Below are 57671 nucleotides of genomic sequence, written 5' to 3'. Positions count from 1 at the left end.
GGCAGAGCTGGAGCATCGGGCGGTACATTGGAAAGAAGACGATCTCTTCACCGGTCAATCTCAAGCCTTTGGCTTGTTTTTACAGGCAGGGCAACGCTTTCAACCGGTCGCCTCAAGCATCGCCTGATTCTTCAGGCGGTAACGGCGCTGTGGGTGTCCTTTCATCAGGAATCGCTCCAATCTGGCGTAGGCGAACCAACAGATCGGGAGCGCCTGCCAATTTGAGTCCCTGACCTAGCGCATCGCTTAACGGTGACTGACGGGGCAGCAGAAGCCATTCTAGCTGCTCCGGGTGTCCGGGAAGAGTAAGTCGGGCATAGGGAATGGCGTTATCAATCAGTAGTTTTACAAACCCTCGCTCGTTCCAGCACTCCGAGGGTACGGCAAGTACATGGAAGGCTTCACCGAGTGTCTCTACCGCAGCCGGATCGAGCTGATAGGTCGTCAATTCTGCGGGCAGTAGATATTCAAGGCCTCTTAAGCGTGCATAGGCTACTGCGCCTGCAAAAGCGCAAACCTGCTGCTCATCGCCATACCAGAACAGCCGTGAGCCGCGCCAGCTCGCTTCACGAAGCTGCAGTGAAAAGCGGTTTCCTGCCAGGGCCTGGCCCAGTGTGGCCTCAAAGTCGCGATAACTGATAATGCGTACATGGCGGCGACAGTAGGGTGTAGCGGCCAGCTCTTCAAAGCTGCTCGCCGAGACCGTGCTGACGGCGGGGTGGCGTGTATAGACGCCGTTGATCCAGCGCAGGTCGAAGCTGGAGTAGTTGATCTGCCGCGTCTTGATGAGCTGGCTGAGAAGCTCATAGGCAGGCGCCTTGTCTTCCTGAACCGGACCTGAGAGTGCTCCACGTGACAGGGAAATCAATTGATACAGGGGAAGCCCTTCATCCCACCAGATGCTTTCGACATCCTCCGGGAGTGGCTGAAAATCAAGATCCAGACGGCTGGCGCGATGCAGTACTCGACTGGCCGACTGGCCAAGTCTCAAGCGCTGGGTAAGCGCCATGAACCGAGCGCTGAGGCTTAACGCATTCCGCTGGCTCATTTTCCCTCCGTGGGGCAATTCACTGGCGCTCCATTTGTATCCAAAGACCCGCTGGCTAACGGTGGGCCATCGGACTCTGCCGATTGATAAAGATTCACTGATGGCACTAACAATTAACTATGGCATGCACAGAAAAGTCTGCGCGTTTTTCTTCCGAACGGTTGGGACTAACCCGAGGAAGTGGAGCACGAGTTGAAAGGCACCAGCTAAATACGAGCAGGTTTTGAAAAATACTCTTTTTATTCTGACATTTTATAACTCGTTCAGTTCGTTACTGATAACTGCTTTGCAATTACAAAAGAGCTGTGCGGTTTATTCCCGCTGCTGGCATGGCGAGACTCGTGACTTGTTGAACTGTATAATGGCGAGTCCTTCCATTCGAACAGCCCTTGCCCATGTACTCCACGGTTCGTAACCTACTGTTCAAGCTTTCTCCGGAAACGTCCCACGATCTGACCCTTGATCTGATTGGTGCTGGTGGCAGGCTGGGTCTCAATGGCCTGTTTCATCGCCAGCCTTCGTTCCCCGTCACGGTCATGGGGCTGGAGTTCGCCAACCCTGTAGGCTTGGCGGCTGGACTGGATAAAAACGGTGCTGCCATCGACGGTTTTTCACAGTTGGGGTTCGGTTTTGTCGAGGTGGGTACGGTAACGCCAAGGCCACAGCCGGGTAACCCTCGGCCACGACTGTTCCGTATTCCCCAGGCTGAGGCCATCATCAATCGCATGGGGTTCAACAACCTGGGCGTTGACCATCTGATTCAGCGGGTTCGGGCCTCCCGGTACGAAGGCATTCTTGGAATCAATATCGGCAAGAATTTCGATACGCCTGTCGAGCGTGCCGCTGACGATTATCTGCTATGCCTGGACAAGGTCTATGAGCATGCCAGCTACGTGACCGTCAACGTCAGCTCGCCTAATACACCCGGACTGCGCAGCCTGCAATTTGGTGACTCGCTCAAAGCGCTTCTGGAAGCGCTTCGGCTTCGTCAGGAGGATCTGGCGGTGCGTTACGGCAAGCGAGTGCCGATTGCCATCAAGATCGCGCCGGACATGACGGATGAAGAGACTGTACTGGTAGCCCATGCCATTCATCAGGCAGGCATGGATGCGATCATCGCGACGAACACGACTCTGAGCCGGGACGGCGTGGAGAATCTTCCCTATGCTGCCGAGGCGGGCGGTCTTTCCGGTGCGCCGGTGCGTGATAAGAGTACGCATACGATACGTGTGCTGGCGTCGGAGCTAAAGGGCAAACTGCCCATTATTGCGGCAGGCGGCATTACCGAGGGTATCCACGCAGAGCAGAAGACAGCGGCGGGTGCGAGCCTGGTTCAAATCTATACCGGCTTCATTTACAAGGGACCGGCACTCATTCGCGAGTCAGTAGATGCTATCGCTTCGACAATCAAAAGGGCTCCTTAAGGAGCCCTGTGCCTCGTTGGAGGCGTATCTGGTGTTCACCAGTGCGATCTGTTTGAGGGCGTTAAGTCACCCATCCAAAACGAATTAGGTTGTATCAGCCTGCTACGTTGAGTTGATTTAAGCGATGAATACCTGCTGTGCCGATGAAGCCATCCCAGTGGTCGCCGCGGCCTTCGCGCCAGCCGTTCATCCAGGCCTGGCGGATTTTTTGATGGTTAAAGGGGCAAAGATCGCGGGATTTTCCGCTAACGCCGTGCTGATAACCACGTTGAAAAGCTCGTTCCATCGGATCACGCTTAAGTCTTCTCATAGGGTGTTGCCCTCGTTTGTTGACTGTTTTTCCAATGGCCCTTGGGCCTCGTGGAAGCGTTGCCGGCGTGACGCTTCTCATCCCGCTCATTGCGAATCGGGATTGGTTAAGTTCTAACCAATGGTTACAGCTATGTGAATGATCGTTTTGGCATAACCATAGTGTTTTTATCAAATCTAACCATAACGACCGGCTAAGAAAGACCTTTACCAGGCCGGTCCTAACAGTCAAAGCCTTATGTAATAGGGCTTTTTATGGTTTTCAGTTTTCTGGCTGGTCAGTAAACCTGCCATCAATGAGTAATGACGATTCATGACCAATCAATACGAATTGTTTCTGACGTGCCCTAAAGGGCTGGACGGGCTGCTATTGGACGAGGCACAAGCGCTTGGTCTGGAGCAGGCACGCGCTCAGGTCTCTGCCATACGTGGACAGGGCACGCTGGAAACAGCCTATCGGCTTTGCCTCTGGTCACGTTTGGCAAACCGGGTGCTGTTGGTACTGTCGCGCTTTACAGTAACCAATGCCGATACCCTTTACGACGGGGTGGCGGCTATTGATTGGAGCGAACACCTTGAGCCCAACGGGACATTGGCCGTTGAATTTTCCGGAAAGGGTTCGGGGATTGATAACACACATTTCGGCGCGCTGAAGGTTAAGGACGCTATTGTCGATGGGCTGCGCAGGGTATCGGGGCAGCGTCCGTCGATTGACAAGGTGCGGCCGGACGTTCGCATTCACGTTCATCTGGATCGAGGTGAAGCGACGGTATCGCTGGATTTGTCCGGGCACAGCCTGCACCAGCGAGGTTACCGTCTGCAGCAGGGTGCTGCACCGCTCAAGGAAAATCTGGCGGCGGCCATTCTGATTCGTGCGGGCTGGCCGCAACTGGCCGCGCAGGGCGGCGCGTTGGCTGACCCGATGTGTGGGGTAGGGACGTTCCTTGTTGAGGCAGGGTTGATGGCTGCGGACATCGCGCCCAATCTGAAGCGGGAACATTGGGGGTTCTCGAACTGGTTGGGGCATATCCCGGCGGTGTGGAATCGCTTGATTGACGAGGCCGAGGATCGAGCTGTCGCCGGGCTTGCGCGTCCACCGCTATGGATTCGCGGGTATGAAGCAGACCCTCGGCTTATTCAACCCGCCCGCAATAATATCGAACGGGCAGGGCTGGGCGACTGGATCAAGGTTTATCAGGGAGAAGTAGCGAGTTTTGAACCGCGACCAGATAAGAACCAGACTGGTCTAGTCATCTGCAACCCACCCTATGGCGAGCGCCTAGGGGATGAGGCAAGCCTGCTGTATCTCTATCAGAACCTGGGTGAGCGTCTGCGCATGAGTTGCTTGAACTGGCGTGCCGGTGTGTTTACGGGAGCACCGGAGCTGGGCAAGCGCATGGGTATCCGCAGCCACAAGCAATATGCCTTCTGGAACGGTGCACTGCCTTGCAAGCTGCTCATGTTCGAGATCGAACCACGGCAATTTGTGACTGGTGAACGTTCTGCCACATCATCGCAATCCCGTAATGAGGCGCAGGTAGCATCGGAACCTGCCAAGCTGAGCGAAGGCGGGCAGATGTTTGCCAATCGCCTGCAAAAGAACCTGAAGCAACTTTCCAAATGGGCGCGTAAGGAAGAGATCGAGTGTTATCGCGTGTATGACGCGGACATGCCCGAGTACGCTGTTGCCGTCGATCTGTACCGTGACTGGGTTCATGTGCAGGAATACGCACCGCCGAAGACTATCGACCCGGAAAAGGCGCAGTCGCGGTTGTTGGACGCATTGGCAGCCATTCCGCAGGCGCTGAATGTTGATCCTGCTCGTGTGGTCGTGAAGCGTCGCGAGCGCCAGACTGGTAAGAAGCAGTACGAGCGTCAGGCTGCGCAGGGTCACTTTATGGAGGTGATCGAAGGGGGTGTGAAGCTTCTGGTCAACCTGACCGACTATCTGGACACCGGCCTGTTCCTGGATCATCGACCCTTGCGCTTGCGTATCCAGCAGGAGGCCGCTGGCAAGCGTTTCCTGAACCTGTTCTGTTACACCGCGACGGCGACTGTACATGCAGCGGTTGGCGGTGCCCGCAGCACCACCAGCGTAGACATGTCACGGACCTATCTGGACTGGGGACGTCGCAATCTGGCGCTCAATGGCTTTTCTGACAAGCATCGTCTGGAACAAGCCAATGTCATGGAGTGGCTCGATGAGAACCGGGGAGAGTACGATCTGATCTTTATCGATCCGCCAACCTTCTCCAACTCCAAGCGTATGGAGGGCGTGTTCGATGTTCAGCGTGATCACGTTTCACTGATCGATATGGCCATGGCTCGGCTTGCCCGGGGAGGCATCCTTTATTTTTCGAACAACTTCCGAAAGTTCGAGCTGGATGCCTCGCTCGCAGCACGCTACCAGGTAGAAGAGATTACGCACGAGACACTTGATCCGGATTTTGCACGGAACAGCAAGATTCACAGAGCGTGGCGGATTTCGGCTAAGCCAAAAGCATAATGATGCGCTCGCTTGTGACTTCTGTCATGAAGCGGGCCAAAACTTGAAACCCTGAGGGTCGATGAGAGTCGACCTTGGGCGGATATAGCCTCTAAGGTTTGTCTGAACAGGTCAGCGTTGCCTAATCAGTACCGAAAATGTGCTGTCAGAGCGGCTGATGCTGCAGCAGTCCTATCCGCATCAATGGGCTTCAAGGAGGCAAACGCTTTCAATGTTGGTTTCGCTTCAAGCGCTAAGGGCTCTGGCAGCCTGGCTCGTGGTGTTTCATCACTTCATGCAGGTCTTCTTTGATTTCCGGTCCGACACCCTGGTCGGCCATCTGCTCTCAACGCGAGGGCAAGTGGGAGTCGATATCTTTTTTGTGCTCAGTGGGTTCGTGATCTATATCTCGACAGCAGGTCGAGCCATGCCCACGTTCCGGTTCATGGTGAATAGGATCGCGCGAATAGTGCCCGCCTATTGGCTTTATACCGGTATTACCGCTGCCATCATTTATTTTGCGGCGGATGTGATGCCTGTTTATAGAGTGGCAAGCAAGGAGCTATTGCTATCGCTGTTTTTCATTCCGAGCCAGAATCCCGGAGGATTCGGTTTGTATCCCACGCTGCCTGTAGGATGGACGTTAAATTATGAAATGCTGTTCTATCTGTTGTTTGCACTGTCATTCAAAGTGCCGGAACGCTGGCGACTCTGGGTTGTATCGCTTCTGGTGGTTGGGGTCAGCGTTGCGTCAGCAGAGCAGCCTTTTATCAGCCATTTCTACCATAATCCCATCATGTATGAGTTCTTGTTGGGCATGGGTATCGGTGTGCTGTACCGAAAGGGGTTCATACCGCAAAGTCTGAAGGTAGCGCCACTGGTTGCAGGATTTTCGATAGCCACGATTCTGCATTTTGATGCCGGTAATGACTGGCGTTTGCTGACTTGGGGTGTTTCCAGCGCCTTGCTGGTAGCCAGCTGTATCGCAATGGAGCCACTGTTTGCGGGTAATCGGGTTCTCAAGGCGTTGGGTGATTGGTCCTACTCGGTCTATCTCATTCACGTCATCGTCCTATGGCTGGGCGACTACTGGCTACATCATCAGGTGGGGTTGAATCCCTATGAAACCCTGCTGCTGTGCTTGCCGATCATTCTCGTGTTGTCATGGCTCAGTTTTGAATTCATCGAGCGTCGAATGACCCGCAAGGTTAAGACGGCATTGGAAGCGGTCCCGGCGCGTATTGCCGAGACCCTGGAGGCGCGGGCTCGCTGATCAGCGCCAAGCGTTGCGCTCGGCTTCGCTAAAGTCGGGCACAACGCTGATCCCTTCTTTTGCAGAACGCTGGACAGCCTCGATGACAGCCATGAGTGAGCACGCCTGGGCTGGCGTAACCGGGTTTTCTGCCTCACCCCGTAACGCACTGATCACGCCTTGGTAATAACAACGATGATCCCCTGTGGGCACCGCTACAAGCTCTTGAGTGCCGTCGGCATGGAACAGCTGTCCGGCATCCTCATCCAGGCCCCAATGTTCTCCGCCCGGCAAAATACCCTGACGTAATGCGTCCTCCTGACGGTCAGCGCCACGCTTCAGCCAGCTGGCCTGTGTACCCTGGATCATGAAGCGGGGCGATCCTCCAGCGCTCAACATTCCGGCCTGCAGGATCGCCTGAGTACGTCCATAGTCGAGTACGACGTGAAACCAGTCATCCGCCAGTGCGCCTTGCCGCTGCTTTACAAGCTGGGCAGTTACACGGTGCGGTACACCAAACAGGCAGAGTGCCTGATCCGCCAAATGCGGCCCCAGGTCGTACCACAGGCCGCTGCCCGGTCCATCACTTTCACGCCAACGTTGCCTAACCTCGGGCCGGAAGCGTTCGATACGCGATTCATACACGGCGATCTCACCCAGACGATTGCTGTTTATCAGCTCCTGAGCGCCTAGGAAGTCACTGTCCCAGCGGCGATTCTGAAAAACGGACAGAAATCTATTTTCTGCCTGAGCAATGTCTGCCAGCTGGCGCGCTTCGCGAAGCGTCAGTGTAAAGGGCTTGTCCACCACGACATACTTACCCGCTCGCAAGGCTGCTTCAGCCAGTGTTGCATGGGTATCGTTGGGCGTGGCCAGGACCACCAGATCGACCTTAGGATGCGTTACTGCAGCGTGATAATCACTGATGACATTGATATGAGGGCGTTGAGAGCGAATCTTATCGAGCTGGCGAGAGGCAATATGCGTCAGAAGAAGGCCATCGACGCTTTCGATGAGAGGGGCATGAAAGATTTCCCCTACAAAGCCATAACCGATGAGAGCAACTCGAACCTGCGTATCCATGATGAACCAATACACTGACTGAAATGAAGTCGCAGTATAGCTAGGCTGGACACTATCGATAAGAAAGCCGCGAGAGGAAACAATTCTCTCGCGGCAAGGTGGGAGATACGTTATTCCTTACCTAGCGCTGCCTGCTTGGCCAGGAAGTCGTCCTGCAGAAGCGAGTCGGTAAATTCCTGTGAATCTTCCAGATTAATCGGGTCGTCGATGTGGCCGGTAGACGTAACCTTTGCATCAAGTTTTCCGGTGAGGTGTTCAAGGGCGTGTCGCATTTTTTCTGCAGCGCCATCTACGGCAAGGTCTAGCGCTTCGGCTTTATGAGTCACTGAGATCGAGCGGTACCCCTTGGGGCGGGCTTCGATCTGACAACGCTTATCTTCCGCTCCGGATTTTTGAGCATTCTCATCGCTCAAGTGAATTTCAACGCGGGTCAAGAGATCTTCGAAACGCTCCAGGCGATCGACAACAGCAGAACCTACCCATTCTTGCAGCTCGGCACTGCCTTCGATCTGATTGGTGTTCACTTGGACTTGCATACCACATCCTCATGTTTTTTGACGTGCCTATCTAATAGGACGGGCTCGGCAGTAGGAGGTTCATCTTTTAAAGACTAATGGATGCCAAGTACTTCGCCATGCAAGGCATGGAGCTGGTGCCGATAACGCTGGTAGACAGCTTCATAGGCACGCGCGCGGTCGGGATCAGGAGAGACGTGCGATGCTTCGTCCAGCTGCACGCAGCGTTTGCTCAGCGATTCAAGGGTGTCTGCCGAGTCATGCTGAGAAGACCAGCACCATGCTGCCTGTATGGCACCGCCAAGGGCCGCCGCTTCGGTGTGAAGGGTGCTGATGACCGGCGTATCCATGATATCTGCCACCAGCTGCCGCCAGACAGGGCTTTTGGCTCCTCCGCCAATCAGGCGAACAGTCTGGCTGTGCATGCCGGTGTCGCGCAGCAAGTCCAGCCCATAGCGCAGGCCAAAGGTTACGCCTTCGATCATCGCACGGCACAGGTTGGCACGGGTAAGGTTGGAGGCGGTCAGGCCCAGCAGGCTCGCCGTAGCAGTAGGCAGGGAAGGGACGCGCTCGCCGTTCAGGAAAGGTAGAACCGTAATACCCTCAGCCCCAATGGGTGCCTGTTCGACAAGGCGGTTAAAGGTATGCAGGTCGATGTCCAAAAGCTCGCGTAGCGCGCCGCTTGCGTTTGTCAGGTTCATGGTGCAGATCAGCGGCAGCCAGCCGCCAGTCGAAGAGCAAAACGTTGCGACAGATGCATGCGGGCTAACGCGGAGGCTAGCAGAGTAGGCGTATACCGTTCCGGAAGTGCCCAGGCTCATGGTAATAAGGCCTTCCTGACTGTTTCCGGTGCCGATTGCTCCCATCATGTTATCCCCACCGCCACTGGATACGATGACGTGCTCATTCAGACCCAGCCGCTTGGCAACCGGTGGAAGCAGCGTGCCGACAGGCTGATGGGCCTCGATGAGTTCAGGCAGAGCCTTCATCAAGCGTCCAGTCGGATCAAGGTGCAGAAGCAGGTCGTTATCCCACTGCCGGGACCGCACATCGAAGTAGCCTGTCCCTGACGCATCGCCAAACTCGGTACAGCAACGGCCGGTGAGCCAGTAATTCAGGTAGTCATGGGGAAGCAGAATATGAGCGATGCGGGCGAAGAGGTCGGGAAAGTGTTTTTGTGTCCATCGAAGCTTGGATACGGTATAGCCCGGCGCAATGGCTATACCAAGACGTTCCAGCGAACCGGCAGGCCCGCCTAGGTAATCGAGCAGCTCCTCGTTCTCTAGTGTTGACTCGGTGTCGCACCACAGCTTGGCAGGGCGGAGCACTTGGCCTTCATTGTCAAGTAATACCAGCCCATGTTGTTGGCCTGATATTCCAATACCCCGGAGAGCGTTTCGTGGCAGGCCAGCATGAGCGAGTGCTTGCTGTGTAGCCGTTTCAAATGCCTGGATCCACTGTTCAGGCAACTGCTCACGACGGCCGTTGGGCCCGCTGATCATGTCGTGGGCTGCGGAGCCTTCCCCCAGGATCTGGCCCGTAGCTGAGTCGAGAATGACGGCCTTGGTGCCTTGTGTACCGCAATCAATACCAAGAAACATGTGTAGTCTCGCTGTTGTTCGTACTGAAAGGCCCTAGATGCATTTGCTTCTAGAGCCTGGGGATCACCTGTCTGACTTCAGAAGATTTTCCAGAGTTTTCTCTACGCCTAAGGTTTTCAGGCTGGCGAGGTTACGTTCGAAGGAGGCAATAAAGGCGGCGGATTTTGGGATAGAGGTTCCAAAGATTTCCTCAACACCCAGCAGCTGCTCGGTTAGGCGCTGATCGTTTCTGACCAGGGATTGGCAGAAGTCGGCGCGGGGATCAGGAATACGGTAGGTTTCGCCGCGCTCGTCTACGCCTTTGAGATAAAGCGCCCAGGCGGCCACGACGAGGGAGGCGCGATCCAGGTTCTGCTTGTCGGCAATCAGACGATTGATAGTGGGGATGGTGAACTTGGGAAACTTGGACGATCCATCCGAGCAGACGCGCTCCAGCTGATCGGCAATCGCTTGGTTGGAAAAACGCTCGATCAGCTTGTCCTTGTAGGCTTCCAGATCAATACCGGGAACAGGGGCGAGCTGCGGGGTAACATCCTTGTTCATGTAATCACGAATGTACTGGACGAATAGTGGGTCATTCATGGTCTCGTGAACAAAACGATATCCCTTGAGGAAACCCAGGTAGGTAAGGGCAAGATGGCTGCCATTGAGCAGCTTGATTTTCATCTCCTCATAGGGCGTAACGTCGTCAGTGAACTGAACACCTACCTTTTCCCAAGCCGGTCGGCCATTGACGAATTTGTCTTCCAGTACCCATTGCATGAAGGGCTCACACGCAACCGGCCAGGCATCTTCGATGCCGTAGCTGTCTTTTAGCTTTTGCTTGTGCGCGGTGCTGGTCATAGGGGTGATACGGTCGACCATCGCGTTAGGAAAGGAGACGTTTTTGGCGATCCAGTCCGCCAGCTCCTTGTCTACCAGTTTGGTAAAGGACAGTAGCATTCGCCGGGTGACGTCGCCATTATGAGGAATGTTGTCGCAGGACATGATGGTGAAAGGGGGTATGCCTTCGCAACGGCGTTTGCACAAGGCCGCCAGCAGAAATCCGAAAACCGTTTTAGGATCCTCCGGGTGGGCGATGTCATGCTGGACCAGCGGAAGTTCATCGTTGAACTCGCCGGTGCTATCGTCCATGCAGTAGCCGCCCTCGGTGATGGTCAGCGAAACGATGCGAATATGGTGATGGGCCAGTTTATTGATCAGTGCCTGGGCACTGTCTTCTGCCAGCAGCATCTCGCTGATTGCCCCCACAACACGGACTTCAAGATCTGGCGTGTCGCCCAGCTCGAAAAGCGTATAGAGATAGTCCTGCTCGGCTAGAGTGTCGCGCATGGCGCGGTCTTCACTGCGCAATCCCACCCCACAAATGGACCAGTCCAGCGCCTCGCCCTGATTGAGAAGGGCTTCGGTATAGATGGCCTGATGGGCTCGATGAAAGCCACCAACGCCGATGTGAGCAATGCCATGCCGGGTCTGACATGGCACGTAGCTTGGCGTGCGGATCGGGTCTGTCAGCTGTGCAAGATTCTGGCGATTGAGTTTCATGCAGGTGTCTCCAGGTGTGGCCCTATTGAGCCACGCGAATTCAGTTGATCAGGCGGCTTGTTGCAGGGCACGGCTTACGGCCTGCCCATGCTCATCGAAGAGATGACAGTGGCTCACATCAACGGCCAGCTTGAGCCGCTCGCCATAGGCACCCGAAAAGTCTCCCGGTACGCGTACGGTGAGGGGTTCGTCAGACGGCGTGGTCATGTGACAGTACGTATCGCTGCCCAGGCGCTCGGTTACGTCCGTGACCACGGGTAGCTGACCTTGAGGGTCTATGACGAGATGCTCAGGGCGAATGCCCAGGGTGACTTCGTGGCCGACTGCCAATGCTCTGCCGTCACGTGGCAGACGCAGTCGAGGTCCGCTGGCCAGCTCGATTTCCGTCACCTGAGCGCTGGTATGGATGACCTTGGCTTTCAGGAAGCCCATCTTGGGTGTGCCCAGAAAACCTGCGACGAAGAGATTGGCAGGGTGATGGTAGAGGTCCAGCGGCGAGCCGACCTGTTCGATACGGCCGCCGTTGAGCACTACCACTTTGGTTGCCAGCGTCATGGCTTCGACCTGATCGTGGGTGACATAGATCATGGTCGCCTTGAGTTCCTGGTGCAGCCTGGCCAGTTCCAGGCGCATCTGGACACGCAAGGCAGCGTCCAGGTTGGACAGGGGCTCGTCGAAGAGAAAGACCTTTGGATTGCGTACGATGGCGCGGCCAATGGCGACACGCTGGCGTTGGCCGCCGGAGAGCTGGCGGGGCTTGCGTTCAAGCAAATGACCCAATTCGAGGATACGTGCCGCCTCGTCAACTTTCTTCTCTATTTCGCTTTTGGCAATTCCCGCCAGATCCAGCGCGAACGACATGTTCTTGCGCACCGTCATATGGGGGTAAAGCGCATAGGTCTGGAACACCATGGCCAGATCCCGTTTGGCGGGGCTGACTTCGGTAATGTCACGGCCGTCCAGCTCGATGGTGCCGCTGGTGACATCTTCAAGGCCGGCAATCAGGCGCAGCAGCGTGGACTTGCCGCAACCGGAAGGACCGACAAACACCACGAATTCACGGTCGTTGATATCCAGGTCGACACCCTTGATGATCTCGATGGAGTCAAAGCCTTTACGCAAGTTACGAATCTTTAACGTAGCCATGGAAAATCCTCTTGTTCTTATTTGACGGCGCCGAAGGACAGGCCGCGTACGAGTTGCTTCTGACTGATCCAGCCGAAAATCAGGATAGGTGCGCAGGCCAGTGTCGAGACGGCAGACAGCTTGGCCCAGAACAAGCCTTCCGGGCTTGAGTAGGACGCGATCAGGGCAGTCAGTGGCGCGGCGTTGGACGAGGTGAGGTTGAGTGACCAGAACGCTTCGTTCCAGCACAGGATCAGCGACAGCAGGACCGTCGACGCCAAGCCCCCTTTGCTGATGGGCAGAAGAACCCTGACGATTTCCTGAAAGGTGGTGGCGCCATCCAGGCGAGCGGCTTCCAGGATGTCCTTGGGAATATCCTTAAAGTAGGTGTAGACCATCCAGACCATGATGGGCAGGTTGATCAGCGTATAGATGATGATCAGCGAAAGCTTGGTATCGAGCAGGCCCAGGCTTTTGGTCATCAGGTAGATCGGCATGAGAACGCCTACGGCCGGTAACATCTTGGTCGAAAGCATCCAGAGCAATGTTTGCTTGGTCAGGCGCGTCTCATGGAAGGCCATGGAGTACGCCGCTGGAACCGCCAGCAGTAAGCCCAGCACTGTAGAGCCAAAGGAGATGGCGACGGAGTTCCAGGCAAAATGAAAGTAATCGCTGCGCTCCTGAATGTGCAGATAATTCTCCAGCGTGGGCATAAAGATGAACTGCGGAGGGGTTGCAAAGGCATCGATTTCAGTCTTGAAGCTGGTCAGGATCATCCAGAAGATTGGAAAGAACAGCACCAGCGCAATGATCCAGGCCAGCGTGCCGAGAATGGCACTGTGCAGGCGACGAGATTGCTTGAGCGTCATCATGGTCGCATCCTCACTGTTGGGTCAGGTTCTTGCCAAGCATCCGAACCAGGATGATGGCGGCAATGTTGGCGATCACGACAGCGATCAATCCGCCTGCCGAGGCCATGCCTACATCGAATTGCAGAAGTGCCTGGTTATAGATCAGATACGCAAGGTTGGTAGACGCGAAGCCAGGGCCGCCACTGGTGGTGGTAAAGATCTCAGCGAAGACCGAAAGCAGAAAGATCGTTTCGATCATCACCACGACGGCAATGGGACGCGCCAGATGGGGCAGGGTGAGGTGCCAAAAAATGGCAAGCGGGCCGGCACCGTCCAGCCGTGCTGCTTCTTTCTGCTCCTGATCAAGCGACTGCATGGCGGTCATCAGGATCAGAATAGCGAAGGGCAGCCATTGCCAGGACACGATCAAGATGATCGACAGCAATGGATAATTTGCCAGCCAGTCGATTGGCTGTGCGCCGAAAAACTTCCAGACGGCGGCGAGAATGCCTGAAACCGGATGGAAGATGAGGTTCTTCCAGATCAGCGCACTGACGGTAGGCATGATGAAGAAGGGGGAAATCAGCAAGACCCGTACAATCCCACGCCCCCAGAACTCGGTGGCTTCCAGAAGCGCTGAAATCAGTACGCCCAGGACCACACTGATCAACAAGACACTGCCCACCAGTAGCAGGGTGTTGGTCATGCCCGGCATGAAGCCGGTGTCGGTGATGAAGTATTCGAAATTCTCCAGACCGACGAAGTCATTCTCACCGGGGTAGAGTAGGTTATAGCGAATTAGCGAAAAGTAGATGGTCATGCCCAGTGGCACGATCATCCAGAGCAGAAGCAGCAGGACCGACGGGCTGACCAGAAACCAGCCGGGGCTGGTCCGGCGCTTGCGGGCGGTGTGCTCACGAGCTCGTGCCTGGGTAGAGACGGGGCTTTTCAACGTGGTTGTACTCATGACAGTCGCTCCGAACCGTTGCAGCGAGAGGTCTACAGGGCGGCCATCCAGAGAGCTGTCAGGCCAGGCTTGTCCTGAAGCGGCGTAGCCATTACGGCCACGCCGAACCGGTTAAGCTATTTGGGATAGCCTGCGCGTTTCATTTCGCGAGAGGTCGACTGCTGGGCAGCCTGCAACGCCTGTTGCACGGGCATCTGTCCAGTCAGTGCCGCCGAGAACAACTTGCCCACCGAGGTGCCGATAGCCTGGAACTCAGGAATGGTTACGTACTGAATACCCACATAAGGAACAGGCTTGGCAGCGGGATGCGCCGGGTCGGCCTTTTCCAGCATGGACAGGGATACCTTGGCGAAGGGGGCGGCCTGCATATAGGCCTCGCTGTATGTAGACTTGCGCGTACCTGGCGGGACGTTGGCAATACCTTCCTTGTCAGCTACCAGGGTGGCGTATTGCTTGGATGTCGCCCATGTCACAAAGGACTGTGCAGCTTCCTTGTTTTTGGAGCTGGAAGGGATCGCCAGGGACCAAGCATAAAGCCAAGACGAACCTTTATCGGTTACCTGCGTTGGGGAGGCGGCAAAGCCCACCTGGTCAGCCACCTTGCTTTGCGATTTGTCGGTCGTAAAAGATCCGGCCACGCTGGCATCCACCCATAGGGCGCACTTGCCGCTGTTGAACAGCGCCAGGTTTTCGTTGAAGCCGTTGCTGGACGCACCGGGAGGGCCGTACTTCTTCATCGTATCGACATAAAAGTTGGCGGCCTTGGTCCATTCCGGGCCAGTGAATTCCGGCTGCCACTTTTCATCGAACCAGCGTGCACCGAAAGCATTGGCCATAGTGCCGATCAGCGCCATGTTTTCACCCCAGCCAGCCTTGCCGCGCAGGCAAATGCCATACTGATCCTTGTCAGGATGGTGAAGTTTGGCGGCAAATTCACCGAGCTGTTCCCAGGTTGGCTGCTCGGGCATGGTCAGCCCGGCGTCCTTGAAGAGGTCCTTACGGTAGTAGGTAATTGAGCTTTCCGCATAGAACGGCAAGGCATACAGCGTGCCCTTGACGGACAAACCTTCTCGTACCGAAGGAAACAGATCGTTCACATCATAGTCGGCTGGCAGGTCTTTCATAGGTTCCAGCCAGCCTTTGGCGCCCCAGAGACCGGTTTCGTACATGCCAATGGTCAGCACATCGAATTGACCACCCTGCGTGGCAATGTCAGTCGTCAGGCGTTGGCGAAGTACGTTTTCTTCAAGGACTACCCAATTGAGTTTGATATCCGGATGCTGCTCTTCAAAGGTTTTGGAGAGCCGTTGCATTCGAATCATATCGCTGTTGTTAACGGTGGCGATGGTGACCGTGGCGGCCTGAGCATAGGTGACGGCACAAATTCCGGTTGTAGCGAAAAGCGCTTTCAATAGCATGTTCATGTCGCACTCCCTTCTGCGCCGTAGCGACAGAAGCTCTTATTGTTGTTTTAACCCCCAGACTACGAAACAGGAGGAGCGTGTTCGATTGATTACACCTCTTAAGTTAAGCGGTAGACAAATGCGAAAACACACTCAGACTGATACTTTTTTGCACTTGTTAGCGAGTGATCTTTGGGTGTGAAATGGCAACAGAACGCTCTGCAGTAGGGCTTGGCGCGTTTTTGGCGTTGAGCCTGCGTGACAGAAATTGCAAGGTATTGGCAGGCAATGAGCAGTCGCCCGGACCCGGTTTATACGTTCTGCTCGGTCAAGCGTTTTACCGTGAGGCGCCGATAATGCGTAGGCGTCATGCCTTTCATTTGCTGGAAGCGGCGATTGAAATTGGAAATGTTATTGAAGCCTGACTCGAAACAGACGTCTGTCACGGCCTTTTCGCTTTGCGATAACAGCTCGCAGGATTTGCTGATACGCAGGCTGTTCACGAATTCAATAAAGCACCGCCCGGTAGCCTTGCGAAAGAAGCGGGAAAAATAGGTAGGCGTCATGCCCAGGTGCTCTGCTGCTTCTTCAAGCGTGAGCTCACTGGTATAGCGCTCGAAGATGAAGTTAAGCGCCTTGTTGGTACGGTCCAGCGTATGTTCGTCGTCTTCCGAACGAATCGGCGCGCCGCTCAGCAGGTGATAATCCTCACAGGTCGCCAGCAGTTCCATCAGTACGAAAAAGTGACCCAGACGGCTGGCACCCCGCGTCTCGGCAATACGCTGCAGAAGATCTGCCGATTCGTTGATGGTGCGCGAACAGTGGAACTGAATGCCGAAACGGGCGCGCTCAAGTAGCGGGTTCAGTGCATTAAGTTCAGGAAAAACTGTCGCCGCGTTTTCAAGCGTCTCATCGGTAAAGTTAACCAGCATGTCGCGCTTGTCGATGACCTCACCTTCCGCTACTTGGCTGATCCAGTTATGGGGCAGGTTAGGACCGGTCAAGAACAGGCTGTAAGGATAAAAGCTGCCGATATAGTCGCCAATGAAGGCTGTGCCCGAGCTGGCTATGATCAGATGCAGCTCGTATTCCTTGTGAAAATGCCAGCGAACCAGAGGGCAGGGGAAACCGTGCTCGCGGTAGATCACCGAATGACCGCTAAGGTCGTCCATCAGTTCATACGACGGATCGCGTTTGCGCAAAGGTCGAGTCATGGCCGGGTCCGTGGTGTTGTGGTTATACGGAAAAGGCCACCGCAGCATAGTCTGCTTCCTCCGAAATGTCTTTAGCGGCTCAACGATACGGCCATGCCGGGTCAGGTAACGCCGGTTTGTCGCCGGTCATACAGAAGCCGGTTGCATTTTGCTACCGTAACGCCTCCCCGCCGTCCGGATCAGGATGGTGCGACTCTAAAAAGCAAAGATTATGACTACTTATTTAGATGCCTCGTTAAACTGGCTCAGGAACTATCCCGAGCTTTACACGCTGTTCTGCCTGACCTTGCTGCTGCTGGCTGCCTGGTTATGTAACTGGATTGTGAAGCGTATTCTGGTGAAGGGTGTTTACCGGCTATTAAGCAGTGCTTCGCTGGGTCTTAAAAGTGAGGTCACCAATACCCCGATGATCGCGCGCCTGGCTAATGTCGTGCCAGCCTTGATCCTTTCGACGGGTATACTCGCAGTGCCCGGCCTGCCGGAGGCGTTGGTCACAGTAGTTGGGAACGTGTGTAGCGCGTTCATTATCCTTACTATCGTGTTGGCGATCAGTAATCTGCTCGATATTGTCAATGCGGTTTACCAGCGCCGTCCCGATGCGCGATTCCGGCCGATCAAGGGGTACATCCAGGTCCTCAAGATCGGCATATTCTGCCTGGCATCCATTCTGATCATCGCCACGCTGATTGATCGCTCGCCATTGATTCTCCTGTCCGGATTGGGCGCGATGGCTGCTGTGCTGCTATTGATCTTCCAGGATACGCTCTTGTCACTGGTGGCCAGCGTACAGATCTCATCCGGGGACATCGTGCGCATCGGTGACTGGATAGAGATGCCCCAGCTCAACGCCAGTGGGGATGTCATCGATATCGCTTTGCACACGGTCAAAGTGCAGAACTTCGACAAGACGATTACCACGATTCCTACCAAGCGCTTCATCTCCGATGCGTTCAAGAACTACCGCGGTATGCAGGAATCCGGAGGTCGCCGCATCAAGCGCAGCCTTTTTCTGGATCAGCAGAGCGTGCATTTCATCGATGGTGATGAGTATCGACATCTGCATCGTTTCAGCTTGCTGGCGGACTACCTGGACAACAAGCAGAAGGAGCTGAAGGAGTGGAATGATAAACTGGCTGAGCGCGGTCAGGAGCCTGTCAACACGCGTCGTATTACCAACCTGGGTACATTTCGGGTGTATGTGGAGCGTTACCTGCGTAGCCATCCCGGCCTTCGGCAGGACATGACCCTACTGGTTCGCCAGCTCGATCCTACCTCCAGCGGTTTACCCCTGGAGGTGTACTGCTTTACCAATACGGTGATCTGGGCGCAGTACGAAAATATCCAGAGCGATATTTTCGATCATTTGCTGGCGATCCTGCCGGAGTTTGGGCTTCGTATCTATCAACAACCCAGCGGGGCGGACATGCGCGCCTTTCTGACGTCGGATCGACCCATCAACGCGGTAACGTCGCTGGATGACAAGCATCTGACCATACGATAGGCCGGGACGCTTTTTACCTTTGACGGTGCAACCTGGGTAATACTAGCTAGCGACGGAGCGTCTGGGTCAAGCCAACGCTCCAGCTTGCGTGTCGGGTGGTTGAGAAGGTGCCGTGATAAAAGAATTCAGAAATGCCTACTGGAAACGCTGGCTCAGAAAGCAGGGCTGCAAGCTGTCGAACGGACCTCTTGGCCTCAGTAGCAGAACCACATTGCTACTGGAAGAGCATGTTTCGATCGGCCCTGTGGATGTGGCTGCCCGTCATCTTTCTGTTGGAGCCTATACCTATATTCGAGGCGGCAGCGAGCTATATCTGGTCCAGTCTATCGGGCGTTTTTGCTCGATTGGCAACAACGTTCTGATCGGACAGGAGCGGGATACCCATCCCGTTCACTGGGCAACTTCTCATCCGTTCGCGTCCGATGAGGCGGGGCTACTTTACCAAGGCAAGCAGAAGATGAGCGTCATTGGCCATGATGTATGGATTGGCCGTGATGCCATGATTATGGATGGGCTCTCGGTGGGTACCGGTGCGGTTATCGCTGCCCGAGCACTGGTTACCAAGGATGTGCCGCCTTATGCCATCGTAGGGGGTTCTCCGGCCAGGATCATTCGATACCGCTTTGCGCCTGAGCTTATTGAGCGATTATTGGCGTCTCAATGGTGGACGCTCAGCCCGGAGGCGCTCAGGCAGCTTCCTTTCGATGATCCAGAGCGTTTCGTGCAGCATGTGTCCGGCAGCGCACCGCCAGCAGCATACAAAACGGTGGAAATCACCCGAAAAGGGTGTCGAGTGTGCTGACTCATTTGCCAGAACTCGTCTGGCAGGCGTCCTAGCCGCTTTTGGGCAGCTTGCCATGCTATGTCAGAGGGGCCGGTTACTTGAGAACGCAGGATGCACTGATGGAGGGATTCATTTTTATCAGCTGGGTCCGCGCATCCATGCAGGTTTTCTGAGAATTGAACTCCTGCATGGCGACCATGGGCGAGCTGCCCTTATCGGTATGAGGATTGGTTGTATTCAGAAGGGTCACCACAAGAAGAACCCAAGTGCTCATAGGAGCTCCGTTTTAGAAACAGCGTCAGTGTTGTTACCAAGCGTCTTTTTCTACCTTAAAATTGAAGCCGGCTTATGGCGCTGAAGCGGTACGCTACCGCCTTACGCTGCCGGCTTTTTCACTGGGGCTGGAGGATACAGGATCACCGCAGCCCGCAGCTTGCTCTTGCCGAAGCGGCTGAGTTTGTCGAACTCGGCATGACTGACCGGAATGTGTTGGCAGTCCAGCTCCCGACGATGTTGGCTATGGTCTACGTCTGGGTCGTGGAAGTAAATGAAGTCTTCGTCGCAACCGGTTACAGCGATCCAGTGAGGGCCTTTGGTCTGGATAAGGCGAAAGCTGCTGATCAACACCAATGGCAGACCACCATCGGCAATGATTTGCGGGATATCCAGCTTTGTTCGAATCAGGCGTTCAATATCAGTCTGTTTGAGTTCCCGGCTGAAGTCCTCATGCACCAGCCGCATCACGTCACGTTTTTCTTCGCTGCGTACGCCTTCCAGGAAAAGAGGGCCGCGGGTGTTAACCTGTAACTTCACACGAAAGCCGCGGCGTCGGGCGGCCAGGGCCAAGCCGTGTGGCCCGCAGCCACCGTGGCCGGCAGTCATGTAAATGGTGGTAGCCTCACGCCAGAGACGTAACTCTTCCCAGCGCTCCAGCGGGCGCCCAGGCTCCAGCGCGCCCATGGCCATCAGAAGCGAGGCCGGGCCGCAGGTGAAATCCGTGGTCTGTCTATAGAAGGGTACCTTGCGTAGCCGGCCTTCACCGGGCTGACGGATACGTTTCTCGAAGCGCAGCGCCTGACTGTGATCTTCGTAATAGTCATCGACGGTTGCAAAAGGAAGATAGCCATTGCGTTCATACAGGGCAATGGCTGCAGTATTGTCCGGGCGCACCTCCAGACGCATGTACGCACAGTCCCGCTCAATGGCACAGGCCTCGGCCGCCTCGAGCAGGCGCTGCCCAAGCTTGTGACCCCGAGCTGCCGGGTCGATGGCAATGGAATACAGCCGCGCCAGGGAGGTGTTTTGGTGAAACAGAACCAAGGCGTACCCCAGGGTATTTCCAGCTTCTTCCACCAGCGTGAGAGAGGCATTGGCTCGAGTCAGCATCCATTGGAAATTGCGCCGCGAAAGGCGGTCGTAGTCAAAGCACCGTTTCTCCAGCTCAACCAGTGCGTTGAGGTCCTCGTGAACAGCAGGGCGTAGCGTGAAATTCATTTGTGTGAATCCCTAGCCAGGTCAAGCGCCTCAGAGACAGTCGCTCGGGCCTCAGCAGTGCGGTTAAGCCGCGGTTAATGGAGGCTGTGTTACGTAGTTTTCGTCTGTCCATCAATTGGTACAGACCGAACCTGAGTCGTTTGACAGGAACGTTGGTAATAGGCTCCCAAGGCGATTATCTGCACCGAGGAGGTGTCGTGAGCAAGCTGTATATCATCGTCGAGCGCAAGGAGGATTGGTCATCCTATTATCCGAGCGAAGACGTTATCACTGCCCAGCAATACCTTGAGCAGTCAAATGAGCAAGATAACGGCAAGCGCGTGCAGATCATCAACCTGTGCCGTAATCAGAAGTACCTGGGGCATGGGTATTACTGCTCATTACTGGCAGAGGCTCGTGGCCACAAGGTAATTCCCTCCGTTCGCACCATCAGTGAGCTCTCCCGTAAATCCATCTATAACCTGGCTCTGGAAGATCTCGACAGGTTGTTGAGCAAGGCCTTGAAGGGCCATCCCTACGCCAGTGCTGATGGGTTCACGTTGACCCTGTACTTTGGACGAACCGATATCGAAGCCTTGCAGGATCTGGCCCGCCAGCTGTTTGAAGCTTTCCCCAGTCCACTGCTGCTCGTGGATTTTCGCCGCAATCGTGAGGGCTGGCATATTGGAGGCGTCAAGCTGGGAGCCATACATAAGCTGCACGAAGCTCAGGAAGACCTTTTTGCCAACGCCCTGGATGGTTTTAGTCGGCAGGTCTGGCTCAAGCCGCGCGTAAGAGAAAAATATCGTTTCGAAATGGCCATCCTGCATGACCCGAAAGAAGCGTTTCCGCCTTCTGATGCCAAGGCTCTGAAGAGCTTTGTCCGGATTGGCAGGCGCCTGGGAATTGATGTCGAGTTGATCGAGAAAAAGGATTACTCGCGTCTTTCGGAGTTCGATGCGCTATTTATCCGTGAGACAACTGCCATCGATCACCACACGTATCGTTTCGCCAAAAAAGCGGAAAGCGAGGGGTTGGTGGTAATGGATGATCCCCGCTCGATCCTGCGATGCACCAATAAAGTCTATCTGGCGGATTTGCTCAAGGCACACAAGCTGGACATGCCCAAGACGGAAATCCTGTACAAGGACAATGCCGCCCAGTTGGCAACGGTAGGGGAGCGGCTGGGCTTTCCGCTGGTGCTAAAAATTCCGGATGGTTCGTTCTCGCGTGGCGTTATGAAGGTCTCCAATCAGGAGGAGTTGAACAAGGCGAGCGCCGAGTTGTTCGAGCGCTCCGTGCTGCTCCTGGCCCAGGAGTTCTTTTATACCGACTATGACTGGCGCATAGGCGTGCTCAACCAGGAGCCGATCTTTGCCTGTCAGTACTTCATGTCGAAAGGGCATTGGCAGATCTACGATCACAGCGCCGGTGCGGTCGAGAGCAGTGGTGACTTTCGTACCGTACCCATTCAGGAGGCACCTCATGAAGTGGTCGAGCTGGCGGTTCGTACTGCCAACCTTATCGGCGACGGCCTGTACGGAGTTGACCTCAAGCAGGCGGGCGAGCGAATGGCGGTCATCGAGGTCAACGACAATCCCAATATCGACTCAGGGATCGAGGATGCCGTCCTGAAGGATGATCTGTATGCGTTGATTCTGGAGGAGTTCATTCGCCGGTTGGAGTTGCAGCGCAACGGTCAGCGTTGGTGATCGCTGATGTTCTTAAAAACATTTGGACGCTAAAGTATCCCGCAGAGCGGTTGGAGTCCTAGAGAGAGTTCTCAATCCCAGGTAAGCACGTGCCGAAAGAGTGCCGATAAAACATAGGCTTCAGGCGTAGCTGTAACGCCTGAAGCCTTTTGGCTCAATGAAACACCATCCAGATCAGCAGCCCGGCCTCGAAGAGACAGAACGCCGTCAGGCACGCCATGGTGAACTTGAGGCCCGCGTCGTCACGACGGTAGGCGGCAATCTGCTCCTGCAGTTTGAACAGGCTGAGGTCACGCTCATGCAGGTTCTTGTCGGCCTGTTCCAGCATGCTGCCTACATCCAGCAGAGAAAGCACCTGCACCTTATCCATGTTCCATTCGCTTTTCAGCTCGCTGGCCTTGGGCGTGCTGCAGATGGCCTTGAGTGTTTGCCCTTCAAGATAGGTAAGGGTAAAGCCCTGGGCTTCCAGCGCATGGTCGCGGCGCTTGCGCATCTCTTCTACGAATCCATCACGGGCTGGCAGGTCAAGGTTGGCCACCTTGTAGTGGCCCCACTTGGTCTTGGCCCATGCAATGCCCTGAGCCAACAGAAAGCGGCCCAGGCCACGATTGGATGGCTCGACTTGCAACAGTCCGCCTTCAAGTCCGCCGGGTTCGGCGGTGAAGCGGATCTCCTTGTTCTCGTGATCAGCCCAGATATTCAGGAAGTTTTGATCACGGTGAACGCGCTGTCCGGGCAGCTGAATGCTCAACGATAAAACGCTCAGATCGTCTCCATGCCGTTCGGTCTTGCCAAACTGCACGAAGCGCAGCGGGCGTGGCCCGGTAATACGGTCCGTAGGTAACGGTGCCAGACGCAGCAGGTAAAAGTGTTCCGGTCCGAGCTCGGCCCACGGATGCGTCTGCTTCTCGGGGGCGGTTTCCTCGGCGGTAGTGGGTTCTTCAATATCGGTTTCAGTCATGGCCGCGATCCTTTTCTACCTCCGCATGGGGTAATTCAAATCGCTATATCGGCCAAATTAGCGTGGACTAGAGACTTTTTCCTGAATGAAGACGGTCATTCGTTCCACCAATTCACCCGCTAATGGAAGATCCGGGTTGTTGTAGGTGGAAAGCTGAGCTTCGACATTGGCTGGCGTGATTCTGAGCATATGGTTCATGCCTGGAATCAGCGCCAGCTCGGCCTCGGGCCTTGCCCGTTTAAGCGCCTCGGCATCCTTGATGTCTACCTGAATGTCATGCTTGCCCTGGATGATCAATGCCGGAGCCTTGACCTGAGCGAAGGCCTGGGCGGGATTCTCCCGGAAGAGGGTGATCAGGTAAGGCTGAACGCTAGGGCGAAACAGCACCATCAGGGGCTCCGGTACCTGAAGCTGCATCTGGCCTTTATCCAGCTGATCCATGATCCATTGTGCGCTGGCCAGCAGCGCAGGGGACAGCTTGGTTGCCAATTGCTCGCGCAACACGTCGTCGATAGGGCGGCCACTTCCCGACAAGGTAATCAGGGCATCGGCACCTGCATCGTTGGCAGCGAGGCTGGCCATGAGGGCGCCTTCGCTATGGCCGATCAGGATCAATTTTGTAAAACGCGGGTCTGAGTGGAGCTTTTTCGACCACGCGACGATATCTGCAACATAGCGTGGGACGCTCAAGTCTTCTTCTCGTGGCGCAGCAGGCGTACTTTGGGCAACGCCACGCTTGTCATAGCGAACGCTGGCAATACCGTTCTCAGCCAGGGCCTCGGCCAGGCGTTTCAAGGCAAAGTTACGCGCCATGGGGTTATTGCCGTCACGGTCTGTAGGCCCGGAACCTGCAATGATAAGAGCTACCGGCTGTGGCTTGTGACTTTCCGGCATGACCAGGCTGCCATACAGCGTTCCGTTGGCCGTCTCAAGGTTAATAGGGTGATACAGGATCGGCCCCCTGGCCGCGAATGCGGGTAGCGTCAGAAGGCAACACAGCAGAACAAACAGGCGGGACATCACAGCACTCATGACCATAAACAAAGGGCACCGGACGGTTCCGGTAACCCGTAATTGGACGCAGCGTAACGGTTAGGGTTCTAAAGATGAACTCGGGAAAGCCAGAAGGTATACTCGTTCGCTTTCTGTGCCGGCGCTGGATAGGCTCCGGTCCATCGATTCTGCGGAGCTTTGCGACATGTCCGGCAATACCTTTGGCACATTGTTCACTGTTACCACGGCTGGCGAGAGCCATGGGCCCGGGCTGGTCGCGATTGTAGACGGATGCCCACCGGGGCTGCCGTTGGCGTTGGCTGACCTTCAACATGATCTGGACCGTCGCAAGCCGGGCACCAGTCGGCATACTACCCAGCGCCAGGAGCCGGATGAGGTCGAGATCTTGTCTGGCGTGTTCGAAGGCGTCACCACGGGTACGCCTATCGCTTTGCTGATTCGCAACACCGACCAGAAGTCAAAGGACTACTCTGCCATCAAGGACCTGTTCCGCCCAGCTCACGCGGACTATGCCTATCACCATAAATACGGGTTGCGTGACTACCGTGGCGGTGGCCGCAGCTCTGCTCGTGAAACATCCATGCGGGTTGCGGCTGGCGCCATTGCCAAGAAGTTTCTGGCGACCAAGGGCATCCGTGTCCGGGGCTACATGAGCCAGCTCGGTCCTATCGAAATTCCGTTCAAGACCTGGGATAGTGTGGAGGAGAATGCGTTCTTCTGTCCTGATCCAGACAAGGTGCCGGAGCTGGAAGCGTACATGGATCAGCTGCGTCGCGATCAGGATTCGATAGGTGCCCGGGTTACGGTCGTGGCCGACGGCGTTCCGCCGGGCCTGGGTGAGCCGATTTTCGATCGCCTGGATGCCGAGCTGGCTTATGCACTCATGAGCGTCAACGCCGTGAAAGGCGTTGAGATTGGTGCCGGATTTGCCAGTGTAGCGCAGCGGGGCACCGAGCACCGCGATGAGCTGACCCCCGAAGGCTTTCTCAGCAACAACGCCGGCGGCGTACTGGGAGGCATTTCCTCGGGGCAGCCAATCGTAGCGCATCTGGCGCTCAAGCCTACTTCAAGCATTACCACGTCTGGCCGCTCCATCGATGTGAATGGCCAGCCCGTTGATGTGATAACCAAGGGCCGCCACGATCCTTGCGTTGGTATTCGGGCCACCCCCATTGCCGAGGCGATGATGGCGCTCGTCCTGATGGATCACTACCTGCGACATCGTGCCCAGAATGCGGATGTTCACGTAGGAACGCCTGTCCTGGGTCAGCTCTGATTGCGGGCTTATCAGCCTATAGACAGGTTCAACTGCAGCTGCCCGTGGAGGGCAGCTGCATGAATAGGCACGCCGCTGATCAGCTGTACCGGCCTACTCGGGCACTGCATGAATACACGTGAGTCAATGCCGATTCCTTATTGGCGTCTGTCCAGCTTCTATTTCTTCTACTTCGCCTTGCTGGGCGCAACGGCGCCGTTTCTGTCGCTCTATTTTCATCATTTGGGGTTTTCCAGCGAGCATATCGGTCAACTGGTCGCTATTCCCATGCTGATGCGCTGCCTGGCGCCCAATCTCTGGGGGTGGCTGGGCGACCGTACCGGTAAGCGGTTGACCATTGTTCGTTTCGGCGCCTGCTGCACGCTCATCTGCTTTGCGGGAATCTACCTCAGTCATAGCTACGCCTGGCTCGCCCTGGTCATGGCGGCCCATGCGTTCTTCTGGCACGCGGTGCTGCCACAGTTTGAAGCCATTACCCTGGCACACCTGCGTGAACAGGCTTCGCTGTATAGCCGCGTTCGCCTCTGGGGATCCGTCGGGTTTATTGCAGCAGTGGTAGGGCTGGGCAAGCTGTTCGAGCATTTCAGTCTTGATCTGTACCCAGCCGGCCTGCTGGTCATCATGGCCGGTATTGTCATAGGCAGTATCTGGGTTCCGTCGCCTCTTGCGGTAAAACTGGAAAACAGCGGAAGCGAAGGCGGACTCATGGGTTGTCTGCGTCAACCGGGCGTCATGGCTTTTTATTTGGGGGCCTGCCTCATGCAGCTCTCCCATGGGCCTTATTACACCTTTCTAACGATACACCTGGAAAACCTGGGTTATGCTCGCGGCACGATCGGTCTCTTGTGGGCAGTAGGGGTTGTGGCGGAGGTGCTGATCTTTTTGGTCATGCCTCGTTTGTTGACCCTGTTCAGCCTGAGACAGGTACTTGCGGCCAGCTTTCTGCTTGCAGCGCTGCGCTGGCTGCTGTTGGGTCATCTTGCCGATCACCTGGGGGTTCTGCTCTTTGCCCAGGTCATTCATGCGGCTACATTTGGTTGTTTTCATGCGTCGGCGATCCATTTCATCCAGCGCCGTTTCGGAAACAGACATCAAGGGCAGGGGCAGGCACTGTATGCTGCACTGTCGGGAACCGGAGGCGCCTTGGGGGCGTTTTACTCCGGTTATAGCTGGCAGGTGTTGGGTCCTGCCTGGACATTCGGCTTCGCCAGCCTGGCAGCGCTGGTGGGGGCATGCATGATCATTACGCGTTTGGAAGATCGACATCATGATGAATCATCGGGAGCTGCTGGCGCAGCAAATCATTGAGGCGGGTCAGTTTCTCTACAGTCGGGGATGGTCTCCAGCAACCAGTAGCAATTACTCTGCCCGGCTGTCCGAGACCCGCGCGTTGCTTACAGTCTCAGGCAAGCACAAGGGACAGTTGGGCCTGGATGATGTGCTCGTAACGGACCTGGAAGGTAACAGCCTGGAGCCCGGCAAGAAGCCGTCGGCCGAAACGCTGCTGCATACCCAGCTGTATCGATGGAAGCCGGAGATTGGCGCGGTGCTGCATACGCATTCGGTTAATGCCACGGTTCTGTCCCGGATGGTTGCCGACGAGGCGCTGGTACTGCATGACTATGAGCTGCAGAAGGCCTTCAGCGGTATCACGACCCACGAGGGCAGGGTACTGGTACCGATCTTTGAAAACGATCAGGACATCGCCCAGCTTGCCACGCATGTTCAGACATGGCTCGACACGCATCCAGACTGCGTGGGGTATTTGATTCGTGGTCATGGTCTCTATACTTGGGGGGCTCGTATGAGCGATGCCTTGCGCCAGATCGAGGCGTTCGAGTTTCTTTTCGAATGTGAACTTAAAATATTGAGTATCCGGACATGAGCCGCCTGACTGTCTACCATGAGTCCCATCCCGAGCAGCCCAACAAGGTCCTGACCCAGAGCGACCATATCGCGGCAACGCTGGCCGAAGTAGGCGTTCGATTCGAACGCTGGCAGGCCACGGCGCCTGTAGCGCCGGGGGCGAGCCAGGAAGAAGTGATTGCTGCCTATCGTCCCGAGATCGATCGTCTTATCCAGGAACGCGGCTATCAGACCGTGGATGTGATCAGCATGAAGGCTGATCATCCTCAGAAAGCCGAGCTGCGCGCCAAGTTTCTAGACGAGCATCGTCATGCAGAGGATGAGGTCCGCTTTTTCGTAGCCGGGCGTGGCCTCTTTACCTTGCATATCGGCGAATATATCTATGCCGTACTGTGCGAGAAGAATGACCTGATTTCAGTACCCGCCGGTACACCGCACTGGTTCGATATGAGCGAAGAGCCTAACTTTGTTGCGATCCGGCTGTTCAATAATCCTGAGGGATGGATCGCCCAGTTCACCGGGGAAGACATTGCTTCCCGTTTTCCACGCCTGGAGGCAGATGCATGACCATTCGCGCTATCCTGACCGATATCGAGGGCACGACCAGCGCGGTCAGCTTTGTCTTTGATGTCCTGTTTCCTTTTGCAGCCAAGCATCTGCCGGACTATGTGCGTGAGCATGCTCAGGAGGTGGCAGTGGCAGAGCAGCTGGATGCGGTGCGCGCCGAGGCCGGGGAGTTGACTGCCGATACCGAGCGCGTCATCGAGATTCTGCTGGGCTGGATCGCTGAGGATCGTAAGGTTACACCGCTCAAGGCCTTGCAAGGCATGATCTGGGCACAGGGCTACAAGGCCGGCGAGCTGAAAGGGCACGTCTATCCGGATGCCGTCGAAGCCCTTCGGCGCTGGCATGCGCTGGGGATTGCGCTTTACGTCTATTCTTCCGGCTCTGTGCAGGCGCAAAAGCTCATCTTCGGTTGTTCCGAGGCTGGAGACCTGACGCCGCTGTTTTCCGGCTACTTCGATACGATGACCGGAGGCAAGCGTGAAGCCGCTTCCTATAGCCGTATCGCCAGCGCAACCACGCATCAGGCAGATGAAATTCTCTTCTTATCGGATGTTGTCGAGGAGCTGGATGCTGCCCGGTCTGCCGGTATGAAAACCTGTGGCCTGGTTCGCGAGGGCGGCGATCTGGCCGGTCACCCTTGCGTGAAAAGCTTTGCTGAAATCGACCCTCTGACGCTCTGACAAAAGGGGTATCAGCGACATTCGGTCGTTTAAGGCGAACTACCGCCTCGGGTGCGCAGTCCCAATTTTACCGGAACTGAATTGGAGAGCACCCATGATTAACTCAACTATAGGCGGTGTCATCGGTTTCATCGTCTTCTTGCTGGATATCTGGGCTATCGTCAGCGTCATTCGCAGCGACAGCACCAGTAACAAGAAGATCTTCTGGACACTGCTTATCATCATTCTGCCAGTCGTGGGGCTGATTGCCTGGGGGCTTGCGGGTCCTCGCGGAAGTACGTCCGTATCGGCGCCAACGCATAAAGGGTAATAGAACGCGTCTGGAGACCGTCACGCATTGCCCTTACAATGCCCGCCTTTTCCAGGGCGGGCGTTTTCCGTTCCGCCCATCCGAGGAACGGGAGACCTCTCAATGAAAGATTATCTAGAAACTCTATATGACGGCTATGGCCAACGCTTTCGCATGGACGAGCTGCTCCATGAGGTTCGTACCGAGCACCAGCAACTCGTTATTTTCAAGAATGCCCGCATGGGACGCGTCATGGCGCTGGACGGCGTAATCCAGACGACCGAAGCCGATGAATTCATTTACCACGAGATGCTTACCCATGTGCCGTTGTTTGCCCATGGTCAGGCCAAGCGTGTCCTGATCATCGGTGGCGGTGACGGCGGCATCCTGCGGGAAGTGGCCAAGCACAAGAGTGTCGAGCACATCACCATGGTGGAAATCGATGCGGCCGTGGTCGACATGTGCAAAACCTATCTGCCCAATCACTCCAATGGCGCATTTGACGATTCGCGTCTCAACCTTGTCATCGATGACGGTATGCGCTTCGTGGCAAATACCACTGACCGTTTCGATGTGATCATTTCCGACTCGACCGATCCCATTGGCCCGGGTGAAGTACTGTTCTCGGAAAACTTTTATCAGGCCTGCCATCGCTGCCTGAATGAAGGTGGAATCCTTGTCACGCAGAACGGCACGCCCTTCATGCAGCTTGACGAAGTGAAGACCACAGCAAGCCGGGTCAACGGGCTCTTTGCTGACTGGCATTTCTATCAGGCTGCCGTACCGACCTACATTGGCGGCGCGATGACCTTTGCCTGGGGCAGCCGAGACGCTGGCAAACGTTTCGTGCCGGTAGATACCCTACGCGAACGGTTCGTAGTCTCCGGCATTGTTACGCGCTATTACAATGCCGACATCCATATTGGTGCCTTTGCGCTGCCTCAATATGTACTAGGCGCCATTGGCAAGACTTCCAACGCCTGATACTTTCGGAAGGTGCCCTGTGATCATTTGCAGGGCACGCACCACTCGTCGCTATCCAAGGAACCGGTGCCGCCTCAAAGCTCTCTTTTAGTTGTGTGCAATGCTATACGTCAGGCGTTTGTGTTGGCGTTCTTTTAGTTGAAAGGGCTCTGCGAGTGGCTTCGCTGATACCGGCGATCACCGTTGCAACGCCTCTATCACGCTCTATCGCATTAACTAAAAATCCCATTCAATGAGCAGGAGGTGCCCTATGCCTTTAAACATCTCCGATGATGTAAGCCTTACTGTGCTCCGGCAGATGAAGGAGGGTGGTTTCGACTTCTCACGCATACATCCCATCGATTTCTTCGCTATTTTTCCTGATGAAAAACAGGCCCGAGAGGCTGCATGTCAATTCAAGGGAGAGTCGTTGAACGCTCAGATAATCCCGCACGAAGAGGGTGGGTGGCACTTACAGGTCAGTAAGGTCATGTTTGCTACCTATACGACAATTGACGATTTCGAGTCTGATCTTGAGGCCGTCGTCAGTCCTCTTGGCGGAACGTTGGATGGCTGGGGCGTAACCCAGGAAATCAGGAGGACCTGATCCTGACGTCGAGGCATGGCCGTTCGTGTCATGCCTCATTTTAGTTTCTGCCATATGCTCCGTTTGATCTCACGTCTTGCACTACCGATTTACTACTCCCCGTTCTTGCTCAAGAGGGCATAATGAACCCTTGATTCAGGGGAGAAAGGCATGCTGTCAGAGTTATTCGCGGTCATGGCGCCTGTGCTCATTGGCGCAGGTATCGGCTATTTCTGGAAGCGCTGGGGCTATGAATATCCCACTGACTTCATCTCCCGCCTGGTCTTCAACGTAGCCTCTCCCTGTCTGGTCTTGGCGACACTGGGGCATGCACATATCGACAAGCACAGCTTTGGGCAAATGGCCCTGGCCTGCGTGGTTATCTGCGCGATCATGGGGTTGGCAGCCTATGGGCTTGCCCGTGTCTTCAAGCGAGACTGGAAGGTATTAGCCCCGGCATTCATGTTTCCCAATGTAGGCAACATGGGCTTGCCGGTGTGCCTGTATGCGTTTGGCGAGCAAGGCATGACGCTGGCCGTGGCATTTTATCTGGTCTTGTCGATCGGTAATTTCAGTTTAGGGATCTTCTGGATGTCCGGCGAGCGCTCGCTCAAGATGCTGCTGGGAAATCCCATCATGATCAGCGTAGCGATTGCATTATCACTCATGATGCTTGATGCCCAACTGCCGCGCTGGATTGCCAATACCGTCGACCTCATGTCCGGCCTTGCCATTCCGCTCATGCTTATTACGCTGGGCGTGTCACTGGCCAGCATACGGCCACAACACCTGGGGTCCGGCTTCCTATTCGGTGGAATCCGGCTATGTCTGGGTGCTCTTGTGGGCTGGCTGGTGGGTTGGGCGCTACATCTGCCACCTCTGGCCCATGCTGTCCTCGTCACCCAGTCATCCATGCCCGTAGCGGTTTTCAACTATCTCTATGCCCTACGCGCTAACCGGTCTCCCCAGGAAGTAGCCAGTCTCGTATTGTGTTCAACCATACTGGCGTTTGGGTTCTTGCCGCTGATGCTGGCATGGTGGCTGCCTGCCACAGGATAATCAGCCTCCCAACAGGCGAGTCAGGTTGGGAAGTACAAGTACGATGGTGGTGATGATCAGCACAAGACTCGCTTGCCGCCACTTGGGTGTCGGTTCTCTTAACATGACTCAAGCCCTTTCTTCTTATAGGGAGAAGCTCGATTGCTCTGTCGGCATTTGTATGGCCCTCGCAAGGGCCATATCACATTGAGTCGAGACTAGGTCGCAAGTTACAGCCTGTTTAGATCTAAAGCTTTTCTAAATCTCCTACTTAATGATGTTTAGCGATTAAAAGGAGCGCTGTACAGCGTCTTTTCACTGTTATAGACGCGTTTCACAGAGGTTTCGTGACAGCGTGCCGTTTGTCTGATGATTGTCAGGCGCGGCCGAAGTGTTGGGCGTCCAGGGCGATAGCGTCATCCAGTGCGGACAGTAATGGCGCTCTGGCCTTTACCTTCGTGTTCCCATGGGCTGACATGTTGAGCTTGCTCAGGCGCATAGCGGCGCGGTGAACAGCGTCTTCCAACGCTTCTGGCGCTACGACTTCATCCAGAAAGCCTGCTTCGACAGCCGCTTCAGGTGAAAACATTTCAGCACCAATCACGGCTCGTTGAAAGGCGGGACGGGGCAACCGGTCGCGTGCGATTTCAATACCCGCCTGATGCATTGTCATACCAATAGCGACTTCATTCAGCCCTATGGTAAAGGCGCCTTTGACGCCAATCCGGTAGTCCGCCGACAACAACAGGAAGGCACCTTTGGCAACGGCATGACCACCACATGCAACTATCACGGGGAAGGGGTGGGACAACAGACGACGTGACAGACGAGACCCCATTGTGACTAGGTCGATCGCCTGCTGCGGGCCGCTCATCATGACCTTCAGATCGAAGCCCCCGGAGAGGATTCCCGGTTGGCCTGTAATGACCACAATGGCTTTGTCCTTTTCGGCCTGATCGAGGGCCTCGTTCAGCGCATCGATAACAGCTGGCGAGAGCGCATTGACCTTGCCGTTATTCAGCGTAAGCGTTGCAACAGGGGATTCATAGCGATAAGAAACAAGTGCGTTCATGAGTGAGCCGTTGTCGTTATTAATATTGTGGCGAACGTAACGACTGTTTCGAGTCACGTAAAGCCGTTTGGTTGACTGCTTGGTCACGCATGAACTGGGCTTTCTGATTTAAATGCATGAATACATTAAAAAAAATTTGCCATTTCAAAACTACATGGATATAGTAGCGCACCTCAACGACGCAGACGTTGAGATAAATTCTGGTGAGGTGTCCGAGCGGTTGAAGGAGCACGCCTGGAAAGTGTGTATACGAGAAATCGTATCGTGGGTTCGAATCCCACCCTCACCGCCAGATTAACAAAACCCCTGAGAGCGAAAGCTCCAGGGGTTTTGTGCATTCTGGGTGAAATTTCTGCCGAATATACGGGCAGGATGTCAGCGTTTTAGATACCGAGCGCTTGGGGCGTAAGTTGCGAGTGTCAGATCTGGCAGGCAGGGTTCGCTGAAAGAAGGTGGTTTGCGAAGTTCACGCTCTATGTCTGTTAGCACAGTGTCCATCAGCAAAGGGTTCTGGACTTGCGCTGAGGTCAGCTTCCAGGTGAGCGGAGAATTCCCCGTTACAGGAGCTGCAGTAATGGTCAGGCTACCATCGCAATCGACCACTGTATTGACCTGGTAGCGTCCAAGCGAGAGATCCGACAGGTGAAGAAGTGACTTCATGATCAAAGAGCAGCGTTTTCCGTGATGAGTATTAGATACGGAATTTCCCAAACATTCCCGCACGGCTTGACCGTTTGTCAGATCTTCTTTTCCTGTCTTACGTCTTGATTTAGATCAAGAAAGAGGTTGTTTCACCGACGCTGTTGACTCAAGCCGCAGCGTGTCGTGGCGACATGTCCGCCGCGACTTGCCTTTTATGGCCAAAACTTCTGATGGCCTGAAGGCTGTACGGGAAGGATGGTGGTAGGTGCGGTTATAAGGTCGCTGCTTAATCGCTCGACTGTTGTTTGCCAAGTTGCTGGCTATTGAAGGGCTAGGCTGACTTTCTCCCCTAGGTACTGTCAAAAACCGGGATTGTGGCGTGTGGCCAACTGGATGTTCGCTGGGTTGTCTGCAATGCTGTGTTTATCTTCAGGCAAAGGCGAACAGTTTGCACATCGCTATTCATTCCCTACCTCAACAATATGGCCATATGCGCCAGCCTGGCCTGTACTGGTTGTTGGTTAACCAGGCTCTGGTGGCCGATACGTTGCTGCTGTCAACCCTCCATGAGCAGGCTTCGGACGTATCGTCAATTTGCGTATTGCCTGACCGGCCCAAGGACAGCTGGTTCGACGTTCTGCTGGCTCATAAAACTAACGTCCGGTTTTATACGCTAGCTGAACAGAACCATGAGCGCTGGCTGGAGCGGTTGACCGAAGAGCTTGAATGGTATGGCAGGTTGGCCGGCCGGCTGATCGTGGTGCAGTACGATGTTCGCCAATTGGACAGTCTGACCGAGGCTGCGCTGAAAAAGCGGCTGGCTCATCTGGCCGGATGGGTCCGTAAGCACAAGGCTACATGGCTCATGATTGGGGTAGGAGATGGTGTCCAGCAGCGGACACGTCTGGCGCCACTAAGTGATGAGTTATCCGGCCTGGGTGAAATGGAGCGTCATGCCTTTCATGTGCATTACCATATTGATCACTGGCGTAGCGGGGAAGGTGGCGTTTTTCATGCTGACTTCTCACTTGAGCTGAGTGAGTCCGGCCTGCGACTGGCCAATGCCGCTGATGTGGAAGTGTCTACCAGTAACCGTGATGACGAGGTGGTTCTGGCCTGGCGAGAATGCCTGGCAGGCCGACAGGCACCCTCCCGGCATTGGCAGCTGTTTGACTCACTGGAAGATCTGCTTAATGCAGCCCATGGCGCCCATGCCGCTACGGTAGTGCTGGGCATTGCAACTGCGGGCAAGGTAGAGGAGCTGGCAAGACAGATCCATGGCTTACGCGCTGCCCGAGGCAATCGGCTCAAGATTGTGATTCGTGAAATCAGTCAGTGTCTTCGCCACGTGGATGAACGGCTGTTCTTTTCAGCGGGTACCAACCTCGTTGTGCCGTACCTGAACGATGTATCCCGTTTCTTTAGTCAGTTGCAAAGTGTACAAGGACAGATTTATCGGCGAACGGGCGATACGGACTTCGATAAGCTCCTGCAGGCATTACGTCCCCAGTTCATGCGTGGCTATGTGGCTGCAGAGACTTTTATTGGCAGTGTACAGGCCGAGCTGGAGCGCATCGTACAAGATGAGCTGCCCGGCATGGTATTAAAGCTCAAGCCCGCCCATGGTCTGACCGCTCTGGATCTATTGGCACAGTGCGACATGAAGCGTCGTGGCGATTTCGTGACGGTGGTCGAGCAAAGCTTGTACCTGTATCTGTTTGCGTGTCGCCTTAATGATATCGAACCGGCCTTGCGAAATATTTTTCGTGTTTCTGTCGATACGCTGGCATCGAGTGTCGAGATTTATGACAGCGCCGAGCGGTTGGGGCTGGAGCTGAGTCGAATGAATGCGCTACCGGCCCAGCATGACTATACGGATGACCTTGCCTTCCGGCTCAAAGGTATTGCTGAGCCGGCTGACATCAAAGATGTCTCTCCCGAATCGGGTGAGCCACAGCCTGTATTGAGGCGTGTTTCGCTTATGGTAAAGAGGACTGCAACCCATGAGCGATGAGCTGTTTCACTACGCTGTTATTCTGACCGGCATTCTGGCCTTTCTGGCGGGCTTTTTGCTGCGCTCGGCTTGGAAGGCCATACTGGATTGGATATTTCACAAGACACAAAGGCCTCGTTACCTGAAACCCTCGATAGAGCTTAAAGGGGGCAAGATTCGTGATGGCGAGACAAAAGGGCGGGGTAATCAGTAAACCTGACGGACGTTTATGCTCCGTCATCCATTCGACTACGCCTCGCTATCGCCTTGAGCGGGCAGGACGCCTTGATTGAAGATGTGTTTATGACCGATAGACCACTGCTGCCGCCACCCACCGCGCTTCAATACTGGCGAGGGTTGGGCTTCTGGAATTATTACTTCCTCACCAAATTCGTGCTGGTCTGGCAAGGCCTGCTAAATTTTCATGCGTTGGAGAATTTGGCCTTTGCGGCTTTTCTGTTGGTGCCGCTGCCGCCGGTATGGCTGCACCGTCTGAGGCATGTCGTGGCGATTCCCATTGGCGTGTCGCTTTATCTATATGACACCTGGCTACCCCCTGTCAGTCGGCTCTTTGCCCAGTCTGCTGAGATATCGGCGTTCAGTTTTGACTATATCCTTGAGCTGGTAGGGCGGTTCATTAATACTTCCTGGCTGGCCGCAGGTCTCGTGCTGTTGGTGGGGTACCTGTTCTTCAGTCAGTGGATACGTTTCACGGCGGTAACGGTTGTAGCCTTGGTAGCGATTCTGATGGCTGGCCAGACAACCTTCTGGCGTTCATCAAACCCTGCCGCGGGACCAGCACTTGTAGACGTCCCAACCACGGCTGTACAGCCTGGAGGGCAGGCGTCGCCTGTGCCCAGGCCGGTGGCGGGCGGAACGGTAGAGCCAACCGATGCTAATCTCAATGCAACACTCAATGATTTTTATACCCATCAGAGCACTCTGGTCAGCCAGTTCCCTCCAGCTCTAGGTAACGACGCGGCCCCCTTTGACGTGCTGATCCTGAATATCTGCTCGTTGGCCTGGGACGACATGGAGGATGTCGGACTCAGTCAGCATCCGCTCTGGAACAAGATGGACGTGCTGTTTGATGACTTCAATTCGGCCGCTACTTACAGCGGACCGGCTGTATTGAGGCTGCTTCGAGCGAGCTGCGGCCAGTTGCCTAATGCCGGGTTGTATCAGCCTGCCAGCAAACAGTGCTTTCTCTTCGAAAATCTCAAGCAGTTGGGTTTTGACGAGGCCATGGTCATGAACCATACCGGTCGCTTCGATAACCTGATCGGGCAGGTCAAAGACAACGGTGATATGCAGGCGACTCTTTTCCCGTTTGGAGACTTGCGGCCCGTCATGACGGGCTTTGATGGCTCGCCCATTTACCGTGATGGACAAGTGCTCTCCAAATGGTGGCAATAGCGACTAGACAATGCGTCAGCGCGCGAGGCGATGTTCTACAACACAATCTCGCTGCACGACGGGAATCGGGTCATTGATCCAACGTCCGGCAAGACGGTCACGGCAGAATACAAGCCGCGTCTGCAAAACGTATTAGATGACCTGAGCGGATTTATGGATCGCCTCCAAGCTTCTGGAAAGCCGGTTCTGCTGGTGATCGTGTCCGAGCATGGCGCCGCATTGCGAGGCGATCTCATGCAGATCAAGGGAATGCGAGAAATTCCAAGCCCTACCGTGACGCACATTCCGGCCGGCGTCAAACTCATCAATGCCAAGGCGACGTTGAGTGGGGCGCCTGTTCATATCCGTACGCCTGCCAGCTACTTTGCGTTGTCGGAATTGATCAATCACTTGGTGGATGGCGCTGCCTGGAAAAATCCGAATTTCGACCTGAATGCCGTTATTACCAGCCTGCCGCAGCTGGATCATGTGGTGGCGGAAAACGAAGGCAGTGTGATGATGCGTTTCAACAACACGCATTATTTGAGGCTGGATGGTAAAAGCTGGATCAAGTATCCGCAGCGGGGGAAGTAAGCGAGAAAGGCCAGTCGTTATGTACGGCTGGCCTTTCTGGCGCTAGCTTCAGTCGTTGCCGACCCGGACGACCAGCTTACCAAAGTTCTTGCCTTCCAGGAGGCCCGTAAACGCGTCAGGGGCGTTTTCCAGACCGTCCACGATCTGCTCGCGGTACTTGATCTTGCCTTCGCTTACCCAGGGCGTCATGTTTTCCAGGAACTCACCGTAACGGTCGCCATAGTCCATGGTGATGATGAACCCTTGCATGCGAATGCGCTTGTGCAGGAACGTAGCCTCCAGCATCGGGAGGCGATCCTTGCCGTCAGGCAGATCCTTTGGATCCTTGTTGTAAGTGGCGATCAGACCGCACACCGGTACGCGTGCCTTGGTGTTCAGGAGAGGCAGAACCGCATCGAATACCTTGCCGCCTACGTTTTCAAAATACACGTCGATACCCTTAGGGCAGGCCTTGGCCAGTGCCTCGGCAAAATGCTCACTCCGGTGGTCGATGCATTCATCAAAGCCCAGGGCTTCTACGGCATGCTGGCATTTTTCGGCTCCGCCCGCGATTCCTACAACGCGGCAGCCCTTGAGCTTGGCAATCTGTCCCACCGTCGAGCCAACGGGACCGGTGGCCGCGGCAACCACAACGGTTTCACCCTCCTTGGGCTGTCCAATATCAAGCAGCCCCATGTAAGCAGTAAAACCAGGCATTCCAAGAACGCCCAATGACCAAGAGGGATGCTCCGGGTTATCGCCGAGCTTGTTGAGACCATCGCCATTGGAGACGGCATAATCCTGCCAGCCATTAGCAGCTAATACCCATTCGCCTTCCTTGTAATCCGGATGTCGGGAGCTTTCCACGCGGCAAACCGTGCCTCCTACCATCACATCGCCCACTTGCATCGGATCGGCATAAGATTTCGCATCGCTCATCCGGCCCCTCATGTAGGGGTCGAGAGACAGGTAGACCGTGCGCAGCAATACTTCACCGTCTTTTGGCTCAGGGCGAGGCTCGCGCTCCAGACGAAAGTTCTCTTGCGTCGGTGCGCCTTGCGGGCGCGAGGCCATTACGATGCGGCGATTTTCGTTTTGGGATTGGGTCATGTCTCACTCCTGTGGATCATCCAGGGTCAGCGCTGTGCCTGTTCAACGAGAGCAGGCGGCTGTTGGTTACAGGGAAGGGACTGACCCAGATGCCCAGGGTTCCTGAAAATCTCTTTCAGGCTGGCCTGGGTTTAATTGAACTGTGCATATTCCTGAAGTGGCTCGGGCGGCATCCTGAGATCGCCTTCCCAGGGAGCAAAACTGTAGCGCAGGTACACGAGTGCCTGGTTGGGTTTGTAGTCACTCCCCACGGAGCGCTCGATTCCGGCAGACGTACCGATGAACCAGTTGGGCGAAAGACGACGCTCCAGCGAAAAGCTGGCTCGATAGCCAAGGCCTTTGCTGCGGCCTCCCGTCAGTACAGGATTTCCTGCTTCGCGCTGCCAGGCGGACTTTGTCGGGAAGTAATCCGCATCATCCTCTTTCACCCACGAGTAGCTGGCTGATGCTTCGGCGTAAAACGACCAAGCATCCCAGCGTTGCGCAAAGTTGATCGGGACAGAGTAGGACAGGTATTGCTGTGGGCTATAATAGCCTCCCTGGCCGAACGTATAACCGCTCAGGTTTTCCTTGAAGTGCCAGTACATGACGTTACTGCCAACCCGCAGGCGTCGATTGGGCTCGTCGATCAGGCGAAAGTAGATTCCGCTCATCAGGCGCAGGCGATCATTGCTTTCCACGTTTTTACCAGTCAGACGATGAGCCTGCAGGCTCGACCAGATGCCATAGAAGCCGCCTTGGTCGTAGCTCAAACCAAGCGATACCCCATTGGTGCGGACGCCACCCCAGGTTTTGCCTGTGCGAGGGTCTTCAGTACCTGCATAGGCCAATAAGGACGTGGACAGGGCGCGGCGGGAAATATCCATTGTCCAGCCAAGGGGCTCAAGATCACCGCTCAGGCGTACGCCCCCTACGATATCCTGTACTGGAAACCCCAGCGGCGTAGTACCTACGTCCCATTGGGTGTCTTGCCCACGCCAGCCAACAGCCAGGCTGGTACCTTGGGCTCGTTGGTTGATATGCCCGCGACTGCATTCCTCACGGGTCTGGCAGAGGGCGACACTTCCAAAGTTGTTCTGCTCAAGAATGTTTCCCAGGCTGCCATTATCCATCGTAATGGTTTCCGCCCGGAAAAAGCCTTTGCCATCCCTGAGGGGATGATCAGCTTCAAAGCGTAGATCATGGGCCTTGAGGTCCGATATACCCGGTGTGCCTGAACTGTCCCATGCGTCATATTGCAGTGTCGCAGTAGCGGTCTGCTGTTGATAAAGCTCAGCGGTATCGCTGCGAATGCTGCGGTTGAGCCAGTCGTCATCAGGTTGTACTCGGGTTTGCCGGGTGAACTGCGCATCGTTTTCGCCCGGATCGCCCATGTTGCTTGTGCGCATGGCCTGGCGATAGCGATCAAGCGCCAGGTCCGGCTGTTGATTGCGCCTGGCGAGCCGCGCCGCATCGCGCCATAGGAGCGGATCACGGGTCTCGACCTCCAGCGCGGCATTCATGTAGGCAGCGGCTTTCTCCGGCTCTCCCAATTCCGACCAGAGATTGGCCATCCGACGTTGCTGTCCCGCCGTGGCTGCCTTGGAAGACAGCTCGGCCAGTTGGCGCCGTGCCTGGATATCAAGGCTCTGCTGATGGGCAAGCTCTGCCAGGCTGAGTCCGGCTTCTATATTGTCAGGCTCAAGTACCTGAGCTGCACGGTAATAACGTTTGGCCTCGCCAGGATGTCCACCTAATACCGACCACTCGCCCAGCAGGAGAGGAATACCCGCTTCCTTGTGAAAGCGTGTACGTGCCTTTTCAAGCAGGGCGGTCGCATCCTGGGTGCGGCCCCGATTGTTTAAATCGCGCGCTTGAGCCAGGGTCAGGCCATAATCCAGTCGATAGGCAAGGCTGTGCATATCCTCACTCCACTGGTTGGCAGGAACTTGACGCAGGCTATCAAGTGCCCGTTGCGCCTGGTCCTGACTGTCGAGAAAGAGCGCATGGGCATACCGCAGGACCGGATCAGTGGAGCGCTGACGCAGCTGATTTGCAAAGGCGTCTTCTGCCTTTGGATTACCCAGTACTGCGCGCGCTCTAGCAAGGTTATAGGCCAGCCAGGGATCCTGCGGCTGCAGCTCAAGGGCTTCTGTCAGCTTGTGCTCAGCGGTTGCCCATTGACCTTTGGCGGCATGGGCATCGGCCTCTCGCGACAAGATGTTCGCCTGAATCCGGTTCAACTCAGGTGTATAACGTTGACGCTGATCCTGGGGAAGGGAGGCGATAAGAGATTTGGCCGTGTCGATCTGGTTTTGCTGAAGATAAAGGTTGATGAGGCCCCGTAGTGCTGAACCGTTTCGACGGTCATAGGCCAGCGCCCGCTTGTAGGTCTGCTCGGCTCTGTTCGTATCACCCTGCGCTGCATAGACATCGGCAAGGCCCATCAAGGGCTCTACGGCGCGAGGTTGCAGTCTGGCAGCGTTCTGGTAGGCCTTTGTCGCTGCAGTGTAATTGCCTGCACGCAATGCAGCATCCCCGTCATTGAGGGTTGCCCAGAACTGGGCTGTTGCAATCAGGCTCTGCCATTGGGCTCGCTGGTCGATGTTCTGCTCGTTGGCCAGGGCCTGCTGGTAAAAGGCCAACGCTTCTCGATGCCTACTTTCGCGCTGCCGTAGTCTTCCCAGATTGCCTAACGCATCTGAATCATTGGGGAAGCCCTTGAGGGCCTGTTGCAAGGCGCGCTCGATAGCGGCATGGTCCTGCGAGTTTTGCTCCAGGAGCTGCTGCGCCCTCTGCTTGGCTCTGAACGCTGGGTTTGCCAGCAGCTGTTGTTGCGCGGCCAATCCCTCGTGGGCGATAGGAGCTGCATCCGGGTAGGACTCAAGGTAACGCTTCCAGAGCGTGACAGCCCGATCTTCAACTGGCATTCGCTGGAGCTGGTCCAGCCATACTGCAGAGGCGCCCTGGCGGGCATAGGGGTCCTGACTGAGCTTTTCCAGATCCTTGTAGGCTTCTGGATCATACGGATTCAGATCAAGTCGCTGTCTGACCAGCGCCAGCCGATAATTGCCACTTTGCGGATAGCGATTTACCAGTGATTGAATACCCTGTAGGGCTCTGGTATGACCCTGCGGCGTATTGGCAACCGCTTGCCAGTATTCCAGCTCGTATTCAGGCGACGGCAGGCCTGGCTTGAATAGCTCATCGTATAGCTTCAGGGCTTCGTCATAGCGACCCGCCCGTGCGAGCAGCCTGGCTTGAAGAAGCTGCGATTTTTTCTGTGGCTGATCAAGCTCGATATCAAGCCGTACCAGACTCAACGCCTGCGAACCTGGAGCAACCTTCTCCAGCTGTTCCAGTGCGGCCTGTGCTTCCTGCGGCTTGTTCTGTCTTAACTTCAGGCGGGCGAGGGCAGCCAAGCCTTCCGGATGATCAGGTGCAATTTTGAAGAGGCGGTAAAGGCTGTCTTCGATCAGGTCATCTTTGTTACGCGCCTCGCCAGCCCTAACTTGCGCCATTAGCCGATCCTCCGGCGTAACGGGCCCCTCGGCCTGGGCCGACAGGCTAACCAATAGAAGAGACAGCAGAACAATCAGCGTGGGCATGCAGCGGTATCCGGCAACTGCAATTCACCATGAACGTTGAAGCGGAAGCGACCTTCTTGCCAGCCTCGTCCAAACAGCGACAGGACATTGCCATAATAGGCATCTGCCTCGAGCGGCTCCTGCTTCAGACGGGTTAGCTGAGCGTCGAGAGCCGCCTTGTCACCCAGGCTTGCCAGAAGCGGAAGTACAGCCGCCGAGAAGCCTAAAGGCCCGCGGTTTTGAGTAGTCCCTGTCTCGGCATTGACCTCTTCGGGCGGGTAGCCCCGTTGCGAGACATAAGTCTGCATGGGCTGGAAGCGCGAAAGCAGGCTGTCTCGGCCGGCTGACCCAGGTGCTTGCATACCCGCCCACAGGTAGACGCGAATGGCATTATAACTGCCTTGCCAGTTGCTCCGTTCGGAGCCATGCCAGGCACCTGAGCGCCAATCAATCCAGTCAGGTGCAAAGCCTTTGGGCGCGGTTTCGTTCAGCAGTCGCAGCGTAGGGGCAATCATGCCTTGCCAGGGGCCTTCCGGATGCTTGTATGCGAAGCTGCTGAGCAAAAAGAGCGGCGTGTAGCTAGGATTTAGCGTCCAGCTGTCCTCGTCGGTAAAACCGACCGGGGCGGGCAGAAGCATGGGACCAAGCCCCTCGATTCGCGCGACTTCCTGCTTTTCGACCTGCTGAAGAAGCCGGTTGGATAACGTCTGGTAGTGGTGAATTCGCCAGAGGCGCGAGGCTTCCTGAAGGCTGTAGGCGATCCAGAGGTCGGCATCAGAGGCGGCGTTGTCATCCAGTATTTGAAAGTTGCCGTTTTCCGCTCGCCCCCAGAGCCAGGCGGGCAGGTGTTTGGAAAAGTCTCCTTGGCTCAGGTTGCCCTGCGTCCAGTTGACTAAACGCTGAAACGTGGTTCGGTCACCTGCCACCAGGGCGAAAAAGAGCGCGTAGGATTGCCCCTCCGATGTCGTAATTGCGCGCTCGTCGCTGCGATCAATCACCCTGCCATTTTCGATGAACCCGCGCTTGAAACTTTCCCAAGCCGGCCACTGGCAGGCAGCCGAGACGGGGCTGGCGAGACTGATCAGACAGAGGGAGGCAAGCACTTTTTTCATGAAGGTTACTCCTGTTCCTGCAGGCGACGGCGCGCCAGCCAGCGGAGGACATTCCAGAGCAGGGCAGCCAATATCAGTGTGGTCACGATTGCAATGAATGCCAGTAGTAGCGGATGTGCGGACAGGTGATACCAGAGAAGCAGCCACCAGGGCAGGCTACCTACGTAGTAAGGCTCTCCTACGATATGACTGTCGATCCGGTCTCCGCGGAAAAGACTGACGGACCCGGTGACATTCTCAAGCCCGGTATTCTGGCTCAAGGCCTCTTGCAGCTGCTGATAGCTGTTTTCGCCATAACCCATCAGAGCGACTACGCTGCGCGAGCTGGCGTATGGGGATTCAAACCCGACCAGCGCCGAGATCGGCCCCGACGACGACGTTTGCAATTGTGTGTCTGCCATGGCAGACCCGGTGTCCTGTAGCGGTGACTCAAGGCGGGATGTCTTGCGGTTGGGAAGCATGAGCGACGTTCGGGTCTCATCCACGAACGCTGTCATATTCTTGTCCAACTCGGTCCGAGCCTGCTCGGGAATTTCACCTATTATCAGAACGTCGCGTTCGCCTTTCTTTATGGTTGACCAGTCATCACCAATGGAGACCTGTATCGCGGGATAGCCTGTAATGGCCCCCATGCGTCCCATCAACGTAAACAAAAGGCCTGTCTGTTCCGGCGTTGGCTGCGAGGGCATCATTACCTGCGTCTGGGATAGATCGGCAAGGCGAGTAAAGGGATATCCGGCACTGACAAAGGCGCGTAGATCGGGCATGGCCTTGTAGTGATAGAGCGAAGAAAAATCAATGGTCGAGTCCGGATCGATTGCGGCTTGAACATTGAGCGGAAGCGTCGTGGTGCAGCTGGTATTGTCGCCATTGGCCGGGAAGGCGCCGAAAGAAAAATCAAAACGCAGCTCATTGCGAGCCCCTAGCTTGAGTGACGGCACTTGAAAGCCGGTACTGGTCCCTAGCAGATTTTCGTTAAGAATCGGCAGATTAACACCGCCCATGCTCTGGTTGGCATTCTTGCTCAGCGTAAAGGCCTTGATGAACTGGTTGTTGGCGTTGACCGTCAATAGGGCCGTATCGTCACGGAGCGGGGGCGTGTAGCGGTATTTAAGATCCAGCGGGATACCGCGATTACGCCACACGAACAGGTCTGGCGGAATATTGAACGCTAGCGTAATCGGTCGCGGCACCATGCCGGTGACTTCCAGCTGATTGGGATAATCGATTAGCTCGCCCAATCGAGTAGGGCGATCCAGTGAAACCCAATTTGGGGCATCGTAGGGTTGGCGGGGTGCCAGGGTTTGCAGAGAGTCCACGGTGGTGGATTGCAGCGCCCAGGGCGACAGCTTTCGCTGCGGTCAGCAGGTCGTTGTCGTCGCGTCCAAGGATCAATAATAGCTTTCCATAAGGATTTTGCGGATTCTCGACAATCTCAATGGTCGGTGCTGTCACCTCCGCATGGCCTTCAATCAACGCAGGCAACTGTGCATTCGTTGCAAACACAACGGCATTACCTTGGGAAGGCAGGCGTCCAAATGAAGTTGGGAAGCTGGCACCGCGCCAGCCACTCAGCGTTCCAAACCAGGACGCCATTACTGCCCCAGCAGTCTGCTCGGCACTGTTGGGACGATCTGCAAAGATGAATGGAACGCTCAGGGCCGCCGGGTCGCGCTGATCGAAAAAGGGCTCTGGTAATTTGGATAAGTCATTCTGGATCTTTAGTGCCTGAGTGCTCAGGATCAGCTGGCTTTTCGCGCTGAAGTCAACCCATAGGCTGGAGTGCAGCGGGTCTTCGCAAATGGGGGCATAGTGGCCAACCAACTCAAAGCGCACGTTGTTGTAATCAGAAATAAACTGGGCATCGAGCGGTAGATCCCGAGTAATTTCCTTGCCCAGATCCGCCTGATTGATAGGCAATACCCCCATCAATTCATTGTTCAGATAGACCTTCAGGTGCGACTGCACCGGAATCAGCGCCGGCGAGGGGGTATACACCAGATGGAGTCGAGCGCCTGTGACGACCTCATCGCTACGTAACCCGAACGATGCGTAGAGATTTCTCAAGACATTACGGGTCGTCAGGTTTCCCGCTGATGAGATCTGATTGAAGCCCAGCTGCCGCTCCTGTACCGGTGGGGCAACGGGTGTCGTGTTGGGAGCAGGCGCAACCGTAGGCGCCGCGGTAGTCCAGGGAGCGCAGGTCAAGAGAGCCGCTGCGATGAGAAAGCGGATTACGCCTTTCATGCTTATCCTTGCTGTTGTGTTCGTTTTGGCGGTAGGACAGGGGTTACAGGTATGAACGACACGAGTTTCTCCACCAGCCACACCGAGCCCTTGATAAGAGGACGGGAAAGCCTGGGGAGTGCTGCAGCATGCGTTTATAACCTGATAATCCGACCCGGATAATGGCCAGGATGCTGCGTAGCGGACTGTCTTGCACGAAACTTTCCTGCCATTGGGCCCAAGTGTCAGCACGTGCAAACGTACACTGCACAAAATTGATGCGTGTCTGAACATCCATCGGTTCAAGCTCTAGCCCTGCCACCCGGCCTCGCTGGTTCCGAACGCGAGTGGCAAAGCTGTACTCCTCAAGGCCGCGCTTTAGTTGCAAAAAGATCTGCTCGTCCGACTTGAGGTCCAGCTCTGGCGGCAGCTCCAGGCCCACACCGCCGTCGGAGTAGTCCGTCAGCGTACACGCATAAACGTGGCCGCCCGTCAGGCGTATGGCGGCAGGTAGTCTCAAGTCGACGCGATGGGTGCGACGAACCTGACGAACTTCTGCGGCAACTGCAATGGCGCCTCCGAGGATAATCAGGTTATAGACGGTCCAGAGCATGCTGATGATGACAGTGCCTTGTTCGACGGCTGGGCCGGTAACGTAACGATAGACACCAAACAGCAGGCCTACCACATTCAATCCAGCCAGGAAAAGAAAGGACTTCGAGATCGTCCAGTCAAAGACGTTTTCCTCAACCAGTCCCCCTTTAGCCGTTACGTTGAATTTACCCTTGTGCGGATTGATCAGCGCCACTGTGGTAGGCCGGGCGATGTACCAGGACAGCACCGTCTCGTAGATCTCGCTCCAGAAGGAATAACGGTACCGACCCTGGATGCGCGAATTGGTAATGCTGGCATGGGCGATGTGAGGCAGAACGAACAGCAGAATCAGCAGCGCCGGGGCATACAGGATATACGCATGCAGGATCAGGAAGGCCAATGGTGAAAGCAGGTAGATGAGCCTAGGCACGCCAGCGAGAAAATGCAGCATTGCGTTGCAGTAGCAGAGTCGCTGGGGAAGCGAGAGGCCTTTGCCCATCAGCGGGTTGTCCAGTCGGAATATCTGCACCATACCCCGAGCCCAACGAATTCGCTGGCCGATATGGGCTGACAGGCTTTCAGTAGCGAGTCCTGCCGCCTGGGGAATACGAATATAAGCGGACGTCCAGCCGTTGCGGTGCAGACGCAGGGACGTGTGAGCATCCTCGGTTACGGTTTCCACGGCGAAACCACCAATGCCTTCCACGGCGGTGCGCCGCAAAATGGCGCAGGAGCCGCAGAAGAACGTGGCGTCCCACATGTCGTTTCCGTTCTGGACCAGACCGTAAAACAGGGTGTTCTCGTTCGGCGTACGCCGGAAGTTACCCAGGTTGCGCTCGAAGGGGTCTGGCGACAGAAAATGGTGAGGCGTCTGCATAACGCCCAACTTTGGGCTTTTCAGGAACCAGCCCATGGTCATCTGTAGAAAAGAGCTGGTCGGAATATGGTCGCAGTCAAAGATCACCAGGAAATCACCTTTGGTGACTTTCATGGCCGCATTCAGATTGCCTGCCTTGGCGTGGCGATTATCCGAGCGAATCAGATAGTGCACCCCAACTTCCGCGGCAAACTGGCGAAATGACTCCCGTTTACCGTCATCAAGTATGTAGATGTTCAGCTTGTCTTTTGGCCAGTCAATACCCAGGGAGGCCAGTACCGTCGACCGAACGACAGACAGGTCTTCGTTATAGGTGGGAATATAAATATCGACCGAAGGCCATTCGGCAATGTTGAGGGGGAGCGGATAGGGCTTGCGATCCAGCGGCCAGATTGTCTGGAAGTACCCAAGGATCAGTACCAACCAGGAATAAGTTTCTGCCAGCAACAGGAGCAGGCCGCAGATGACATCCAGCGGATTTTCCCAGTTCAGCGTCTGCGTATAGCGCCACCAGAAATACCGACACGATACAAGCAGCGAAAGGATAATAAGCGCTAACGTCGGGAAGCGCCCCGGCATCTTGCGAATGACCATTGCCAGCGCCCATAGCATGGCGATAAAAACGATCTGCTGGCCGATCTCGAATGGCTGCGTTACGCAAAGCAGCAAAAGCGGCGTGGCAATAAGCGCAAAGGCACCACCTAAGATACATTTCGTTCTAACCGAAAGAGACGACCAGGTCTCTTCTTTCAGCGTAGCGAGTGGCAAACGTTCCGGCAGACGTGCGGCTGAACGATAGAGGCGACGCCGATGTTCAAGCAAGGCAGGAAAACGTTGGAAACCCTTGGAGAGAGCAGCCAGGTAATCGGGACCTTTGCCATTGACGGGCCTGACCAGAATCAGCCAGATACTTTGCATGACAGTTCTGAGAGGATTGCCCAGGCGCCGCGTGGATAACTGAGGGTACAGCGCACGCCAGTTGATGGCGACCCATTGCCAGGTGGGGCGCTCGAATCGCAGGAATGTCCAGCCCAGTAGCCACAATGCCGTCATCAGTAAGGCAACCGGCGCGCGATGGCGCTCGCGGCTCTTGTGGTAGTACAGCGAAAGCCAGGATTTGGCAGCCGGTGCCAGGATCATGTGGCGCCTGCCTGCGCCACGCTCCATGTAGCCAGCGAGAGGAAGTTGTGGCTGGCCAGAGAGGCCGGAGCGCTATCTGCGAGCGGCCGCTTCAGGGCCAGGGCCTCGCGTACAGCTTCATCCTCGTGGATGATGGTTGAAATCAGTGTTTTGCCCAGGACCAGGCGCCAGAGTTGTATGAGATCCCGAGAGAGCTTGTAAGCGGGTTGGTAACGGTTCACCAGCCAGAAGCGGTTGGGTGTATTCAGCTGCCCCACCAGCGACTGCTGATTGATCAGGGCATGGCAGGCAGGATCGGCCTGCACGATTTGAATCCATTGCAGGTCCGTAATCTGACCTAGTGCCTCGCGAAAGCTCGAGTGTTGTGGCACGTCGAAAATTACATAGGTATCGTCCGGCATCGCAAGTGCGCGCAGGGATGTGGGCAGCCAGTCTGCAGCCAGCTCATGTAGATGGGAAAGCGAGGTCGGACGACCAAAGGGCAGCAGCCAGATGTGCTCCTTATAAAGGAAAGCGGTGCTTTGCCAGGGGTAGCCTTCGGCGAGAGCCTGTGCCCATCCGGCATCCTCTGTAACGGATAAGCCAAAGTGCAGTCCCAGTAGATTGCTGGGGCAAAGATCGATCAGCAGAACATGCTTCTGTAAGGTGGCTAGACTGGCCGCCAGGCCTGCGGCTACTGAGGTGGTTCCACAGCCGCCCCGTATTCCCTGGACGGCTATAACGTGCATATTTTATGAGGCATTCTTCAGTTTGGCTTGCTCTTGAGTCGGTAGTACGACCTGAAGCGTCTCCAGGAGAAGAGGCCATTCGGCCAACGCTTTATTCAGATTCTGTACAGTCTGAATCTCAGCGTAGCGGAAATTTTGCAAATCGTAATGACGAATTAGCGTGGAAACGTCTTCACGACCACTGTTGCCTGTGGCAACGATCTCAGTAACGGGCAGGGTAGCCATTCTGGTATTGCTCCTGTTTGCAAAGCATCTGGGCTTTGCCGCGTTTATTTCTAGTGCACCCAGCGGCGTAAGGTGCAATGGATAAGGCACTTGGAAATAAAAGCGTCATCAAGGGCCGCCATAATAGAATTGCCCCCTACCGCCTGCGATCCGTGTCTTGAGTACAGTCTGTCCGGTCGCAGCCATGCCTTGAATTTGATTTCCTTAATCCATTCGATTCATTTTGTGAACCAGTGCAAATTATCGGCGGCTATTCCCACTGCTTAAAGGTCTATCTGGCGCCTTCTGACCGAACGATTTTTTCTCAGGACGAATGGCGTTTTGATAGCATCTGTCTGTTTCCCTTATTTCTAGTTGACCTGAGCGCTGTGTCTGGCTAAATGCCGTCCGGTTGTGACGCTGAGTGCGTCATCCGCTGAGCAGTGAGGATGAATGAACGCTTCGTGGGATATCTTTTGCAGTGTCGTCGATAATTATGGCGACATTGGTGTGACATGGCGCCTTGCGCGTCAGCTGGTAGCCGAGCATGGTCAGCAGGTACGCTTGTGGGTGGATGACTGGTCGTCCTTTGCACGTATTCATCCAGCCGCAGGCACCAGTGATGATCCTGTCCAGCGTCATCTGGGCGTCGAAGTGCATCGGTGGACAGCCGTATGGCCCGACGATGTCATTCCGGCAGAGGTCGTTGTCGAAGCGTTTGGCTGTCCATTGCCGGCTCCCTATATCGACGCAATGGCTCGACGTGCCTCCCATCCCCTCTGGATCAACCTTGAATACCTGAGCGCCGAAGCCTGGGTGGAGAGCTGCCATCGCCTTCCATCGCCGCAGCAGGGGATGCAGAAATACTTTTTCTTTCCCGGCTTCACTGAGGGAACGGGAGGGCTGCTCAGAGAACAGGATCTGCTCGACAAGCGTTTGCACTTTCAGGCGTCTACTGACGCACAAGCACGGTTTCTGGCTGCCCTGGGCGTTACCCAGACGCCTGGCGAGCGCATCCTTTCATTGTTCAGCTATGAGATTCCAGCACTATCGGAGTGGTTGGATGAACTGGCCCAGGGCGCTGAGCCCACCTTGCTGCTCATTCCTGAAGGCCGTGTATTAAGTAACGTGGCCCATTGGCTGGAGGCTGAAGAGTTAAAGGCAGGCGAGGAATATCACCGAGGCGCGTTGCGGCTCTGCATTGTTCCGTTCCGCCAGCAGGATGACTATGACCTGCTCTTATGGTGCTGCGACTTCAATGCTGCACGGGGCGAGGAGTCATTCATTCGAGCGCAGTGGGCTGGTCGACCCTTCATCTGGCATATCTATCCGCAGGAAGAGCGTGCCCATATGCTCAAGCTGGATGCGTTCCTGGACCGGTATCTCGTCGGAGCAAGTCCGGCTGCGCAGGTAGCTACGCGTACGCTATGGCACGCATGGAACGGAGAAGGGGCTCTTGGGCAGGCGTGGCGTGAATGGTCAAAACATGAAGCCGAAATGACCGCTCATGCGGAAAACTGGTGTGCCCGACAGAGTGAACTCAATGACTTGGCGTCAACGCTAGTACAATTCCATACAGAGCGGCTATTATACGGCGCTTGATTTTCTATCTTCTTCCAAACGGATAACCGCATGAAAACCGCACAAGAGTTCCGTGCCGGCCAAGTGGCCATGATCGACAACGCTCCCTGGGTCATCCAGAAGGCTGAGTACAACAAGTCCGGCCGTAACGCTGCAGTGGTCAAGATGAAGCTGAAGAGCCTGCTTTCCGGCAGCAGTACCGAAACGGTATTCCGTGCTGACGACAAGCTGGAACCAGTCATTCTGGATCGCAAGGAAGTAACCTACTCCTACTTCGCCGATCCGCTGTACGTGTTCATGGACAATGAATACAACCAGTACGAGATCGAAAAAGACGACCTGGGCGATGCGGTTAACTACATCGAAGACGGCATGACTGACGTCTGCGAAGCTGTTTTCTACAATGATCGTGTAATCTCCATCGAGATGCCGACCACTATCGTTCGTCAGATCGCTTACACCGAGCCGGCTGTTCGTGGTGATACGTCTGGCAAGGTGATGAAGACTGCTCGTCTGAACACCGGTTTCGAACTGAAAGTTTCCGAGTTCTGCGATATCGGCGACCATATCGAAATCGATACTCGTACCAACGAGTACAAGTCACGCGCCAAGGTTTGATCGGCGAGTGTCACAAGAGCCCGGCTGATGCCGGGCTTTTTTGTGGGCCGTGTTTCGTTGGCCCAAAGCACAGTGATGGACAGGATGATGTATGGATGTAACGGCGATTGTGCTTGATATCCTGCTGGGTAGTGTTCTGGGAGTAGTGGGTGGTCTTTTTGGAATTGGGGGTGGCCTGATTGCGATCCCTGTGCTGGGGCTGCTCTTCGGGCTCGATCAGCAGTTGGCACAAGGCACAGCGTTGGTCATGGTCGTTCCTAATGTGCTGGTGTCAATCATCAAGTACAACCAACGCAATCGCATCGATTGGCGTCGTGCAGGTATTCTCTCGGGAGCGGGTATCCTGTCAGCCATTGCAGGAGCGATGCTGGCGGTAGGGCTGGATGCAGACCTGATGAGAAAAGGCTTTGTAGTCTTCCTGCTGTTTCTTGTGGCCTACAATCTCTGGCAGCTGCGCATGAAGAGCCATACGGTGACCAATCCACCTGGAGTCGCCTGGTTGGCAGTGCTGGGCGTGTTTGCCGGTCTGGTAGGAGGCCTCTTCGGCGTAGGCGGCGCTGTGATTGCGACCCCCATGTTGACGAGTGTCTTCGGCCTGTCCCAAGTCGTAGCGCAGGGGCTCTCGCTAACCATGGCGCTCCCGGCCACCAGCATTACGCTGGCAACCTATGCGATTCATCATGAGGTCGACTGGCTTATTGGCATACCACTGGCAATTGGTGGTTTCTTCAGCGTCGGGTGGGGTGTAAGAATGGCCCACGCCTTGCCGGAGCGTCTGCTGCGTGGGCTGTTTTGCGGTTTTCTTCTGGTATGCGCCATATTGCTTGCGCTCAAATGATCAGCCAAGACGGAAGCCTTCGACAATGAAGTTTGCGAAGGCCTCCGTAACTTGGGACTCAGTGTTCGAATTACGAACCAGCATGATCCGGGCGGAGGGCAGGCGGGGCAGACCGGCTTCTTCCTCGTTGATGATTTCCAGTTCTGGCGTAGCCAGGCTGTGCAATTGCGCTGTTACGGCAAGACCGGTGCCGGTCATGGCCAGGATGGCCGACAGGCTGTGGCTGCTATAGGCAACCCGGTAATCGATGCCCGCTGTCTCCAGGGCATTGCACATCCATAGACGGCAAAAACAGCCATGATTGAAGACCGCTACAGGCAGCGGGCTTCGCTCAAGAGCGGAGCTGCCAATGGCCTGCATCCAGCGAACGGGTTCTTCTCTAAGGAACTGACCGATTTCGTGGCCGGGCTCGCAGGTCACGATGCTCAGATCAAGGTCATGCCGCTGCAACAGCTGCGCTGATGTCTCGCACTGAACTTCGACTTGCACAAGCGGATAGGCCTGAGCAAAGCGTGACAAAATGCCGGGCAGAAAGCGCATAACGTAATCATCGGGAGTCCCGATGCGAACGGTACCTACCATATGGGGCTCGCGTAGCGTATTCAGCACTTCACTGTGCAACGCCATGATACGGCGAGCGTATCCCAGCAGCACCTGACCCTCAGCCGTGAGGCGAACCTGGCGTCCCTCTCGATCGAATAGCTGACGTTGAACGATATCCTCCTCGAGACGTTTCATCTGCATGCTAACGGCAGATTGGGTTCGGTTGACGACCTCGGCCGCACGCGTGAAGCCACCGCTGTCGGCAATGGCGATAAAGGTGCGCAAGAGTTCACTGTCAATGCTGGGGAAAAAGCTCAAAGCATCAATCTCCTGAATGCAAGGCATCAGAACTATTCGTTGGATTGATCTTAGACGCGGGCCAAGAATGATGCCACTACATGAAGAGGAGGTATCAGCATGAACGCTCATGAGGTTATCCAGGCTTCCGATAGTGCGCGCCGCAAAATATCGGCTCTCTTGTTCTGGCAGAAAACACATGGAGTCATCAGGGCTTGGCGTGAGCAGGCCAGGCAACGCCAGACCCTGGCGATGTTAAGTGATGACGCCTTGAAGGATCTGGGCTTGAGCCGGGCGGATGCAGAGCGGGAGGGTTCCAAATGGTTCTGGGAGGGACCGTTTTCGCGTTGATGTCTGGCAGAGGGTTGACTAGGGTGTCCGTACCCGGCCCTTGGAATTCATCATGTCTGTCCCTTTGTCCCTGTCGTTGAAAGAGGCTCGCCGACTCGCCCTGACGGCCCAAGGCTTTTACGGCTTCAAGCCCAGGGGCGAGGTACGGCATCGGCATATCGAAGCGTTAATGAAGCGCTTGTGCATCCTGCAGATCGACTCGGTCAATGCGCTCGTGCGGTCACATTACCTCCCATTATTTTCCCGGCTCGGGTTCTATCCCCGAAAGCTTCTGGATGAGATGGCATGGTCATTAGAGAAACCGCACCAGCTGTTCGAGTGCTGGGGGCATGAAGCCTCCCTGATGCCGATGGAGGATTATCCGCTGATGCGCTGGCTCATGGAGCGGGCCGCTCAGGGGCAAGGCATCTATCAGGAGCTGGCACGGGTTGGGCGTGAGCAGCGCGCCGTGATTGAAGCTGTGCTACAGGCGGTACGGGAACGGGGCGCGCTTGGCGCAGGAAGCCTGACGACCCGAGTCGGCAAGGCGGGACCCTGGTGGGACTGGAGCGTCGAAAAAAAGGCACTCGAATGGTTATTTGCGGCTGGAGAAGTAACGGTGGCAGGCAGGCGTGGCTTTGAACGTCTATACGATCTGCGTGAAAGGGTGATTCCGAAGGCCATACGAGAAAAGCCGCTACTGAGTGAAGCGGAGGCCCAGCGCGAGTTGATCCGCCGAAGCGCAGCAGCCATGGGTGTGGCGGCCGAAAAGGACCTACGAGACTATTACCGGCTCGATCCTGCTGATGCCAAGGTGCGTATCGCAGAATTGGTGGAATCCGGCGAGCTGCTGATGCTGACTGTAGAGGGCTGGAAAAAGCCGGCCTTTAGCCTTGGCGAACCGCAGCAATCCCTGCGCGCGCGACACGTGAGCGCGCTGTTATCACCTTTTGATTCGCTCATTTGGGAGCGCGCCCGTACGGAGCGATTGTTCAATTTCAGGTATCGGCTGGAACTCTATACGCCTGCTCATAAGCGAGTGTATGGCTACTATGTCTTGCCTTTTCTCTTCAATGAGCACCTGGTTGCACGGGTAGACCTGCGGGCTGAGCGCGCCCATGACCGGCTGGCGGTACATGCGCTGCATGGTGAGGAGGGACGTTTGAGCGAGGAGGCTAGTCGTTCGCTGGCAACCAATCTCCGCCAGTTGGCCAACTGGCTTGGCTTGGCGGAGATCAGTCTGCATGGCAGTGCAGCGGTGCTCAAGGCACCACTGGCTGAGGTCAGCGGCGGACCTGCTTGAGGGTTTCCGCAATCATGAAGGCTAGTTCCAGAGACTGGTCGGCATTCAGACGTGGGTCACAGTGGGTATGGTAGCGGTCGCACAGGCCGGCCTCGGTAATAGGTCGCGCCCCCCCAATGCACTCAGTCACGTTCTGGCCGGTCATCTCGATATGAATGCCGCCCGCGTAACTGCCTTCGGCTTGATGCACTTGGAAGAACTCACGAACTTCCGATAGAACGCTGGCAAAGTCACGCGTCTTGTAGCCACTGGAAGCCTTGATCGTGTTGCCATGCATCGGGTCCGAACTCCAGAGCACCAGGCGGCCCTCTTTTTGTACAGCCTGAATCAGGCGGGGCAGGTGATCACCCACCTTGTTGGCGCCCATCCGTACAATCAGATTCAGACGGCCGGGATCGTTGTTCGGGTTCAGCGTATCGATGAGGCGTATCAGGTCTTCCGTTGACGTCGTCGGTCCAACCTTTACGCCGATCGGGTTATTGACACCCCGCAGGAACTCCACATGCGCGCCGTCGGGCTGGCGGGTACGGTCGCCAATCCAGAGCATGTGCGCAGAGCAGTCGTACCAGTCACCCGTCAGGCTGTCACGACGGACAAACGCCTCTTCATAATTGAGCAGCAGGGCTTCGTGAGCGGTAAAGAAGCTGGTTTCCTTAAGCTGCGGTGCGCTTTCCAGTCCGCAGGCACGCATGAAGGCGAGAGTTTCGTCAATGCGGTCCGCCAGTTGATGGTAGCGCTCGGCCAAAGCCGAGTTCGCAATGAAGTCCAGGTTCCATTTATGTACCTGATGCAAGTCGGCAAAGCCGCCCTGGGCGAAGGCACGCAACAGGTTCAGGGTTGCCGTCGCCTGGTGATAGGCCTGCAGCAGACGCTGAGGATCCGGTACGCGGTTGGCTTCATCAAAGGTGATGCCATTAACGATATCGCCGCGATAGGCTGGCAGCGTGACGCCATCCTGGGTTTCTTCACCCGAAGAGCGAGGCTTGGCGAACTGGCCGGCCATGCGACCCACCTTGACCACAGGGCACCCGGCGGCAAAGGTCATCACCACGGCCATCTGTAGCAGCACCTTGAACGTATCGCGGATCTTGCCGGCGGAGAACTCCGCAAAGCTCTCCGCGCAGTCACCGCCCTGAAGCAGAAACGCCCGGCCATGGGTAACTTCGGCAAACTGGCGACGCAATTCACGGGCTTCACCTGCAAATACAAGCGGTGGAAAACTGGCCAGGGTGCGCTCGACGTCGTTTAGACGCTTGGCATCGGGGTAGACGGGTTGTTGCTGGATGGGCAGTGCTCTCCAGCTGTCAGGGCTCCAGGGTTGAGTCATGATGGCTACTTGCTTTACGGATTATCCAATTGGGCAGGCATGTTAACCGATTAACAGCCTTTGGCGCTGATAGACGTGCTATATCAGTCTGCCTAAGATGGTGTGCTCTGTATAAAGGAGTCGACATGGATACTCAGGAGCGGTTACTGGCGGAAGTACACGACGAACATGGTCGTATTCGAGTCGTGGAAGCAGGGGAATACCGCTTTCTCGAGTTTGGAGACGAAATCGAGCAGAGTTGCGTATCGACTGCCAATCCCGGCTGGCTGGAATATGAGTATGGCCGGGCCATGCTGATGGGCGCGCTTTGCCATCCTGAACCACGGCGGGCGGTATTCATGGGCTTGGGTGCCGGAACACTGACGCGTGCCTGCCTTGATCATCTGCCATTGCAGGATGTCGAGGCAATCGAGCTGCGCGAAGCGGTACCGCCGCTGGCTCGACAGTATTTCGGTCTTGGTGACGATCCGCGCCTGCATATCCGTATTGGCGATGCGATGGATCTGTTGGACAGCTGCGAGCCAGCCGATCTGATTTTCGTCGACCTCTATACGGATGTAGGCCCCTCAGCCGCTCACTTGGCATGGGGGTTTCTGACAGGCTGCCAGAGCCGCCTCAATCCTGGTGGCTGGCTCATCATCAATCAGTGGAGCAGTACCGACGACAAGCCCCTGGGATCTGCATTCCTGCGCGGCATGTTCAGGCACCACTATTGGGAGTGCCCGGTGCCTGAGGGCAATGTCATCATTCTGGTGCCGGCCAGCTTCGAGCAAACCCTGGACCGGAGCGGACTGTCGGTACGTGTCGGTGCCATGGAGGAGAAGACTGGTTACTCACTGGGCCATCTGGTCGATCTGATTCGTCCGGCGAGCTAAATGCTTAGCCTTGAAAGCATTTTTGAGAAAGGCTGGGCTAATCCTGAGTTTTCCGGTATGATACGCCTCGGTCTTTTCAGACCTTTCCGTTCAGGAACTGCATTTTCCCGGTTCGCACCGGCCATAGCCTTGCAGTGCGAACTATTCCAGATGTAACACCACGTAATTTACTCATTCGCAAATCCTCACCTCGTCTGCCTGGGTGACTTCGGTCTATCGGAAATTAGCAGCACTAGGTCTTGGGTCTTTGCGATGTACAGAGGCAAGACAATGACCCAGGAAATCGGCGGTTTCGCCGCTCTCGATCTTAATCCTAACGTACTGGCGGCAATCAAGTCCGTTGGCTACGAAGAACCTTCTCCTATTCAGGCCCAGTCGATTCCAGTCATTCTGGCTGGCCACGACATGATCGGCCAGGCTCAAACGGGTACTGGCAAGACAGCCGCTTTTGCGCTTCCGTTGCTGTCCCGTATCGACCCTGCTCGCCGTGAGCCACAGGTCCTGATATTGGTGCCAACCCGTGAGCTGGCCCTGCAAGTGGCAACAGCCTGCGAAACCTACTCAACAGAAATGCCGGGCGTTAAGGTCGTTGCCTTATACGGTGGCGCGCCCATGGGCCCACAACTGCGCACGCTGCGTTTGGGCGCTCAGGTTCTGGTTGCTACGCCAGGCCGCCTGTGTGATCACCTTCGTCGGGATGACAAGATACTGTCCACTGTTGGACGTCTTGTACTCGACGAGGCGGATGAAATGCTCAAGCTGGGCTTCATGGACGATCTCGAATTCATTTTCGAAGCGATGCCTGAGTCGCGTCAGACCGTGCTGTTCTCCGCTACGCTGCCGCCGTCGATCCGTGCGATCGCCGAGCGTCATCTGAAAGAGCCCAAGCACATCCGCATTGCAGCTAAGACCCAGACAGTTGCCCGTATCGAACAGGCTCACCTGATGGTTCACGCTGATCAGAAGCCAGCCTCCGTGCTGCGTCTGCTGGAAGTGGAAAACTTCGATGCCCTGATTGCTTTCGTGCGTACCAAGCAAGCCACGCTGGACATGGCTGAAATGCTCGAGCGTCAAGGCTATCGCGTCAGTGCCTTGAACGGCGACATGCCCCAGGCTCAGCGAGAAAAAGTGATCGAGTCGCTCAAGGACGGATCGCTGGACATCGTGGTTGCAACAGATGTTGCTGCGCGGGGTC

At 55.7% G+C, this 57671-nt stretch carries 47 protein-coding genes, 1 tRNA gene and 4 pseudogenes (2 of these 52 cut by a window edge); 27 read left to right on the top strand and 25 right to left on the bottom strand.

Translation table 11 applies throughout. The annotated features are described in order from the left end of the window. A protein-coding gene (locus B3729_RS19070) for a biliverdin-producing heme oxygenase (protein ID WP_122042823.1) crosses the window boundary here: on the top strand, nucleotides 1-127 show its 3' portion. 455 nt of this gene lie to the left of the window's left edge; only the last 127 of its 582 coding nucleotides appear in the window; its start codon lies beyond the left edge, outside the window; the stop codon is at nucleotides 125-127. Here B3729_RS19070 and B3729_RS19065 read toward each other — a convergent pair. Continuing rightward, nucleotides 113-1048, bottom strand: a complete 936-nt coding sequence (locus B3729_RS19065) for a hypothetical protein (protein ID WP_185749663.1) — start codon at nucleotides 1046-1048, stop codon at nucleotides 113-115. The genes B3729_RS19070 and B3729_RS19065 overlap by 15 nt on opposite strands. Nucleotides 1049-1443: 395 nt before the next feature. On the opposite strand from B3729_RS19065, the gene B3729_RS19060 reads away from it, so the two are divergent. Further along, nucleotides 1444-2472: a quinone-dependent dihydroorotate dehydrogenase gene (locus B3729_RS19060; protein WP_286788704.1), complete on the top strand. Its 1029-nt coding sequence runs from the start codon at nucleotides 1444-1446 to the stop codon at nucleotides 2470-2472. A 94-nt stretch (nucleotides 2473-2566) separates the two neighbouring features. Here B3729_RS19060 and rmf read toward each other — a convergent pair whose 3' ends face one another. Next, a complete protein-coding gene (gene rmf, locus B3729_RS19055; protein ID WP_010797981.1) occupies nucleotides 2567-2782 on the bottom strand; it encodes a ribosome modulation factor in 216 nt (71 codons plus the stop codon). A 312-nt stretch (nucleotides 2783-3094) separates the two neighbouring features. Between rmf and rlmKL the strand changes: the two genes are divergently transcribed. Both rlmKL and B3729_RS19045 read left to right on the top strand, forming a co-directional pair. After that, nucleotides 3095-5287: a bifunctional 23S rRNA (guanine(2069)-N(7))-methyltransferase RlmK/23S rRNA (guanine(2445)-N(2))-methyltransferase RlmL gene (gene rlmKL, locus B3729_RS19050; protein WP_286788703.1), complete on the top strand. Its 2193-nt coding sequence runs from the start codon at nucleotides 3095-3097 to the stop codon at nucleotides 5285-5287. A 211-nt stretch (nucleotides 5288-5498) separates the two neighbouring features. Further along, complete coding sequence (locus tag B3729_RS19045) at nucleotides 5499-6539, top strand: acyltransferase family protein (protein WP_286788702.1); 1041 nt, start codon at nucleotides 5499-5501, stop codon at nucleotides 6537-6539. Here the strand turns inward: B3729_RS19045 and B3729_RS19040 are convergent, their stop codons facing one another. The 9 genes from B3729_RS19040 to B3729_RS19000 form a co-directional block, all read right to left on the bottom strand. Beyond that, nucleotides 6540-7601 (bottom strand): oxidoreductase, encoded by a 1062-nt coding sequence (locus tag B3729_RS19040; RefSeq protein ID WP_286788701.1) that lies wholly within the window; start codon nucleotides 7599-7601, stop codon nucleotides 6540-6542. 110 nt (nucleotides 7602-7711) lie between these two features. Next, nucleotides 7712-8137: an HPF/RaiA family ribosome-associated protein gene (locus B3729_RS19035; RefSeq protein ID WP_010797985.1), complete on the bottom strand. Its 426-nt coding sequence runs from the start codon at nucleotides 8135-8137 to the stop codon at nucleotides 7712-7714. Nucleotides 8138-8211: 74 nt separating this feature from the next. Continuing rightward, a complete protein-coding gene (gene xylB / locus B3729_RS19030; RefSeq protein WP_286788700.1) occupies nucleotides 8212-9717 on the bottom strand; it encodes a xylulokinase in 1506 nt (501 codons plus the stop codon). 63 nt (nucleotides 9718-9780) lie between these two features. After that, entirely contained in the window at nucleotides 9781-11262 is a 1482-nt protein-coding gene (locus B3729_RS19025; RefSeq protein WP_239380554.1) for a mannitol dehydrogenase family protein, read from the bottom strand. Nucleotides 11263-11310: 48 nt separating this feature from the next. Then, nucleotides 11311-12408: an ABC transporter ATP-binding protein gene (locus B3729_RS19020; protein WP_286788699.1), complete on the bottom strand. Its 1098-nt coding sequence runs from the start codon at nucleotides 12406-12408 to the stop codon at nucleotides 11311-11313. Nucleotides 12409-12425: 17 nt separating this feature from the next. Next, a complete protein-coding gene (locus B3729_RS19015; RefSeq protein WP_122042811.1) occupies nucleotides 12426-13259 on the bottom strand; it encodes a carbohydrate ABC transporter permease in 834 nt (277 codons plus the stop codon). 10 nt (nucleotides 13260-13269) lie between these two features. Further along, nucleotides 13270-14205, bottom strand: coding sequence for a carbohydrate ABC transporter permease (locus tag B3729_RS19010; RefSeq protein ID WP_019365100.1), 936 nt, complete (start codon nucleotides 14203-14205; stop codon nucleotides 13270-13272). Between the two features lie 116 nt (nucleotides 14206-14321). Continuing rightward, nucleotides 14322-15629: an ABC transporter substrate-binding protein gene (locus B3729_RS19005; protein ID WP_286788698.1), complete on the bottom strand. Its 1308-nt coding sequence runs from the start codon at nucleotides 15627-15629 to the stop codon at nucleotides 14322-14324. A gap of 290 nt (nucleotides 15630-15919) precedes the next feature. Further along, nucleotides 15920-16822, bottom strand: coding sequence for an AraC family transcriptional regulator (locus B3729_RS19000; protein ID WP_286788697.1), 903 nt, complete (start codon nucleotides 16820-16822; stop codon nucleotides 15920-15922). Nucleotides 16823-17033: 211 nt separating this feature from the next. Between B3729_RS19000 and B3729_RS18995 the strand changes: the two genes are divergently transcribed. Both B3729_RS18995 and B3729_RS18990 read left to right on the top strand, forming a co-directional pair. Continuing rightward, on the top strand, nucleotides 17034-18323 hold the full coding sequence (locus B3729_RS18995; protein WP_197870229.1) for a mechanosensitive ion channel family protein: 1290 nt from the start codon (nucleotides 17034-17036) through the stop codon (nucleotides 18321-18323). 112 nt (nucleotides 18324-18435) lie between these two features. After that, complete coding sequence (locus B3729_RS18990; protein ID WP_409438638.1) at nucleotides 18436-19125, top strand: CatB-related O-acetyltransferase; 690 nt, start codon at nucleotides 18436-18438, stop codon at nucleotides 19123-19125. 76 nt (nucleotides 19126-19201) lie between these two features. Here B3729_RS18990 and B3729_RS18985 read toward each other — a convergent pair whose 3' ends face one another. After that, a complete protein-coding gene (locus tag B3729_RS18985) occupies nucleotides 19202-19381 on the bottom strand; it encodes a hypothetical protein (protein WP_010797995.1) in 180 nt (59 codons plus the stop codon). Nucleotides 19382-19482: 101 nt separating this feature from the next. Next, nucleotides 19483-20601 carry a GNAT family N-acetyltransferase/peptidase C39 family protein gene (locus tag B3729_RS18980; RefSeq protein WP_286788696.1) on the bottom strand — a complete coding sequence of 373 codons (1119 nt, stop codon included), beginning with the start codon at nucleotides 20599-20601 and terminating at the stop codon, nucleotides 19483-19485. 197 nt (nucleotides 20602-20798) lie between these two features. Here B3729_RS18980 and B3729_RS18975 point away from each other — a divergent pair, with 197 nt between their 5' ends. Continuing rightward, nucleotides 20799-22292, top strand: a complete 1494-nt coding sequence (locus B3729_RS18975; RefSeq protein ID WP_286788695.1) for a RimK family protein — start codon at nucleotides 20799-20801, stop codon at nucleotides 22290-22292. Nucleotides 22293-22446: 154 nt separating this feature from the next. Here the strand turns inward: B3729_RS18975 and B3729_RS18970 are convergent, their stop codons facing one another. Next, the gene (locus B3729_RS18970) at nucleotides 22447-23253 is read right to left on the bottom strand and encodes a hypothetical protein (RefSeq protein ID WP_286788694.1); all 807 of its coding nucleotides are present in this window, start codon (nucleotides 23251-23253) and stop codon (nucleotides 22447-22449) included. 57 nt (nucleotides 23254-23310) lie between these two features. Beyond that, complete coding sequence (locus B3729_RS18965) at nucleotides 23311-24276, bottom strand: alpha/beta hydrolase (protein WP_286788753.1); 966 nt, start codon at nucleotides 24274-24276, stop codon at nucleotides 23311-23313. 175 nt (nucleotides 24277-24451) lie between these two features. Here B3729_RS18965 and aroC point away from each other — a divergent pair, with 175 nt between their 5' ends. The 9 genes from aroC (at nucleotide 24452) to B3729_RS18920 (ending at nucleotide 31553) form a co-directional block, all read left to right on the top strand. After that, on the top strand, nucleotides 24452-25543 hold the full coding sequence (gene aroC, locus B3729_RS18960; protein WP_286788693.1) for a chorismate synthase: 1092 nt from the start codon (nucleotides 24452-24454) through the stop codon (nucleotides 25541-25543). 126 nt (nucleotides 25544-25669) lie between these two features. Continuing rightward, nucleotides 25670-26851, top strand: coding sequence for an MFS transporter (locus B3729_RS18955; protein WP_019365090.1), 1182 nt, complete (start codon nucleotides 25670-25672; stop codon nucleotides 26849-26851). Next, nucleotides 26811-27428, top strand: a complete 618-nt coding sequence (locus tag B3729_RS18950) for a methylthioribulose 1-phosphate dehydratase (protein ID WP_286788692.1) — start codon at nucleotides 26811-26813, stop codon at nucleotides 27426-27428. The genes B3729_RS18955 and B3729_RS18950 overlap by 41 nt, the downstream gene beginning before the upstream one ends. Then, complete coding sequence (locus B3729_RS18945; RefSeq protein WP_150347592.1) at nucleotides 27425-27976, top strand: 1,2-dihydroxy-3-keto-5-methylthiopentene dioxygenase; 552 nt, start codon at nucleotides 27425-27427, stop codon at nucleotides 27974-27976. The genes B3729_RS18950 and B3729_RS18945 overlap by 4 nt, the downstream gene beginning before the upstream one ends. Beyond that, on the top strand, nucleotides 27973-28656 hold the full coding sequence (gene mtnC, locus B3729_RS18940) for an acireductone synthase (RefSeq protein ID WP_239380580.1): 684 nt from the start codon (nucleotides 27973-27975) through the stop codon (nucleotides 28654-28656). The genes B3729_RS18945 and mtnC overlap by 4 nt, the downstream gene beginning before the upstream one ends. A 94-nt stretch (nucleotides 28657-28750) precedes the next feature. Beyond that, the gene (locus tag B3729_RS18935; RefSeq protein WP_010798005.1) at nucleotides 28751-28966 is read left to right on the top strand and encodes a PLD nuclease N-terminal domain-containing protein; all 216 of its coding nucleotides are present in this window, start codon (nucleotides 28751-28753) and stop codon (nucleotides 28964-28966) included. A gap of 102 nt (nucleotides 28967-29068) precedes the next feature. Continuing rightward, entirely contained in the window at nucleotides 29069-29929 is an 861-nt protein-coding gene (gene speE / locus B3729_RS18930) for a polyamine aminopropyltransferase (protein ID WP_125887959.1), read from the top strand. 250 nt (nucleotides 29930-30179) lie between these two features. Next, on the top strand, nucleotides 30180-30515 hold the full coding sequence (locus tag B3729_RS18925) for a ribonuclease E inhibitor RraB (RefSeq protein WP_010798007.1): 336 nt from the start codon (nucleotides 30180-30182) through the stop codon (nucleotides 30513-30515). Between the two features lie 150 nt (nucleotides 30516-30665). Beyond that, nucleotides 30666-31553, top strand: a complete 888-nt coding sequence (locus B3729_RS18920) for an AEC family transporter (RefSeq protein WP_125887960.1) — start codon at nucleotides 30666-30668, stop codon at nucleotides 31551-31553. 355 nt (nucleotides 31554-31908) lie between these two features. Here B3729_RS18920 and B3729_RS18915 read toward each other — a convergent pair whose 3' ends face one another. After that, the gene (locus B3729_RS18915) at nucleotides 31909-32604 is read right to left on the bottom strand and encodes a crotonase/enoyl-CoA hydratase family protein (protein WP_286788691.1); all 696 of its coding nucleotides are present in this window, start codon (nucleotides 32602-32604) and stop codon (nucleotides 31909-31911) included. A gap of 202 nt (nucleotides 32605-32806) precedes the next feature. On the opposite strand from B3729_RS18915, the gene B3729_RS18910 reads away from it, so the two are divergent. The 4 genes and pseudogenes from B3729_RS18910 (at nucleotide 32807) to bcsG (ending at nucleotide 37228) form a co-directional block, all read left to right on the top strand. Then, nucleotides 32807-32896 (top strand) — tRNA-Ser (locus B3729_RS18910). A gap of 798 nt (nucleotides 32897-33694) precedes the next feature. Beyond that, complete coding sequence (bcsE, locus tag B3729_RS18905; protein ID WP_286788690.1) at nucleotides 33695-35260, top strand: cellulose biosynthesis protein BcsE; 1566 nt, start codon at nucleotides 33695-33697, stop codon at nucleotides 35258-35260. Continuing rightward, nucleotides 35250-35453, top strand: coding sequence for a hypothetical protein (locus B3729_RS18900; RefSeq protein ID WP_122042779.1), 204 nt, complete (start codon nucleotides 35250-35252; stop codon nucleotides 35451-35453). Before bcsE ends, B3729_RS18900 begins: the two co-directional genes overlap by 11 nt. 89 nt (nucleotides 35454-35542) lie before the next feature. Further along, nucleotides 35543-37228, top strand: a pseudogene (gene bcsG / locus B3729_RS18895) (cellulose biosynthesis protein BcsG). 48 nt (nucleotides 37229-37276) lie between these two features. Here the strand turns inward: bcsG and B3729_RS18890 are convergent. The 7 genes and pseudogenes from B3729_RS18890 to bcsR all read right to left on the bottom strand — a co-directional run bounded on the left by B3729_RS18890 (nucleotide 37277) and on the right by bcsR (nucleotide 48785). Then, a complete protein-coding gene (locus tag B3729_RS18890) occupies nucleotides 37277-38317 on the bottom strand; it encodes an NADP-dependent oxidoreductase (RefSeq protein WP_019365081.1) in 1041 nt (346 codons plus the stop codon). 131 nt (nucleotides 38318-38448) lie between these two features. After that, nucleotides 38449-41904 (bottom strand): cellulose synthase complex outer membrane protein BcsC, encoded by a 3456-nt coding sequence (bcsC, locus tag B3729_RS18885; protein ID WP_286788689.1) that lies wholly within the window; start codon nucleotides 41902-41904, stop codon nucleotides 38449-38451. Next, on the bottom strand, nucleotides 41892-42995 hold the full coding sequence (gene bcsZ, locus B3729_RS18880) for a cellulose synthase complex periplasmic endoglucanase BcsZ (protein WP_286788688.1): 1104 nt from the start codon (nucleotides 42993-42995) through the stop codon (nucleotides 41892-41894). Before bcsZ ends, bcsC begins: the two co-directional genes overlap by 13 nt. Nucleotides 42996-43000: 5 nt before the next feature. Then, a pseudogene (gene bcsB / locus B3729_RS18875) lies at nucleotides 43001-45242 on the bottom strand (cellulose biosynthesis cyclic di-GMP-binding regulatory protein BcsB). Between the two features lie 2 nt (nucleotides 45243-45244). Continuing rightward, nucleotides 45245-47832: pseudogene (bcsA, locus tag B3729_RS18870) on the bottom strand (UDP-forming cellulose synthase catalytic subunit). Beyond that, nucleotides 47829-48560, bottom strand: a complete 732-nt coding sequence (bcsQ, locus tag B3729_RS18865; RefSeq protein ID WP_010798020.1) for a cellulose biosynthesis protein BcsQ — start codon at nucleotides 48558-48560, stop codon at nucleotides 47829-47831. The pseudogene bcsA and the gene bcsQ overlap by 4 nt, the downstream one beginning before the upstream one ends. A gap of 3 nt (nucleotides 48561-48563) precedes the next feature. Further along, a complete protein-coding gene (bcsR, locus tag B3729_RS18860) occupies nucleotides 48564-48785 on the bottom strand; it encodes a BcsR/BcsP family cellulose biosynthesis protein (protein WP_010798021.1) in 222 nt (73 codons plus the stop codon). Nucleotides 48786-49217: 432 nt separating this feature from the next. On the opposite strand from bcsR, the gene earP reads away from it, so the two are divergent. The 3 genes from earP to B3729_RS18845 all read left to right on the top strand — a co-directional run bounded on the left by earP (nucleotide 49218) and on the right by B3729_RS18845 (nucleotide 51801). After that, nucleotides 49218-50366 carry an elongation factor P maturation arginine rhamnosyltransferase EarP gene (earP, locus tag B3729_RS18855; RefSeq protein ID WP_286788686.1) on the top strand — a complete coding sequence of 383 codons (1149 nt, stop codon included), beginning with the start codon at nucleotides 49218-49220 and terminating at the stop codon, nucleotides 50364-50366. Nucleotides 50367-50396: 30 nt separating this feature from the next. Further along, nucleotides 50397-50963, top strand: a complete 567-nt coding sequence (gene efp / locus B3729_RS18850; RefSeq protein ID WP_010798023.1) for an elongation factor P — start codon at nucleotides 50397-50399, stop codon at nucleotides 50961-50963. A 91-nt stretch (nucleotides 50964-51054) separates the two neighbouring features. Further along, on the top strand, nucleotides 51055-51801 hold the full coding sequence (locus tag B3729_RS18845) for a sulfite exporter TauE/SafE family protein (RefSeq protein WP_125887970.1): 747 nt from the start codon (nucleotides 51055-51057) through the stop codon (nucleotides 51799-51801). On the opposite strand, the gene B3729_RS18840 is transcribed toward B3729_RS18845, so the two are convergent. Then, nucleotides 51802-52662, bottom strand: coding sequence for a LysR substrate-binding domain-containing protein (locus B3729_RS18840; protein WP_286788752.1), 861 nt, complete (start codon nucleotides 52660-52662; stop codon nucleotides 51802-51804). It abuts the gene before it with no gap. A 99-nt stretch (nucleotides 52663-52761) separates the two neighbouring features. Here B3729_RS18840 and B3729_RS18835 point away from each other — a divergent pair, with 99 nt between their 5' ends. Next, a complete protein-coding gene (locus B3729_RS18835) occupies nucleotides 52762-52992 on the top strand; it encodes a DUF1127 domain-containing protein (protein ID WP_150347573.1) in 231 nt (76 codons plus the stop codon). Nucleotides 52993-53044: 52 nt separating this feature from the next. After that, on the top strand, nucleotides 53045-54274 hold the full coding sequence (locus B3729_RS18830) for a winged helix-turn-helix domain-containing protein (protein WP_286788685.1): 1230 nt from the start codon (nucleotides 53045-53047) through the stop codon (nucleotides 54272-54274). On the opposite strand, the gene B3729_RS18825 is transcribed toward B3729_RS18830, so the two are convergent. Then, nucleotides 54255-55601, bottom strand: coding sequence for a class II 3-deoxy-7-phosphoheptulonate synthase (locus tag B3729_RS18825; protein WP_286788684.1), 1347 nt, complete (start codon nucleotides 55599-55601; stop codon nucleotides 54255-54257). The two genes, B3729_RS18830 and B3729_RS18825, sit on opposite strands and share 20 nt — an antisense overlap. Nucleotides 55602-55726: 125 nt before the next feature. On the opposite strand from B3729_RS18825, the gene B3729_RS18820 reads away from it, so the two are divergent. Both B3729_RS18820 and B3729_RS18815 read left to right on the top strand, forming a co-directional pair. Continuing rightward, complete coding sequence (locus tag B3729_RS18820) at nucleotides 55727-56476, top strand: spermidine synthase (protein WP_010798029.1); 750 nt, start codon at nucleotides 55727-55729, stop codon at nucleotides 56474-56476. 239 nt (nucleotides 56477-56715) lie between these two features. After that, nucleotides 56716-57671 (top strand): annotated as a pseudogene (locus B3729_RS18815) (DEAD/DEAH box helicase) (it continues 752 nt past the right edge of the window).

The sequence above is a fragment of the Pseudomonas sp. UBA3149 genome (genome assembly GCF_002364655.1).
GTDB classification, from domain to species: domain Bacteria; phylum Pseudomonadota; class Gammaproteobacteria; order Pseudomonadales; family Pseudomonadaceae; genus Chryseomonas; species Chryseomonas luteola.
This window is presented reverse-complemented; position numbering and strand designations above follow the sequence as displayed.

Excerpts from the sequence above, each read along its gene's own strand:
- B3729_RS19065 (WP_185749663.1), bottom strand. The coding sequence starts at position 1,048 with ATGAGCCAGCGGAATGCGTTAAGCCTCAGCGCTCGGTTCATGGCGCTT.
- B3729_RS19060 (WP_286788704.1), top strand. The coding sequence starts at position 1,444 with ATGTACTCCACGGTTCGTAACCTACTGTTCAAGCTTTCTCCGGAAACG.
- rmf (WP_010797981.1), bottom strand. The coding sequence starts at position 2,782 with ATGAGAAGACTTAAGCGTGATCCGATGGAACGAGCTTTTCAACGTGGT.
- rlmKL (WP_286788703.1), top strand. The coding sequence starts at position 3,095 with ATGACCAATCAATACGAATTGTTTCTGACGTGCCCTAAAGGGCTGGAC.
- B3729_RS19045 (WP_286788702.1), top strand. The coding sequence starts at position 5,499 with ATGTTGGTTTCGCTTCAAGCGCTAAGGGCTCTGGCAGCCTGGCTCGTG.
- B3729_RS19040 (WP_286788701.1), bottom strand. The coding sequence starts at position 7,601 with ATGGATACGCAGGTTCGAGTTGCTCTCATCGGTTATGGCTTTGTAGGG.
- B3729_RS19035 (WP_010797985.1), bottom strand. The coding sequence starts at position 8,137 with ATGCAAGTCCAAGTGAACACCAATCAGATCGAAGGCAGTGCCGAGCTG.
- xylB (WP_286788700.1), bottom strand. The coding sequence starts at position 9,717 with ATGTTTCTTGGTATTGATTGCGGTACACAAGGCACCAAGGCCGTCATT.
- B3729_RS19025 (WP_239380554.1), bottom strand. The coding sequence starts at position 11,262 with ATGAAACTCAATCGCCAGAATCTTGCACAGCTGACAGACCCGATCCGC.
- B3729_RS19020 (WP_286788699.1), bottom strand. The coding sequence starts at position 12,408 with ATGGCTACGTTAAAGATTCGTAACTTGCGTAAAGGCTTTGACTCCATC.
- B3729_RS19015 (WP_122042811.1), bottom strand. The coding sequence starts at position 13,259 with ATGATGACGCTCAAGCAATCTCGTCGCCTGCACAGTGCCATTCTCGGC.
- B3729_RS19010 (WP_019365100.1), bottom strand. The coding sequence starts at position 14,205 with ATGAGTACAACCACGTTGAAAAGCCCCGTCTCTACCCAGGCACGAGCT.
- B3729_RS19005 (WP_286788698.1), bottom strand. The coding sequence starts at position 15,629 with ATGAACATGCTATTGAAAGCGCTTTTCGCTACAACCGGAATTTGTGCC.
- B3729_RS19000 (WP_286788697.1), bottom strand. The coding sequence starts at position 16,822 with ATGACTCGACCTTTGCGCAAACGCGATCCGTCGTATGAACTGATGGAC.
- B3729_RS18995 (WP_197870229.1), top strand. The coding sequence starts at position 17,034 with ATGACTACTTATTTAGATGCCTCGTTAAACTGGCTCAGGAACTATCCC.
- B3729_RS18985 (WP_010797995.1), bottom strand. The coding sequence starts at position 19,381 with ATGAGCACTTGGGTTCTTCTTGTGGTGACCCTTCTGAATACAACCAAT.
- B3729_RS18980 (WP_286788696.1), bottom strand. The coding sequence starts at position 20,601 with ATGAATTTCACGCTACGCCCTGCTGTTCACGAGGACCTCAACGCACTG.
- B3729_RS18970 (WP_286788694.1), bottom strand. The coding sequence starts at position 23,253 with ATGACTGAAACCGATATTGAAGAACCCACTACCGCCGAGGAAACCGCC.
- aroC (WP_286788693.1), top strand. The coding sequence starts at position 24,452 with ATGTCCGGCAATACCTTTGGCACATTGTTCACTGTTACCACGGCTGGC.
- B3729_RS18955 (WP_019365090.1), top strand. The coding sequence starts at position 25,670 with ATGCCGATTCCTTATTGGCGTCTGTCCAGCTTCTATTTCTTCTACTTC.
- B3729_RS18950 (WP_286788692.1), top strand. The coding sequence starts at position 26,811 with ATGATGAATCATCGGGAGCTGCTGGCGCAGCAAATCATTGAGGCGGGT.
- B3729_RS18945 (WP_150347592.1), top strand. The coding sequence starts at position 27,425 with ATGAGCCGCCTGACTGTCTACCATGAGTCCCATCCCGAGCAGCCCAAC.
- mtnC (WP_239380580.1), top strand. The coding sequence starts at position 27,973 with ATGACCATTCGCGCTATCCTGACCGATATCGAGGGCACGACCAGCGCG.
- B3729_RS18935 (WP_010798005.1), top strand. The coding sequence starts at position 28,751 with ATGATTAACTCAACTATAGGCGGTGTCATCGGTTTCATCGTCTTCTTG.
- speE (WP_125887959.1), top strand. The coding sequence starts at position 29,069 with ATGAAAGATTATCTAGAAACTCTATATGACGGCTATGGCCAACGCTTT.
- B3729_RS18925 (WP_010798007.1), top strand. The coding sequence starts at position 30,180 with ATGCCTTTAAACATCTCCGATGATGTAAGCCTTACTGTGCTCCGGCAG.
- B3729_RS18920 (WP_125887960.1), top strand. The coding sequence starts at position 30,666 with ATGCTGTCAGAGTTATTCGCGGTCATGGCGCCTGTGCTCATTGGCGCA.
- B3729_RS18915 (WP_286788691.1), bottom strand. The coding sequence starts at position 32,604 with ATGAACGCACTTGTTTCTTATCGCTATGAATCCCCTGTTGCAACGCTT.
- B3729_RS18900 (WP_122042779.1), top strand. The coding sequence starts at position 35,250 with ATGAGCGATGAGCTGTTTCACTACGCTGTTATTCTGACCGGCATTCTG.
- B3729_RS18890 (WP_019365081.1), bottom strand. The coding sequence starts at position 38,317 with ATGACCCAATCCCAAAACGAAAATCGCCGCATCGTAATGGCCTCGCGC.
- bcsC (WP_286788689.1), bottom strand. The coding sequence starts at position 41,904 with ATGCCCACGCTGATTGTTCTGCTGTCTCTTCTATTGGTTAGCCTGTCG.
- bcsZ (WP_286788688.1), bottom strand. The coding sequence starts at position 42,995 with ATGAAAAAAGTGCTTGCCTCCCTCTGTCTGATCAGTCTCGCCAGCCCC.
- bcsQ (WP_010798020.1), bottom strand. The coding sequence starts at position 48,560 with ATGCACGTTATAGCCGTCCAGGGAATACGGGGCGGCTGTGGAACCACC.
- bcsR (WP_010798021.1), bottom strand. The coding sequence starts at position 48,785 with ATGGCTACCCTGCCCGTTACTGAGATCGTTGCCACAGGCAACAGTGGT.
- earP (WP_286788686.1), top strand. The coding sequence starts at position 49,218 with ATGAACGCTTCGTGGGATATCTTTTGCAGTGTCGTCGATAATTATGGC.
- efp (WP_010798023.1), top strand. The coding sequence starts at position 50,397 with ATGAAAACCGCACAAGAGTTCCGTGCCGGCCAAGTGGCCATGATCGAC.
- B3729_RS18845 (WP_125887970.1), top strand. The coding sequence starts at position 51,055 with ATGGATGTAACGGCGATTGTGCTTGATATCCTGCTGGGTAGTGTTCTG.
- B3729_RS18835 (WP_150347573.1), top strand. The coding sequence starts at position 52,762 with ATGAACGCTCATGAGGTTATCCAGGCTTCCGATAGTGCGCGCCGCAAA.
- B3729_RS18830 (WP_286788685.1), top strand. The coding sequence starts at position 53,045 with ATGTCTGTCCCTTTGTCCCTGTCGTTGAAAGAGGCTCGCCGACTCGCC.
- B3729_RS18825 (WP_286788684.1), bottom strand. The coding sequence starts at position 55,601 with ATGACTCAACCCTGGAGCCCTGACAGCTGGAGAGCACTGCCCATCCAG.
- B3729_RS18820 (WP_010798029.1), top strand. The coding sequence starts at position 55,727 with ATGGATACTCAGGAGCGGTTACTGGCGGAAGTACACGACGAACATGGT.